General features: G+C 70.4%; 64 protein-coding genes (2 of these 64 only partly in view). 24 read left to right on the top strand and 40 right to left on the bottom strand.

Annotation, left to right across the window (positions count from 1 at the left end; genetic code table 11):
• Positions 1–557, bottom strand: partial view of a hypothetical protein gene (locus tag QQ657_RS24155; protein WP_284744504.1) — the 5' portion only. The gene continues 13 nt to the left of window position 1, outside the view; only the first 557 of its 570 coding nucleotides appear in the window; it begins with the start codon at positions 555–557; the stop codon falls past the left edge of the window.
• 72 nt (positions 558–629) lie between these two features.
• Positions 630–1958: an aspartate aminotransferase family protein gene (locus tag QQ657_RS24160; protein ID WP_284744505.1), complete on the bottom strand. Its 1329-nt coding sequence runs from the start codon at positions 1956–1958 to the stop codon at positions 630–632.
• Positions 1959–2045: 87 nt separating this feature from the next.
• Between QQ657_RS24160 and QQ657_RS24165 the strand changes: the two genes are divergently transcribed.
• On the top strand, positions 2046–2963 hold the full coding sequence (locus QQ657_RS24165) for a LysR family transcriptional regulator (protein WP_284744506.1): 918 nt from the start codon (positions 2046–2048) through the stop codon (positions 2961–2963).
• A 4-nt stretch (positions 2964–2967) separates the two neighbouring features.
• On the top strand, positions 2968–5121 hold the full coding sequence (hypF, locus tag QQ657_RS24170) for a carbamoyltransferase HypF (protein ID WP_284744507.1): 2154 nt from the start codon (positions 2968–2970) through the stop codon (positions 5119–5121).
• Here hypF and hypB read toward each other — a convergent pair.
• The 16 genes from hypB to QQ657_RS24250 all read right to left on the bottom strand — a co-directional run bounded on the left by hypB (position 5078) and on the right by QQ657_RS24250 (position 17572).
• Positions 5078–5776, bottom strand: coding sequence for a hydrogenase nickel incorporation protein HypB (gene hypB, locus QQ657_RS24175; protein ID WP_284744508.1), 699 nt, complete (start codon positions 5774–5776; stop codon positions 5078–5080). The genes hypF and hypB overlap by 44 nt on opposite strands.
• A 1-nt stretch (position 5777) precedes the next feature.
• The gene (locus QQ657_RS24180) at positions 5778–6107 is read right to left on the bottom strand and encodes a hydrogenase maturation nickel metallochaperone HypA/HybF (protein ID WP_284744509.1); all 330 of its coding nucleotides are present in this window, start codon (positions 6105–6107) and stop codon (positions 5778–5780) included.
• Positions 6108–7184 carry a hydrogenase expression/formation protein HypE gene (gene hypE / locus QQ657_RS24185; protein WP_284744510.1) on the bottom strand — a complete coding sequence of 359 codons (1077 nt, stop codon included), beginning with the start codon at positions 7182–7184 and terminating at the stop codon, positions 6108–6110. It abuts the gene before it with no gap.
• Complete coding sequence (gene hypD, locus QQ657_RS24190) at positions 7181–8308, bottom strand: hydrogenase formation protein HypD (RefSeq protein ID WP_284744511.1); 1128 nt, start codon at positions 8306–8308, stop codon at positions 7181–7183. Before hypD ends, hypE begins: the two co-directional genes overlap by 4 nt.
• Before the next feature lie 10 nt (positions 8309–8318).
• Complete coding sequence (locus QQ657_RS24195; protein WP_284744512.1) at positions 8319–8591, bottom strand: HypC/HybG/HupF family hydrogenase formation chaperone; 273 nt, start codon at positions 8589–8591, stop codon at positions 8319–8321.
• Positions 8592–8594: 3 nt separating this feature from the next.
• The gene (locus tag QQ657_RS24200) at positions 8595–9089 is read right to left on the bottom strand and encodes a hydrogenase maturation protease (RefSeq protein WP_284744513.1); all 495 of its coding nucleotides are present in this window, start codon (positions 9087–9089) and stop codon (positions 8595–8597) included.
• Positions 9086–10231: a hypothetical protein gene (locus QQ657_RS24205; RefSeq protein WP_284744514.1), complete on the bottom strand. Its 1146-nt coding sequence runs from the start codon at positions 10229–10231 to the stop codon at positions 9086–9088. Before QQ657_RS24205 ends, QQ657_RS24200 begins: the two co-directional genes overlap by 4 nt.
• Positions 10228–10857, bottom strand: coding sequence for a DUF6084 family protein (locus QQ657_RS24210; protein ID WP_284744515.1), 630 nt, complete (start codon positions 10855–10857; stop codon positions 10228–10230). The genes QQ657_RS24205 and QQ657_RS24210 overlap by 4 nt, the downstream gene beginning before the upstream one ends.
• Positions 10850–11467 (bottom strand): DUF5947 family protein, encoded by a 618-nt coding sequence (locus QQ657_RS24215; RefSeq protein ID WP_284744516.1) that lies wholly within the window; start codon positions 11465–11467, stop codon positions 10850–10852. Before QQ657_RS24215 ends, QQ657_RS24210 begins: the two co-directional genes overlap by 8 nt.
• The gene (locus QQ657_RS24220) at positions 11464–11988 is read right to left on the bottom strand and encodes a NifU family protein (RefSeq protein WP_284744517.1); all 525 of its coding nucleotides are present in this window, start codon (positions 11986–11988) and stop codon (positions 11464–11466) included. Before QQ657_RS24220 ends, QQ657_RS24215 begins: the two co-directional genes overlap by 4 nt.
• A complete protein-coding gene (locus QQ657_RS24225; protein ID WP_284744518.1) occupies positions 11988–13772 on the bottom strand; it encodes a nickel-dependent hydrogenase large subunit in 1785 nt (594 codons plus the stop codon). The genes QQ657_RS24220 and QQ657_RS24225 overlap by 1 nt, the downstream gene beginning before the upstream one ends.
• Positions 13773–13785: 13 nt before the next feature.
• Positions 13786–14841, bottom strand: coding sequence for an NADH-quinone oxidoreductase subunit B family protein (locus tag QQ657_RS24230; protein ID WP_284744519.1), 1056 nt, complete (start codon positions 14839–14841; stop codon positions 13786–13788).
• Positions 14838–15533 (bottom strand): D-sedoheptulose-7-phosphate isomerase, encoded by a 696-nt coding sequence (locus QQ657_RS24235; RefSeq protein WP_284744520.1) that lies wholly within the window; start codon positions 15531–15533, stop codon positions 14838–14840. Before QQ657_RS24235 ends, QQ657_RS24230 begins: the two co-directional genes overlap by 4 nt.
• Before the next feature lie 19 nt (positions 15534–15552).
• Positions 15553–15789 carry a HypC/HybG/HupF family hydrogenase formation chaperone gene (locus tag QQ657_RS24240; protein WP_284744521.1) on the bottom strand — a complete coding sequence of 79 codons (237 nt, stop codon included), beginning with the start codon at positions 15787–15789 and terminating at the stop codon, positions 15553–15555.
• Complete coding sequence (locus tag QQ657_RS24245; protein ID WP_284744522.1) at positions 15786–16406, bottom strand: D-sedoheptulose-7-phosphate isomerase; 621 nt, start codon at positions 16404–16406, stop codon at positions 15786–15788. The genes QQ657_RS24240 and QQ657_RS24245 overlap by 4 nt, the downstream gene beginning before the upstream one ends.
• A 122-nt stretch (positions 16407–16528) precedes the next feature.
• A complete protein-coding gene (locus QQ657_RS24250; protein ID WP_284744523.1) occupies positions 16529–17572 on the bottom strand; it encodes a tetratricopeptide repeat protein in 1044 nt (347 codons plus the stop codon).
• Between the two features lie 178 nt (positions 17573–17750).
• Between QQ657_RS24250 and QQ657_RS24255 the strand changes: the two genes are divergently transcribed.
• From QQ657_RS24255 to QQ657_RS24265, 3 genes are all read left to right on the top strand, one after another.
• Positions 17751–18431: an HNH endonuclease family protein gene (locus tag QQ657_RS24255; RefSeq protein ID WP_284744524.1), complete on the top strand. Its 681-nt coding sequence runs from the start codon at positions 17751–17753 to the stop codon at positions 18429–18431.
• Positions 18432–18441: 10 nt separating this feature from the next.
• The gene (locus QQ657_RS24260; RefSeq protein ID WP_284744525.1) at positions 18442–19080 is read left to right on the top strand and encodes an alpha/beta fold hydrolase; all 639 of its coding nucleotides are present in this window, start codon (positions 18442–18444) and stop codon (positions 19078–19080) included.
• Between the two features lie 202 nt (positions 19081–19282).
• On the top strand, positions 19283–20026 hold the full coding sequence (locus QQ657_RS24265) for a 3D domain-containing protein (RefSeq protein WP_284744526.1): 744 nt from the start codon (positions 19283–19285) through the stop codon (positions 20024–20026).
• 90 nt (positions 20027–20116) lie between these two features.
• Here the strand turns inward: QQ657_RS24265 and QQ657_RS24270 are convergent, their stop codons facing one another.
• Both QQ657_RS24270 and QQ657_RS24275 read right to left on the bottom strand, forming a co-directional pair.
• The gene (locus tag QQ657_RS24270) at positions 20117–20755 is read right to left on the bottom strand and encodes a nitroreductase family protein (RefSeq protein ID WP_284744527.1); all 639 of its coding nucleotides are present in this window, start codon (positions 20753–20755) and stop codon (positions 20117–20119) included.
• Positions 20756–20773: 18 nt separating this feature from the next.
• Positions 20774–21751, bottom strand: coding sequence for an aldo/keto reductase (locus tag QQ657_RS24275; protein WP_284744528.1), 978 nt, complete (start codon positions 21749–21751; stop codon positions 20774–20776).
• Between the two features lie 47 nt (positions 21752–21798).
• Between QQ657_RS24275 and QQ657_RS24280 the strand changes: the two genes are divergently transcribed.
• Positions 21799–22284, top strand: coding sequence for a MarR family winged helix-turn-helix transcriptional regulator (locus QQ657_RS24280; RefSeq protein WP_434056771.1), 486 nt, complete (start codon positions 21799–21801; stop codon positions 22282–22284).
• Here the strand turns inward: QQ657_RS24280 and QQ657_RS24285 are convergent, their stop codons facing one another.
• From QQ657_RS24285 to QQ657_RS24295, 3 genes are all read right to left on the bottom strand, one after another.
• Positions 22285–22701 (bottom strand): ATP-binding protein, encoded by a 417-nt coding sequence (locus QQ657_RS24285; protein ID WP_284744530.1) that lies wholly within the window; start codon positions 22699–22701, stop codon positions 22285–22287. It abuts the gene before it with no gap.
• A 62-nt stretch (positions 22702–22763) separates the two neighbouring features.
• Complete coding sequence (locus QQ657_RS24290; protein ID WP_284744531.1) at positions 22764–23543, bottom strand: SigB/SigF/SigG family RNA polymerase sigma factor; 780 nt, start codon at positions 23541–23543, stop codon at positions 22764–22766.
• Entirely contained in the window at positions 23540–23956 is a 417-nt protein-coding gene (locus QQ657_RS24295) for an ATP-binding protein (RefSeq protein WP_155548577.1), read from the bottom strand. The genes QQ657_RS24290 and QQ657_RS24295 overlap by 4 nt, the downstream gene beginning before the upstream one ends.
• A gap of 162 nt (positions 23957–24118) precedes the next feature.
• Here QQ657_RS24295 and QQ657_RS24300 point away from each other — a divergent pair, with 162 nt between their 5' ends.
• The 3 genes from QQ657_RS24300 (at position 24119) to QQ657_RS24310 (ending at position 25835) form a co-directional block, all read left to right on the top strand.
• Entirely contained in the window at positions 24119–24427 is a 309-nt protein-coding gene (locus tag QQ657_RS24300; RefSeq protein WP_284744532.1) for a WhiB family transcriptional regulator, read from the top strand.
• 206 nt (positions 24428–24633) lie between these two features.
• On the top strand, positions 24634–24987 hold the full coding sequence (locus QQ657_RS24305) for an STAS domain-containing protein (protein WP_086862300.1): 354 nt from the start codon (positions 24634–24636) through the stop codon (positions 24985–24987).
• A 59-nt stretch (positions 24988–25046) separates the two neighbouring features.
• Entirely contained in the window at positions 25047–25835 is a 789-nt protein-coding gene (locus tag QQ657_RS24310) for a metal-dependent hydrolase (RefSeq protein WP_284744615.1), read from the top strand.
• On the opposite strand, the gene QQ657_RS24315 is transcribed toward QQ657_RS24310, so the two are convergent.
• On the bottom strand, positions 25798–26583 hold the full coding sequence (locus QQ657_RS24315) for a nuclear transport factor 2 family protein (protein ID WP_284744533.1): 786 nt from the start codon (positions 26581–26583) through the stop codon (positions 25798–25800). The two genes, QQ657_RS24310 and QQ657_RS24315, sit on opposite strands and share 38 nt — an antisense overlap.
• Positions 26584–26680: 97 nt before the next feature.
• Between QQ657_RS24315 and QQ657_RS24320 the strand changes: the two genes are divergently transcribed.
• Positions 26681–27229, top strand: a complete 549-nt coding sequence (locus QQ657_RS24320; RefSeq protein ID WP_284744534.1) for a TetR/AcrR family transcriptional regulator — start codon at positions 26681–26683, stop codon at positions 27227–27229.
• Here the strand turns inward: QQ657_RS24320 and QQ657_RS24325 are convergent.
• Positions 27215–27655 (bottom strand): MFS transporter, encoded by a 441-nt coding sequence (locus QQ657_RS24325; RefSeq protein ID WP_284744535.1) that lies wholly within the window; start codon positions 27653–27655, stop codon positions 27215–27217. The genes QQ657_RS24320 and QQ657_RS24325 overlap by 15 nt on opposite strands.
• A gap of 235 nt (positions 27656–27890) precedes the next feature.
• Positions 27891–28349: an MFS transporter gene (locus tag QQ657_RS24330; RefSeq protein WP_284744536.1), complete on the bottom strand. Its 459-nt coding sequence runs from the start codon at positions 28347–28349 to the stop codon at positions 27891–27893.
• Between the two features lie 127 nt (positions 28350–28476).
• Here QQ657_RS24330 and QQ657_RS24335 point away from each other — a divergent pair, with 127 nt between their 5' ends.
• A complete protein-coding gene (locus tag QQ657_RS24335) occupies positions 28477–28809 on the top strand; it encodes a hypothetical protein (protein WP_284744537.1) in 333 nt (110 codons plus the stop codon).
• A gap of 39 nt (positions 28810–28848) precedes the next feature.
• Positions 28849–29328 carry a hypothetical protein gene (locus QQ657_RS24340; RefSeq protein ID WP_284744538.1) on the top strand — a complete coding sequence of 160 codons (480 nt, stop codon included), beginning with the start codon at positions 28849–28851 and terminating at the stop codon, positions 29326–29328.
• On the opposite strand, the gene QQ657_RS24345 is transcribed toward QQ657_RS24340, so the two are convergent.
• A complete protein-coding gene (locus QQ657_RS24345; RefSeq protein WP_284744539.1) occupies positions 29325–30959 on the bottom strand; it encodes an ABC transporter permease in 1635 nt (544 codons plus the stop codon). The genes QQ657_RS24340 and QQ657_RS24345 overlap by 4 nt on opposite strands.
• Positions 30956–31852 carry an ABC transporter ATP-binding protein gene (locus QQ657_RS24350; protein ID WP_284744540.1) on the bottom strand — a complete coding sequence of 299 codons (897 nt, stop codon included), beginning with the start codon at positions 31850–31852 and terminating at the stop codon, positions 30956–30958. Before QQ657_RS24350 ends, QQ657_RS24345 begins: the two co-directional genes overlap by 4 nt.
• 93 nt (positions 31853–31945) lie before the next feature.
• Between QQ657_RS24350 and QQ657_RS24355 the strand changes: the two genes are divergently transcribed.
• Positions 31946–32434 carry a GbsR/MarR family transcriptional regulator gene (locus QQ657_RS24355; RefSeq protein WP_284744541.1) on the top strand — a complete coding sequence of 163 codons (489 nt, stop codon included), beginning with the start codon at positions 31946–31948 and terminating at the stop codon, positions 32432–32434.
• On the opposite strand, the gene QQ657_RS24360 is transcribed toward QQ657_RS24355, so the two are convergent.
• Positions 32431–32994 (bottom strand): TetR/AcrR family transcriptional regulator, encoded by a 564-nt coding sequence (locus QQ657_RS24360; protein WP_284744542.1) that lies wholly within the window; start codon positions 32992–32994, stop codon positions 32431–32433. The two genes, QQ657_RS24355 and QQ657_RS24360, sit on opposite strands and share 4 nt — an antisense overlap.
• An 83-nt stretch (positions 32995–33077) precedes the next feature.
• Between QQ657_RS24360 and QQ657_RS24365 the strand changes: the two genes are divergently transcribed.
• The 4 genes from QQ657_RS24365 to QQ657_RS24380 all read left to right on the top strand — a co-directional run bounded on the left by QQ657_RS24365 (position 33078) and on the right by QQ657_RS24380 (position 35866).
• Complete coding sequence (locus QQ657_RS24365; RefSeq protein ID WP_284744543.1) at positions 33078–33686, top strand: NAD(P)-dependent oxidoreductase; 609 nt, start codon at positions 33078–33080, stop codon at positions 33684–33686.
• Positions 33687–33696: 10 nt separating this feature from the next.
• Positions 33697–34368 carry an SGNH/GDSL hydrolase family protein gene (locus QQ657_RS24370; RefSeq protein WP_284744544.1) on the top strand — a complete coding sequence of 224 codons (672 nt, stop codon included), beginning with the start codon at positions 33697–33699 and terminating at the stop codon, positions 34366–34368.
• 422 nt (positions 34369–34790) lie between these two features.
• A complete protein-coding gene (locus QQ657_RS24375) occupies positions 34791–35396 on the top strand; it encodes an RNA polymerase sigma factor (RefSeq protein ID WP_284744545.1) in 606 nt (201 codons plus the stop codon).
• A complete protein-coding gene (locus tag QQ657_RS24380; RefSeq protein WP_284744546.1) occupies positions 35393–35866 on the top strand; it encodes a carboxypeptidase regulatory-like domain-containing protein in 474 nt (157 codons plus the stop codon). The genes QQ657_RS24375 and QQ657_RS24380 overlap by 4 nt, the downstream gene beginning before the upstream one ends.
• Here the strand turns inward: QQ657_RS24380 and QQ657_RS24385 are convergent.
• Together QQ657_RS24385 and QQ657_RS24390 are read right to left on the bottom strand one after the other, a co-directional pair.
• Positions 35863–36618, bottom strand: coding sequence for a polysaccharide deacetylase family protein (locus tag QQ657_RS24385; protein WP_434056772.1), 756 nt, complete (start codon positions 36616–36618; stop codon positions 35863–35865). The two genes, QQ657_RS24380 and QQ657_RS24385, sit on opposite strands and share 4 nt — an antisense overlap.
• A gap of 122 nt (positions 36619–36740) precedes the next feature.
• Positions 36741–37190, bottom strand: a complete 450-nt coding sequence (locus QQ657_RS24390) for an SRPBCC family protein (RefSeq protein ID WP_284744548.1) — start codon at positions 37188–37190, stop codon at positions 36741–36743.
• Positions 37191–37258: 68 nt separating this feature from the next.
• On the opposite strand from QQ657_RS24390, the gene QQ657_RS24395 reads away from it, so the two are divergent.
• Together QQ657_RS24395 and QQ657_RS24400 are read left to right on the top strand one after the other, a co-directional pair.
• Positions 37259–39226 carry an FUSC family protein gene (locus QQ657_RS24395; protein ID WP_284744549.1) on the top strand — a complete coding sequence of 656 codons (1968 nt, stop codon included), beginning with the start codon at positions 37259–37261 and terminating at the stop codon, positions 39224–39226.
• 24 nt (positions 39227–39250) lie between these two features.
• Entirely contained in the window at positions 39251–39460 is a 210-nt protein-coding gene (locus tag QQ657_RS24400; protein WP_284744550.1) for an antitoxin, read from the top strand.
• A 67-nt stretch (positions 39461–39527) separates the two neighbouring features.
• Here the strand turns inward: QQ657_RS24400 and QQ657_RS24405 are convergent, their stop codons facing one another.
• The 3 genes from QQ657_RS24405 to QQ657_RS24415 are packed head-to-tail and all read right to left on the bottom strand — an operon-like array spanning position 39528 to position 43086.
• Positions 39528–40505 carry a prephenate dehydrogenase gene (locus tag QQ657_RS24405; RefSeq protein ID WP_284744551.1) on the bottom strand — a complete coding sequence of 326 codons (978 nt, stop codon included), beginning with the start codon at positions 40503–40505 and terminating at the stop codon, positions 39528–39530.
• A 26-nt stretch (positions 40506–40531) separates the two neighbouring features.
• Positions 40532–42544, bottom strand: coding sequence for an NADPH-dependent 2,4-dienoyl-CoA reductase (locus tag QQ657_RS24410; RefSeq protein ID WP_284744552.1), 2013 nt, complete (start codon positions 42542–42544; stop codon positions 40532–40534).
• Positions 42544–43086, bottom strand: coding sequence for a PadR family transcriptional regulator (locus tag QQ657_RS24415; protein WP_284744553.1), 543 nt, complete (start codon positions 43084–43086; stop codon positions 42544–42546). Before QQ657_RS24415 ends, QQ657_RS24410 begins: the two co-directional genes overlap by 1 nt.
• A 104-nt stretch (positions 43087–43190) precedes the next feature.
• Here QQ657_RS24415 and QQ657_RS24420 point away from each other — a divergent pair, with 104 nt between their 5' ends.
• On the top strand, positions 43191–44129 hold the full coding sequence (locus tag QQ657_RS24420) for a patatin-like phospholipase family protein (RefSeq protein ID WP_284744554.1): 939 nt from the start codon (positions 43191–43193) through the stop codon (positions 44127–44129).
• Here the strand turns inward: QQ657_RS24420 and QQ657_RS24425 are convergent.
• The 3 genes from QQ657_RS24425 to QQ657_RS24435 form a co-directional block, all read right to left on the bottom strand.
• Entirely contained in the window at positions 44112–44579 is a 468-nt protein-coding gene (locus QQ657_RS24425) for a hypothetical protein (protein ID WP_284744555.1), read from the bottom strand. The genes QQ657_RS24420 and QQ657_RS24425 overlap by 18 nt on opposite strands.
• An 87-nt stretch (positions 44580–44666) precedes the next feature.
• On the bottom strand, positions 44667–45509 hold the full coding sequence (locus QQ657_RS24430) for an SAM-dependent methyltransferase (RefSeq protein WP_284744556.1): 843 nt from the start codon (positions 45507–45509) through the stop codon (positions 44667–44669).
• Positions 45506–45955, bottom strand: coding sequence for a MarR family winged helix-turn-helix transcriptional regulator (locus tag QQ657_RS24435; RefSeq protein ID WP_284744557.1), 450 nt, complete (start codon positions 45953–45955; stop codon positions 45506–45508). The genes QQ657_RS24430 and QQ657_RS24435 overlap by 4 nt, the downstream gene beginning before the upstream one ends.
• A 156-nt stretch (positions 45956–46111) precedes the next feature.
• Between QQ657_RS24435 and QQ657_RS24440 the strand changes: the two genes are divergently transcribed.
• Positions 46112–47074 (top strand): alpha/beta hydrolase, encoded by a 963-nt coding sequence (locus QQ657_RS24440; protein ID WP_284744558.1) that lies wholly within the window; start codon positions 46112–46114, stop codon positions 47072–47074.
• A 161-nt stretch (positions 47075–47235) separates the two neighbouring features.
• Positions 47236–48441, top strand: coding sequence for an alpha/beta hydrolase (locus tag QQ657_RS24445; RefSeq protein ID WP_284744559.1), 1206 nt, complete (start codon positions 47236–47238; stop codon positions 48439–48441).
• A gap of 98 nt (positions 48442–48539) precedes the next feature.
• On the opposite strand, the gene QQ657_RS24450 is transcribed toward QQ657_RS24445, so the two are convergent.
• Positions 48540–49427, bottom strand: a complete 888-nt coding sequence (locus tag QQ657_RS24450; protein ID WP_284744560.1) for a hypothetical protein — start codon at positions 49425–49427, stop codon at positions 48540–48542.
• Between the two features lie 190 nt (positions 49428–49617).
• Here QQ657_RS24450 and QQ657_RS24455 point away from each other — a divergent pair, with 190 nt between their 5' ends.
• The gene (locus tag QQ657_RS24455; protein WP_284744561.1) at positions 49618–50253 is read left to right on the top strand and encodes a DUF4383 domain-containing protein; all 636 of its coding nucleotides are present in this window, start codon (positions 49618–49620) and stop codon (positions 50251–50253) included.
• Between the two features lie 16 nt (positions 50254–50269).
• Here the strand turns inward: QQ657_RS24455 and QQ657_RS24460 are convergent, their stop codons facing one another.
• Positions 50270–51259: an SCO0930 family lipoprotein gene (locus QQ657_RS24460; RefSeq protein WP_284744562.1), complete on the bottom strand. Its 990-nt coding sequence runs from the start codon at positions 51257–51259 to the stop codon at positions 50270–50272.
• A 131-nt stretch (positions 51260–51390) separates the two neighbouring features.
• The gene (locus QQ657_RS24465; RefSeq protein ID WP_284744563.1) at positions 51391–52788 is read right to left on the bottom strand and encodes a nitrosuccinate lyase; all 1398 of its coding nucleotides are present in this window, start codon (positions 52786–52788) and stop codon (positions 51391–51393) included.
• A 68-nt stretch (positions 52789–52856) separates the two neighbouring features.
• Between QQ657_RS24465 and QQ657_RS24470 the strand changes: the two genes are divergently transcribed.
• Positions 52857–53215, top strand: partial view of a TMEM175 family protein gene (locus tag QQ657_RS24470; RefSeq protein ID WP_284744564.1) — the 5' portion only. 286 nt of this gene lie beyond the right edge of the window; 359 of the gene's 645 nt are visible here — the first part of the coding sequence; it begins with the start codon at positions 52857–52859; the stop codon falls past the right edge of the window.

Consider the following 53215-nt stretch of genomic DNA (forward strand, 5'->3'; position numbering starts at 1 on the left):
GCCGTGGCCGCCGCGCGCAGCATCGCCAGGCCCGCCGCCAGCCAGCCCGTGATCGCCAGCGCCTGGACGATCCGGCTGGTCAGCAGCGGGTCGACGAGGTCGCTCATCGTCGGGTGGGTCTCCGACAGCCCGCCCGCGGCCTGCTCGTAGACGAACGACAGCAGCTCCCACGCGCACCAGCTCAACGCCACCGCGGACCACAGCCACGCCCGGTGCGGCACCGGCCGGTCGACCGGCAGCGACGGGTCGCGCCACTCCTCGACCAGCGCGACCAGGCCGATCGCCGAGATCGCGACCGCCACCGGGACGCTGTCGCGGCCGAACGCCAGCACCAGCAACCCGGCCGCGACCACCGCGAACCCCGGCACCCGGAACGGCTGCCCGAGCTCCGCGATCTCCGGGTGCGGCCGTTCGGTGATCAGGAGGACCAGCGTGACGGCCAGGAAGATCAGCGCGTCCGCGGGGGCGCCCCGGATCCAGTGCGCGATCGCCGCGAGGGTGAGCGCGATGACCGGTAGGTCGACGGTGAGCGAGCGAATGGGAAGGCCGAGAGCCATGGGAAGCTCCTTCGCGACAGGTCCTTGTCATTGCTAACAAAAAAACGTCGCGCCTGGCCAGGGGATTCCGGTTCAGAGCGTCTTGACGGCGTCCCCGATCGCCTCGTCGAGGATCGCCAAGCCCAGCTCCAGTTCCTCTTCGGTCGCCGTCAGCGGCGGTGCGATCCGGAAGACCCCGCCCATTCCGGGCAGCTGCACGATGTTCATGTGCAGCCCGAGCTCGAGGCAGCGCGCCGTGACGCGGGCGCCCAGCTCGTCCGAACTGCGCTTGGTTTCCCGGTCGACGACCAGTTCCAGCCCGGCCAGCAGGCCGCGGCCGCGGATGTCGCCGACGACCTCGTGCCGGTGGGAGATCCGCTCGAGGCCGTGGCGCAGCAACGAACCCAGCTGGAGCGCGCGGTCGTCGAGGCGGTCGCGGGTCAGGACGTCCAGGACGGTGTTGCCGACGGCCGCCGGCAGCGGGTCCGCGACGTGCGTGGTGAAGAACAGGAACCCGCGCCGGTGCGCCTCTTCCTCGATTTCGGCGCTGGTCAGCACCGCCGCGAGGGGCAGCCCGGCGCCGAGCGTCTTCGACAGCGTCAGGATGTCCGGGACGACGCCGTCGCGCTCGAACGCGTACCAGTTGCCGGTGCGGCAGAGCCCGGTCTGGGCCTCGTCGAGGATCAGCAACATGCCGCGTTCCCGGCATTTCTCCTGTAATGCGGCGAAGTAGCCGACGGGCGGCTCGATGATGCCGCCGGAGCTGAGGATCGGCTCGACGATGCACGCGGCGAGGCTCCCGACCGACTGCGCGTCGATCATCTCGAACCCGAAGTCGAGCTGGCGTCGCCAATCGAGCCTGCCGTCGGCGTCGGTGAAGTCCGGCCGGTACGCGTTCGGCGCGGGGATGGCGAAGTTGCCGGGCGCGGCGGGGCCATACCCCTTGCGGCCGGCGCTGTAGGTGGCGCTCGCCGCGGCCTGCGTCATGCCGTGCCACGACCGCGCGAACGAGACGATCTCGTGCTTGCCGGTGACGAGCTTCGCCATGCGGAGGGCGGCTTCGTTGGACTCCGCGCCGGTGGTCAGGAGGAGCGCTTTCTCCAGCGGCGCCGGGAGCGTCTCGGCGAGGCGTCGCGCGAGGTCGACGACCGGGCGGCTCAGCATGCCGCTGAACAGGTGGTCGAGCTTCGCGGCCTGCCGCCGGACGGTGTCGACGATCTCCGGGTGCGAGTGACCCAGGATCGCGCTCATCTGGCCGGAGGTGAAGTCGAGGATGCGGCGGCCGTCTTCGGTGAAGACGAAGCTGCCTTCGGCGCGGTCGATGATTTCGCGGGTGAACGCGCCGCCGTAGCGCACCAGGTGCTTGTCGGCGTCGGCCCAGAAGACGTCTGCGGAGGTGGTCTCGGAAGTCGGAGCAGCCATGCCTTCGACGGTAAGTCCGGTTCGAGCGACACGTCCAGCTCACGATTCCGGCTGTCCTGTTCGGATTTTCCGTACAAGAATGGGGCGATGCTGAACCCGTGGCGCCTGCGGCTGCTGAGCCGGCTCGACACGCTGGGGACGGTCCGCGCGGTGGCGCAGGACGCGAACCTCAGTGCGTCGAGCGTGTCGCAGCAGCTGGCCGTGCTCGAAGCGGAAACCCGCACCCAGCTGCTGGAACGCACGGGTCGCCGAGTCCGCCTGACCCCGGCGGGCCTGATGCTGGCGCGCCGCGCGCGGGCGATCCTCGACCACATGGACACGGTCGAGGCGGAGCTGCGCACCCTCGGCGAGGAACCGGTCGGCCAGGTCCGGCTGGGGGCGTTCCAGAGCGCGATCCACACGATGGCGGTCCCGGCGGTGACCCGCCTGGCGGGCGCGTACCCGCACCTGGAGGTCGAGCTGCTGGAGCTGGAGCCCCACGAGAGCATCCCGGCCCTGCGCGGCGGCGACGCGGACGTGATCATCACGACGACGGACTTCGTGCAGCTGCCGCTGGGCCCGGACCTCGACATCGTCCCGCTGGCGACGGACCCGATCGTGCTGGTGACGTCGTCGGAAGGTCCCCGCGGGCCGGTTTCGCTGTCCGCCTTCGCGGACTCACCGTGGGCGCTGGACGTGCCGCGGTCGTACATGGCGAACTTGACGCTGCGCCTGTGCCGCGAGTCGGGTTTCGAGCCGAGGGTGGTGTGCCGGTTCAGCAATTATTTGATGACGTTGCAGCATGTCGAGGCGGGGTTGTCGATCGCGCTGCTGCCGGAATTGGCGGTGGACCGGCGGTACCGGGTGTCGACGCGCGAGCTGGCATCCCCGGTGACCCGCACGATCGCGGCGGTGGTCCGGAGGGGAACACCGTTGCGGGCGGGGGTGAACGTCGTCTTGGACGCCCTGCGGCAACCACCGGACCTCCCGGCACTGGCCCCGTGGGTCGACGAGAGCGCAGACTGACCGGGTGCGAGTGGCGGTCAGAGTCGCCGGAGTGGTGCAGGGCGTCGGGTTCCGGCCCTTCGTCCACCAGCTCGCGGGCCGGCTCGGGCTCTCCGGCTTCGTCGGGAACGACGTCCACGGCGTCTTCGTCGAGGCTGAAGGCGCACCCGCCCAGGTGGAAGCCTTTGTTGCGGCGCTGACCGCCGAAGCGCCGCCGCTGGCGGTTGTCGGCCAAGTGGACGTCCACGAGATTCCCCCGGTCGGGGACGCCGGATTCGTCATCGTCGCCAGTCCGGCCGGTGGGGCCGCCGACACGCTGATCTCCGCCGACTCAGCCACCTGTGACGACTGCCTGCGCGAGCTGCGCGACCCCGCTGACCGGCGCTTCCGGTACCCCTTCGTCAACTGCACGAACTGCGGCCCGCGGTTCACCATCGTCCAGGGCGTGCCCTACGACCGGCCGCTCACCACCATGGCCGCCTTCGCGATGTGTGCCGAGTGCAAGCAGGAGTATGAAGACCCGGCTGACCGGCGGTTCCATGCCCAGCCCGTCTGCTGCCCCGCCTGCGGGCCCACCCTGCGGTTCGAGCCCGGTGGCGGCGATCCGATCCTGGCGGCCGTCGAAGCCCTGCGCGACGGGAAAGTGGTCGCGATCAAGGGACTCGGCGGTTACCACCTCGCCGTCGGGGCGCGACACGAAGAAGCCGCGAAGAACCTGCGGACGAGAAAGCACCGCGAGGACAAACCCTTCGCCGTCATGGTGGCCGACCTGGACCAAGCGCGAGACCTCGCCGAAGTCAGCGAAGCGGCCGAAGAAGCGCTCAGCGGCAGGCGACGCCCCATCGTGCTGCTCCCGAAGAACGCGGACCTCGCGGACGCCGTCGCGCCCGGGAATCGGCGGATCGGGCTCATGCTGCCCTACACCCCGCTGCACCACCTGCTGCTGGCGCAGACCGGCCCGATCGTGCTGACCAGCGCCAACGTCTCCGACGAGCCCATCGTCTACCGCGACGAGGACCTCGGCCGCCTGAAGGACATCGCCGACGCCTACCTCACCCACGACCGGCCGATCCACGTCCGGACCGACGACTCCGTCGTGCGCGTCGTCGGGACGAAACCGCAGCTCCAACGGCGTTCGCGCGGCTACGCGCCCGAGCCCGTCAGCATCAGGAAAACGACGAAGCACCTCCTCGGCTGCGGGGCCGAACTCAAGAACACCTTCTGCCTCGCCAAAGGCCGCCACGCGTTCGTCTCGCACCACATCGGCGACCTCGAGAACTACGAGACGCTCAAGGCGTTCACCGAGGGCATCGAGCACTTCAAGCACCTCTTCGACGTCGACCCGGTGCTCGTCGCGCACGACCTGCATCCCGAGTACCTGTCCACGAAATACGCGTTCGAGCAGGACGTCGACCTGCTGGGCGTGCAGCACCACCACGCCCACATCGCCGCCTGCCTGGCCGACAACGACCACCAAGACCCGGTCCTCGGCGTCGCCTTCGACGGCACCGGCTTCGGCCCCGACGGCACCGTCTGGGGCGGCGAGTTCCTCCTCGCCGACCTGACGAGCTACCAGCGGCTCAGCCATCTCAAAGCCGTCCGCATGCCCGGTGGGGTCATGGCCATCAAGCAGCCCTGGCGGATGGCCGCGTCCTATGTGGACGAACTCGGGCGGCCGGCGCGCGAAGACATCGTCAAGCTCAAGCGCAGCGGCCTCAACTCACCCCTGACGTCCAGCGCCGGACGCCTCTTCGACGCCGCCGCCGCGCTGCTCGGCGTCCGGGACACCATCACCTATGAGGGCCAGGCCGCGATCGAGCTGGAGCAGCTGGCCGACCCGGCGGAAAAGTCCGCTTACCGCGCGCGGATCGACGACGTCGTCCACGGCGAAGACCTCATCGCCGCCCTCCTGGACGACCCGAGCGCCCAGGCGACGCGAGCCGCGCGGTTCCACAACGGGGTCGCCGACGCGATCGTGCGGACCTGCGACCGCTTCCGCGACCACAGCACCACCGTGGCGCTGTCCGGCGGGGTGTTCCAGAACGTCCTGCTGCTCGACCGGACCGTCGAAGCCCTGGAGAACGCCGGCTTCACCGTGCTGACCCACCGGAACGTGCCGGCCAACGACGGCGGGATCAGCTTCGGACAGGTTGCCGTAGCCAGTCGTACCACTCGGTGAGGCCGTCGCCGCGGGTCGCGCTGACCTGGAGCATGGCGGCCGACGGGTTCACGCGGCGGAAGTCCCGCTCGAACTCGGAAACGTCGAAGTCGACGTACGGCAGCAGGTCGACCTTGTTCAGCAGCACGAGGTCCGTCGCGGCGAACATGTGCGGGTACTTCAGCGGCTTCCCGGGCCCCTCGGTCACCGACAGGATCACCACCCGCGCCGCCTCGCCGAGGTCGAACAACGCCGGGCAGACCAGGTTGCCGACGTTCTCGATGAACAACGTCGAGCCCGGGACCGGCGACAGCGAGTGCAGTGCCCGGTGCAGCATCGACGCGTCCAGGTGACAGCCGGCGCCGGTGTTGATCTGCACGACCGGTGCGCCCGTGGCCTTGATGCGTTCGGCGTCGAGCAGCGTCTCCTGGTCGCCTTCGATCACCGCGCACGGCGTGTCCGTAGCGCGGATGGTCCGCTCCAGCAGCGTCGTCTTCCCCGCACCGGGCGAACTCATCAGGTTGATCGCGAAGACGTCCGACGCACTCAGGTGTGCGCGGTTGTGCGACGCGAGTTCGTCGTTCTTCGCCAGGATGTCCTGCTCCAGGACCACCGTGTGGGCGTGGTCGGTGATCCGGACGTTCGTCTCGTCGGAACAGCCGCAGGTGTCACACACGTCAGACCACCTCTACCGATGTGATGCGCAGTTCGCGCCCGGTCAGCACCTCGGCGTTGGCGCTGCCGCAGGGGCACAGCACGATGAAGTCGTCGAGGCCGAACTCGTCGCCGCAGTCGCGGCAGCGCGCCCGCCCGGACGGCTCGGCGATGTCCAGCCGGGCACCTTCCAGCGAAGTCCCCGTGCAGAGGACGTCGAAGCAGAACCGGACGCTGTCCGGCACGACCCCGGACAGGCGCCCGATCTCCAGTCGCACGCTCGTCACCGTCGCGTCACCCAGCTTGGCGACGATCGCGTCGACGACCGACTGCGTGACCGCCATTTCGTGCATTCAGCAGATCCTCGGCAGCGGGTCCCCGACCAGCAGGTCCACGATCCGGGTGCCGCCGAACGCGGTGTTCAGCAGCACGATCCCCGGCGGGTCGTCGGCGATCCGCCCGATCACCGCCGCGTCCGCGCCGAGCGGGTGCGAGCGCAACGCGGCCAGCGCGTCGTCAGCCTGCGAGCCGTCGACGACGACCACGATCCGGCCTTCGCAGGCGACGTACAGCGGGTCGATGCCGAGCAGCTCCGACGCGCCGCGGACCTCCTCGCGCACCGGGACGGCCTTTTCGTCGACGACCACGGCGACTTCCGCGGCCTTCGCGATCTCGTTGAGGATCGTCGCGACGCCGCCGCGGGTCGCGTCGCGCATCGCGCGCACACCGGGCACCGCGGCCAGGAGCCCCGCTACCAGCTCGTGCACCGGCGCGGTGTCGGACTCGAGGTCGGCGTCGATGTCGAGCTCGCCGCGGGCCAGCATGATCGTGACGCCGTGGTCACCGATCGGCCCGGAGACGAGGACGGCGTCTCCGGGCTTCACGGTGGCCACACCGAGGCCCGTGCGGGTGAGCACCCCGACCCCGGCCGTGTTGACGTACACGCCGTCTGCCTTGCCGCGCTGGACGACCTTGGTGTCGCCCGTGACGATCTGGACGTCGGCCGCGAGCGCGGCCGTCTTCATCGAGTCGACGATCTTCAGCAGGTCTTCGACGGGGAAGCCTTCTTCGAGGATGAACCCGGCGGTCAGGTACAGCGGCCGCGCGCCGGACACGGCGAGGTCGTTCACCGTGCCGTTGATCGCCAGGTCGCCGATGTTCCCGCCGGGGAAGAACAGCGGCGAGACGACGTAGGAGTCCGTGGTCAGCGCCAGCCGGGCGTCGCCGATGGTGAGCGACGCCGAGTCTTCGAGGGGTTCCAGCAGCGGGTTGCGGAACGCGTCGAGGAACACGGCCTCGATCAGCGTGTGCGTCGACTTGCCGCCCGCGCCGTGCGACAGCGTGATGCGCTCCTCGCGCACCTTCGCGCGCCGGCGCCGCGCCCGCTCGATGCGGTCGAGGACCTGCTGCTCGCGCTCGGTGGTCGTCATGCGCGGCTCGCCTCCCGGACGCGCTGACGGCTGAACCGGCCGAAGTTGTAGTACGCCGCGCAGGCGCCTTCGGGCGAGACCATGCACGTCCCGATCGGCGTCTCCGGGGTGCACGCGGTGCCGAACACCTTGCACTCCCACGGTTTCAGCACGCCCTTGAGCACCTCACCGCACTGGCACGCCTTCGGGTCGGCGACGCGCAGGCCGGGGATCTCGAAGATCCGCTCGGCGTCGAACTTCGCGTACTTCTCGCGGATCGCCATCGCCGAGTGCGTGATGAACCCGAGGCCGCGCCACTCGAAGTACGGCCGCAGCTCCATCACCTCGTTGATGGCCTTCAGCGCGACGATGTTGCCGTTCCACGGGACGACCCGGGAGTACTGGTTCTCCACTTCGGACTTCCCGGCGGACAGCTGGACCATCAGCATGTAGATCGACTGCAGGATGTCCAGCGGCTCGAACCCGGCGACGACGACGGGCTTGCCGTAGTCGCGCGCGATGAACTCGTACGGACGGCAGCCGATCACCGTGGAGACGTGCCCCGGGCCGATAAAGCCGTCGAGCCGCAGGTCGGGGGAGTCGAGGATGGCCTTGATCGCCGGGATGATCGTGACGTGGTTGCCGAACACCGAGAAGTTCTCGATGCCTTCGGAAGCCGCGCGCAGCAGGGTCATCGCGGTGGACGGCGTGGTCGTCTCGAACCCGATGGCCATGAACACCACGCGCAGGTCCGGGTTCTGCCGCGCGATCTTCAGCGAGTCGAGCGGCGAGTAGACCATCCGGATGTTGGTGCCCTCGGCGTTGGAGTCGAAGAAGTTCCCGCCGGAGCCGGGCACGCGCATCATGTCGCCGAACGACGTCATGAGCACGCCGGGCTGCCGGGCGATGTGGATGGCGTCGTCGATGCGGCCCATCGGGATCACGCAGACCGGGCAGCCCGGCCCGTGCACCAGCGTGATGCTCTCGGGCAGGTAGTCCTCGAGGCCGTGCTTGTAGATGGTGTGCGTGTGCCCGCCGCAGACCTCCATGAACTTGTAGTGGCGGCCCGGCTCGCACAGCGACGTGATCTTCGCGGACAGCGCCCGCGCCTTCTCCGCGTCGCGGAACTCGTCGACGAAACGCATGACGACTCCTCTAGTCGATCTGGGATTCCAGCAGCGCGGCCATCTCGTCCTCGTACGCCTTGCCGATGCTTTCGAGGAAGTCCAGCGCGGCTGCCGCTTCCGCTTCGTCTATTTTGGACAGTGCGAAGCCGACGTGGATGAGGATCCACTCGCCGGGCTTCGGCGGGTCGTCTTCGAGCAGGCCGATGTTGATGAGCCGCTTGACGCCGCTGACCGAGACCTTCGCGAGGTCCGGCCGGTCTTCGCTGATCTCGATGATCTCGCCCGGGATGCCGAGGCACATGGCTCAGACCTCCGTCTTTTCCTTGACCGGCAGCTCGGGGCTGGTGCCCCACGCGAGTTCGGTGACGGCGCGGACCGCGGCCGGAATGGCTGCGGTCACTTCGGGTGACAGGCCCATCCCCTCGTCGAGGCAGGCCGGCTCGCACCCGACGATCAGCACCCGGCCGGCGTCGCCGCCGAGCAGCCGCAACAACCGGAAGACGGCCTCGGGCTGCATGCCGTGCGCGTCGATCGACGCCGTCGTCAGGTCCTCGGTGTCGGCCTCGATGAGTGAAAGCGTGCCGGGTGGCCGGCCGTGCGGGGTCGCGTCGAGCAGGATCGTCGTGTCGTAGCCGCCCAGCAGGTCGTAGGCGAGGTGCATGCCGGCGATGCCGTAGTCGGCGATCTGCACCCAGGGCGGCAGGTCGGTGCCCTCCAGCTCCTTGATGACCTCCACGCCGAAACCGTCGTCGCTCAGGAAGATGTTGCCGATGCCCGCGACCAGGACTCGTGGCCTCATTCCGCGACCTCCAAGGGTTCGATTTCGTCGGGAGAGAAGTACCGGTACCGGCCGTGGGCGTGCTGCAGGTCGGCGCCGGGGTCGTCGTCGAGCGTCACCGCGACGTGCGTCGCACCGTCCACATCGGACAGGATGACGCGCACGGTCGCGGTCTTGCCGGTGAGGAACATGTCCTGCGCGTCGGCCCCGCGCAGGTTCGGCCGCAGCCGCACCTGCGACCCCGCGGCGACGCGCACCCCGGCGACGGTCACCGTAGGCTCGACCGGCCGGAGGGACCGGACCGCGCCGTGCAGCCGCTCCAGCAGCTCGGGCGGCATCGAGTCGACGCGGTCGACGATGGCCGCCGCGCGCGGGTCGGTGGCCCGGGCCTCGCGCTTCTCCTCGTCGGTCAGCGTCATCGTGCGCAGCGTCAGGATCTCGTCGATCTCGGTGCCGTCGAAGAGGTCTCCGGGGCTTTCCTCGGCGATCGACGGGTTGTCGTAGAGGATGATCGGCGACGCGAGCATGACTGTGCTGCGGGAAGTGTCGCCGATCAGGACCGGCCAGAGCCGTTCCTGCCGGCAGGCTTCGACCGCGGGTTTCGCCCACTCCGGCGGGTCCAGCATGGACAGGAAGTGGCCGGTGTCGACGCTGAGCACGAGGTGAGCGGCCAGCAGCGAATGCCGGAGAGCGTGTTCGCGGATGCCGTCGGAGTGCCACGACGTCGTGTTGTGCACCTCGACGCGCAGCCGGGCGCCGCCGAACGGCCCGTCGAGCTGGTCGACGCGTGCGGTGAGGACGCCGGACAGCGGGTGGGTCCGTTCTTCGCCTGGCACGTGGAACGGCGTCTCGACCGGGAGTTCCGACAGCGGCAGCTCGAAGTCGATCTCGTGTTCGGCGGCTTCGTCCCACGTGAGCCGCGTCCGCGTCCGCAGGAACCGCAGCTTGACGTGCAGGATCGTGCGTTCCAGCGGTTCGAGGAGGCACTCGGCGCCGGCCGACGCGTGTTCGCCGATCTCCGCCGAGGCGTACGACGGCGGCATCAGCACGCCCCACTGCCAGCGCACCTTGTTCTTCCCCGCCGACGCCCGGTACGGGTAGAGGAGGTAGCCCTCGTAGAGCACGGCGTCGCCGATGGCGCGGGCCTGATCGAGGACGTTCACGGTCCACCGGCCAGCAGCTGCTCGATCGCGGCTTCCCAGGTCGGGATCGCGTGCTGCGCCTTGTACTTGAGCAGCGCGTCGACCGTCTCCCGCGGCAGCTTGATCCACGCGACGTTCGGGAAGTAGCGCGACATCAGCTCGTCCCAGACCGCCACCGGCATCCGGCACTCGGCCTGGGTGTGCCACGGCACCTGCTCGACCCAGAACCCCGGCCCGCCCTTGCCGAACACGGTCCCGCTGAACAGCAGCACCATCGGCACGACGCCCTCGGACAGCGCGTGGAAGTACTTGCCGGCCGCGACTTCGAGGTCGTAGGTGCACGGCACTTCGGCGTCGATCTCGGTGGCGCCGGTGAACCCCGGCACGGCCACCGAAACCGTCGTGAACTGGAACGGCTTCAGCGTCTCGCCCCACCGGGACCGTTCGCCGAAGAGGTGGGTGAGCAGCTCCGACTCGTCGTCGGCGTACCGGCGGCGCTGGGGCTCGATGCGGATCTGGACGCGCAGCACCATCGCGTGGATGGGCTGCCCGCTCAGCTCGGAGATCCGCAGCTTGAACGCCAGCGTCGGCGACGCGGCGTACTTCAGCGGCCGGACGTCGATGCAGTCGAAGGTCAGCTCAGCCATCGGTCACGACCTCGCTGCGCTCCCGCAGGCGAGCGAAGAACCCGTCGATGGCCTCGTGCGCTTCGGTGCCGCCGTCGAAGCCCCGCCAGGTCGTCCGGACGAGCCCGACCAGCTCGTAGCAGACGTCGATCGGCACGAGGAAGCACTCGAAACCCAGGTCGAGCTGGTTCAGCAGCAGGGCTTCGACGTCGTCGGCGATGTCGGCGAACGCCGCGGTGCCGGCCAGCAGCTCGTCCCAGGTGCCGAGCGGCAGCAGCGACTCGGTCGCCCCGGCCGGGCTCGGGTAGAACGCGACCGGGCGGTCCTGCACCGAGTTGCGGAACAGGAACGCCGTCTTCACCGGGATGCCCGCCGTCTCCCACAACGCCGTCCCGGGCCCGAACCGCGGCGCGTGCCGGAACCGGTCCGGCACCGCGCGGTGCCGCTTCCCGCCCGACCCGCGGTGGGTGAAGAGCAGGTAGCAGCCCCGGCAGGTGCACAGGATCGTCCGGGATTCGAGGTCGATGACGTGCCCGTGCTCGGCGCCGATCGGTTCCGCGCACATCTCGCACTTCTCGCCCGGCGCGGCGCGCGGGGCGGGCGTGCGGAACCTGCGCAGGCCGCCCGTCACGGGACCTCCACGGGACACGGCACCAGCGGCAGCAGCGGGCGCCCGCCCGGCCCGGTTTCCTCTGGCACGACCCCTTCGACGACGACGTCGGCGATCTCCGGCGCCGCTTCCCGGACCACGCGCTCGATGGCGTACTTCGCGGTGACCGTCGACGACGGGCAGCCGTCGCAGGTGCCCTGGAGCCGCAGCCGCAGGACACCGTCGTCGATCCCGACGAGCTCGACGTCGCCGGCGTGCGAACCCAGGTACGGCCGGACCTTGTCGAGCGCCTCGGTGACCCGCTCGTGCGTCGATCGCGGGTGCAGGTCGTGCAGCACGAGCAGGCCGCGGATGTGGTCGTCCGCGGCGAGCCGGTCCAGCAGGGACCGGTCGACGCCGACGACCTCCACGATCCGGGCCAGGCCGGCGCCGTAGAACTCGAGCAGCGTGTGGACGAGGTCCTCGGCGAGTTCGGCGTCCGCGCCGGAGAACTCGCCCAGCAGCTGCTCGATGCGCTCGCCGACCCGGTCGACCTCCGTCATCAGCCGATCTCCCCGCCGAACGCGTGCGGGGTGTGCAGCCGTTCGATCACCTTGCCCTTGCCGGTGTACATGTGGACGCCGCAGGGCAGGCACGGGTCGAAGCTGCGGACCGCGCGCATGATGTCGATGCCCTTGAAGTTCTCCTGCGTGTTCTCCTCGAAGATCGGCGTGTTCTGCACGGCGTCCTCGTACGGCCCCGGCGTGCCGAAGCTGTCGCGCACGCTGCCGTTCCACGGCGTCGGCGGGTACGGGTGGTAGTTCGCGATCTTGCCGCCCTTGATCACCATGTGGTGCGACAGCACGCCACGCACCGCCTCGGTGAACCCGCAGCTCACACCTTCGTCGGGGACCTTGAACGGCTCCCACGTCTTGGTGTTGCCCTTGCGGACCTCGCCCAGCGCCTGCTCGGCGAAGTGCAGGGCCATCGCCGCCGAGTACGCCTGGAAGTACGTCCGGGCGCGGTTGCGCTCGAGCGCGTTGCTCCACTGCGGGATCTTCCACTCGAAGGCGACCTCGGGTTTCGTCGCCGTGCGCGGCAGGGTGATCGTCACGCTGTGCCCGGTCGACTTCACGTACGGCGTGTCGACGAGCCCGGCGAGCGCCGTCACCCACAGCCGGGCGATCGGGCCGCCACCGGTGTCGAGGGCGAGGTGGTCCTTGCCGTCGAACCAGCGCGGCGACATCGTCCACGAGTACTTGCCGTCGAAGTCGCGCTTGGCCGGGCGCGGGATGGTGTGCTGGTTCCACGGGTGGCGCTGGTCGACCGGGTTGCCCAGCGGGTCCTGCGTGACGAACATCGGCTGGTCGGCCCAGTCCTCGTAGAACGAGCTGCCGAGCAGGATCCGGATGCCGAGGTTGATGTCGAGCAGGCTGGTGGTGACGAGCTTGCCGTCGACGACGATGCCCGGCGTCACGTACATCTTCCGGCCCCAAGACTCCATGTTCTCGTAGCTGAAGTCGCAGTACTCCGGGTTGTTCAGGCTGCCCCAGCAGCCGAGCAGGACGCGCCGCCGCCCGACCTCTTCGTAGCCGGGCAGGGCTTCGTAGAAGAAGTCGAACAGGTCGTCGTGCATCGGCAGGCAGCGCTTCATGAACTCGACGTAGCGCATGAGCCGGGTCAGGTAGTCGGTGAACAGCTGCACGGTGGCGACCGTGCCGACGCCGCCCGGGTACAAAGTGGACGGATGGACGTGCCTGCCCTCCATCAGGCAGAACATCTCACGCGTGCTGCGGGAAACCTGCAGGGCCTCCCGGTAGAACTCGCCTTCCAGCGGGTTCAGCGAGCGCATGATGTCGCCGATGGTCTTGTACCCGTGGTCGCCCGCGTGCGGGGATTCGGTGCGGTTGGCCAGCTCCAGGACGCCGGGGTTGGTCTCGCGGACCATCCGCTCGCAGTAGTCGACCCCGACCAGGTTCTCCTGGAAGATGTTGTGGTCGAACATGTACTCGGCGGCCTCGCCGAGGTTGAGGATCCACTCGCCGAGGTGCGGCGGGCGGACCCCGTACGCCATGTTCTGCGCGTACACCGAGCACGTCGCGTGGTTGTCGCCGCAGATCCCGCAGATCCGGCTGGTGATGAAGTGCGCGTCGCGCGGGTCCTTGCCCTTCATGAAGATGCTGTAGCCGCGGAAGACCGACGACGTGCTGTGGCACTCGACGACGCGCTTGGCCGCCCAGTCGATCTTCGTGTAGATGCCGAGGCTGCCGACGATCCGGGTGATCGGGTCCCACGCCATCTCGACCAGGTCGGTCCGGCCCTTGGTGCTGACGCCCTTGTCCGTCATGTTCCGATCCCTTTCAGCGCCACGAGGACTGGTAGCCGGTGTCGAGCTTCTTGCCGGTGTGCCGCCACTTGGGTTCCTTGTCGGCCTTGCGTTCGGTGATCTTCCGCAGGCGCCGGATGACCGATCCGTACGCGCCGCTGGCGAACGAGGACACGTTCGCGCCCGGCGGCTCGTCCATGAACGGCATGAACTTGTCCGGGAAGCCCGGCATGGTGCAGCCGATGCAGATCCCGCCGACGTTCGGGCAGCCGCCGACGCCGTTGATCCAGCCGCGCTTCGGCACGTTGCACTTCACGACCGGGCCCCAGCAGCCCAGCTTCACCAGGCACTTCGGGGAGCCGTACTCGGTGGCGAACTGGCCCTGCTCGTAGTAGCCGCCGCGGTCGCAGCCCTCGTGCACGGTCGCGCCGAAGAGCCACTGCGGCCGCAGCTGGTCGTCGAGCGGGATCATCGGCGCCTGCCCGGCGGCCTGGTAGAGCAGGTAGACGATGGTCTCCGAGAGGTTGTCCGGGTGGGTCGGGCAGCCGGGCACGCAGACGATCGGGATGCCGGCCCCGGACTTCCAGTCCCAGCCCAGGTAGTCGGGCACGCCCATGGCGCCGGTCGGGTTGCCCTCCATCGCGTGGATGCCGCCGTAGGTGGCGCAGGTGCCGACGGCCATGACCGCCAGTGCCTTGGGCGTCAGGCGGTCCAGCCACTCGCTGGTCGTCATCGGCTGGCCGGTTTCGGGGTTGTTCCCGAAGCCGCACCAGTAGCCCTCTTCCTTGATCGCCTCGTTCGGGATCGAGCCCTCGATGACCAGCACGAACGGCTCCAGCTCACCGCGATCCGCTTTGTAGAACCACTCGATGAACGTGTCGGCCCCCTTGTCGGGGCCGCATTCGAAGTCGATCAACGGCCAGTGGACCGCGATCTTGGGCAAGCCGGGCAAAGCGCCGAGGACGATTTCCTCGATGCTCGGTTGCGTGGCGGCGGTCAGTGCGACGGAGTCGCCGTCGCACGAGAGGCCGGCGTTGATCCAGAGGATGTGGATAGGCTGCTCTTCGGTTTGCTCTGCGGCATGCGTCACGGCTGATCACCCTTGGCGAGATCGTCGTCGAGCGCGCCGAGGGTCAGCTCCCACAGCGCGTGGTAGAGGGTCGTCTGGGCTTCCTGGATGCGGTGCACGGAAGGTGACGGGACGACGAAGAGGTGGTCGATGCTGTCCAGCTCGGCCATCTTTCCCCCGTCGTAGCCGGCGATGCCGACGGTCACCATGCCGCGCCGGGCGGCTTCGTCGAAGGCACGCAGCAGGTTCGCGGAGCTCCCGCTGGTGGACAGGCCCACCGCGATGTCACCGGCCCGCCCGAACGCGCCGATCTGCCGCGCGAACACGACGTCGAACCCGACGTCGTTGGACAGCGCGGTCACCACGGCGATGTCGTTCGTCAGCCCGAAGGCGGGCAACGGCTTCGCGTCGCCGGCCGGGCTGAGGAACAGGCTGGCGAGGTCCTGCGCGTCGGTCGAGCTCCCGCCGTTGCCGAACGCGAGCAGCCGGCCGCCGCCGCGGAACGCGCGCGCGAGGTCCTGCGCGCACGCGAACAGCCGGTCGCGGTCGGCCGCGAGCACGTCGCCGCGGAGGGCGACGATCTCGCGCACCTTGTCCACAGTGGAGTGTTCGACCTGGCTGAGGACGGCGTCGAGATCGCCGGAACCCGCGTAGAGGAACGGGTACAGCGCTTCGAGACCGTCCGCGCCCACGGGGGTGTGCTCCCGCGTCATGGCGCGTCAACTCCCTTGGCTAGGGATTCTCCAGACGGACGATGGCTTCCCCGGCGTGCACCAGGATTCGGTCGCCGACGCCGGCCGAGACCAGCGCCACGCTCACCTCTTCCCGGCCCGAGCCGGTATCCACGACGGCGAACCCGAGGTCCAGGAGTTCGACTACGGTCACTTCGACCGCGGTGTCGGAGCAGGTGATGCACACCCCGTCATGGCAGACGGGGCCGACGTCTCTGTCGGCGTCACGGGCGCTCACGACGCCACCTCCGGGGTCAGCAGGCCGGGTTGTTCGAAGAAGACGTGCACCAGCTCCCACAGCACGTGGTAGGTGGTCACGTGGACCTCCTTGACGATCCGCGGGTCGGTCGAGCGGGCGATGAAGACGTGATTCAGCCCAGTAGTCGCGGCAATCGCGCCGCCGTTACCACCGGTCAGCGCGACGGTGAGCATGCCGAGGTCACGGGCCGTCTCGAGGGCGCGGCGGACGTTCACGCAGTCGCCGTCGGTGGAGATGCCCAGCGCGATGTCGGCGGGTTCGCCGATGATCCGCAGCTGGTGGGCGAAGACGTCCTCGAGGCCGACGCGGTTGGCGACGCCGGTGACCGTCGCGACGTCGGCGGTCAGCGAGAGTGCCGGCAGCGCACGCTTGCCGACGATCACCGGGTGGACGAACTCGACCGCGACGTGCTGGGCGTCGGTGCTGGGACCGCCGTTGCCGAACACCACGAGCTTGCCGCCGCGGTGGAAGCGGCGGGCCATGCCGTGGCACGCCTCGGCCACGGTCCTGGCGTCGTCGGCCAGGGCGAGCACGGGCGCCTTGCGCCGCTCGAAGAGGGCGTCGACGGAGTCCGGGTGATTCGGTGACCACGGCATCGCGGCACTTCCTCGGGGGCTGCTGCTCGGTGGTGGGAGCCCACCCAGGCTAGAGCTGTGAGTTGGATCACACAATAGATCGAACGTGGTCTCTGCTCCGCCAACTGGGTCAGATCGGCCGCTCAGACCTGGTGCTCGCGGTCGTCCTGCACGTGCTCCGCCCGGGCGAGCCACTGTTCCGCCTCATGGCCGGACCCGCGCGACCGCAGCATCCGGGCCAGGCTGAGCATGCCCTGGACGTCGCCCGTCTCGGCGGCGCGGCGGAACCACCGCTCGGCCTCGGCGAAGTCCTCCCGGTGCTCGGCCAGGTGCCCGAGGTTGGTGAGGGCCGGGACGCTGCCGTGCTCGGCGGCCTTGCGGTACCAGGCGGCGGCCTCGCCCTCGTCGCCGCGGTTGCGGGCGAGCACGCCGAGGTTGGTCATCGCCGCGGGGTCGCCGTGCTCGGCGGCGTCGAGGTACCAGTTCTCGGCCTCTTCGAGGTCGCCGCGGCGGTGCAGCAGCAGCCCGAGCCGCACGATCGCCTCGACGTGCCCGCCGGTCGCGCCCTGGCGGTACCACGACTCCGCGTCGCCGGGCCGGCCGAGCCGTTCGGCCTGCCTGCCCAGCTGGCAGGTGGCCGCGAGGTCGCCGGCCAGCACGGCCGAGCGCCACCAGCGGGCGGCTTCGGCGGCCTGGCCGCGGTCGCGGAGCACGATGCCCAGGTCGATCATCGCGGTGGTGATCCCGGCGTCGGCGGCCTGCCGCAGCCACGACTCGGCCTCCTCGACCTGGCCCTTCTCGCGCAGCATGTGCCCGAGTGCGGCGATCGAAGGCAGGTCGCCGGTGCGGGCCGCCTCGCCGTACCAGTGCTGGGCGTCTTCGCGCTTGCCGCGCCGCTCGTAGGACTTGGCGAGGTTGAGCATCCCGTGCGGCTCGCCGGCCAGGGCGGCCTCGTGGTACCAGCGCTCGGCCTCGTCGTGCGCGCCGCGTTCGGCCAGCAGGTGGGCGAGCGAGGTCATCGAGACGCGGTCGCCGCCCATGGCGGCCTGGCGGAACCACGTCTCGGCCTCGGCGAGGTCCCCGCGTTCGCGCATCGCCGACCCCATGCGGGCCATGGCGACGACGTTGCCGCCCTCGGCGGCTTTGCGCTGGAAGAACTCGTCGAACTTTTTGAGCCGGCCGGGCATCGGCTGCTCCCTCCGGATGGGTCCTGCTCCGGTAGTCGCAGATGATCGGCTCGGTGTGACACCTCCGCCGTGGGTGGGCGAGGTCACATTCGCGCCGGGTCGTCGTGTCGGCGCGGTTTTCCCAGGCCGGCAGGGGTGAGACTACGCCGCGCTCAGGTGAATTCGAGAGGAGAAAATCTTGGCGGCCCGCGGCTTTCGGCTCAGCGTGACGCAGCGATCTCTGCTGGTAGTCGCGATCCTCGCGGTTGCCCTCTTCGGGTACTGGGCGACGAACAGAAGCTCCGGTGCGACCCCGCCGCCGTCGTCGTCCCCGGCACCGGTTCCGGTGAGTGCGGCGGACGTGCAGAAGCAGCTCGGCGAGCTGAAGGTCGCCGCGCGGACGTCCATGGACGGCTATTCGCGTGAGAAGTTCCCGCACTGGGACAGCCAGGGGTCAGGGTGTGACACCCGCGAAGTCGTGTTGAAGCGCGCCGGAACGGACGTGAAGACCGACAAGGACTGCAAGGCGACGTCCGGGACGTGGAAGAGCGTCTACGACGACGAGACCTGGACCAAGGCGACCGACCTCGACATCGACCACATGGTCCCGCTCGGGCAGGCCTGGGCCAGCGGCGCCAAGACGTGGACGACCGAGAAGCGCGAGCAGTTCGCCAACGACCTCACGCGGCCGCAGCTGTTCGCCGTCACCGACAACCTCAACCAGCAGAAGAGCGACAAGGCGCCGGACCAGTGGAAGCCGCCGCTGGTCGCGTTCTGGTGCACCTACGCGACCGACTGGATCGTGGTGAAGCACTACTACGGGCTGACCGTCACCGACGGCGAGAAGACGGCCTTGACGGACATGCTGCGACGCTGCTGAGCTGGCCGGCATGACGACGTTCGCGCTGATCCACGGGGGTGGCGGCAGCGGGTGGGACTTCCACCGGCTGGTGCCGGAGCTGGCCGCGCGCGGCCACGACGCGATCGCGCCCGACCTGCCGATCACGGACTCCTCGGCCGGACTGGCCGACTTCACCGACACGGTGCTGGCCGCGCTGGGCGACGCTTCGGACGTCGCCGTCGTCGGCCACTCGTACGGCGGGTTCACGGCACCGCTGGTCGCTTCGAAGGTGCGGGCGCGGGTGCTGGTGTACCTGGCCGGGATGATCCCGGCGCCGGGAGAGCCGCCGGGGCAGTGGTGGGGCAACACGGGTTTCGCGGCGCCTTCGGGCTTGAGCGACATCGAGACGTACTTCAACGGTGTACCGGCCGAGCTCGCTTCGGAGGGCATGGCGCACGGCCGCGAGCAGGTGAGCAAGGAGTGGGACGAGCCTTGGCCGTTGCCGGCCCACCCGGACGTCCCGACCCGCGTGGTGCTGTGCCGCGACGACCGGTTCTTCACGCCGGACTTCCAGCGTCGCGTCGCGCGCGAACGGCTGGGCATCGAGCCGGACGAGGTCGACGGCCCGCACTGCGCGCCGTTGAGTCATCCCGCCCAGATCGCCGACTTGCTGGTGAGCTACCTGTAAAGCCATGAGGGGCACCCTCATGGACATAAGAGCCATCAGGGTGCCCCTCATGGCTTTGGTCCGTCCGGGGTACCGGGAAACTTAAAGGTCTAGACCTATTGACTGTGTGGTCCAGGCCACTTAACGTCTTTTTCGCGGCGAACCCGCACCTCCCCACCTGCGTCACCTCCACCCCGGTCCCCACCATGGAGGTTTCTCCGTCATGCGCTTCGCCAGGATCTTCGCGCTGGTGGCCGTCGCCGCCGGAAGCGTGCTCGTCGCCCCCGCCGCGTCCGCGGCCACCTTGCCGGCCTGCCAGCACTTCTACACCGGCACCATCCCGGACCGCCCGGTCACCGGCGGCCACGGTCCCGGCACGCTCGTCGGCGCCGTGAACGTGGGCAACCGCCTGCCCGCGCCCGGCTCGGTCGCCGGCGGGCTGGGTGCCGACGGCAAGGTCACGTTCACCTTCGCCCGCGTCACCGGCGCGAAGGCCTACCGCGCGTTCCGCAACGGCCAGGCCCTGCAGTGGATCAGCGACTGGGGCCAGCCGACGCTCACCGTCACCGACGCGAGCCCCTGCCAGAACGCGAACTACCAGCTTTACGCGATGACGGCGGAGGACAACTCGCCCGGCTCGCTCGGCCAGATCTCCACCGCGTACCGCCTCGACGGCGGCAACCACCTCGCGACCTACCGCATCCCGGCCGGCACCACGCTGAACTACCGCGTCACGTCCTACAACGACGTCGCGCAGACGGCGTTGGGCTACAGCGCGGGCCCGGGCTTCTGCGCGGTCGACGCCCGGAACATCCCGTGGGGCACCAGGTTCTCCGTACCGGGCTACGGCGAGTGCTACGCGGCCGACATCGGCAGCTGGATCAAGGACGACATCGTCGACGTCTGGTTGCCCGGCTCCCAGGCCGACGCCTGGGGCATCCAGCGGCTCACCCTGACGGTGCGCTGACTGCCCCGGACGCGCCCCCTGACGGCCGAAAGGCCGTGACGGCCTCCTTGCCGACGTCCCCTATGCCCCGGCAAGGAGGCCTCATGGCACCTACCAGCGGTCGAGGTGCAGCACGTCGTCGAGGGGCTGGCGGGCTGCCGGCTTGAACGTGTCGCCCGTGTAGAACGCCGTCGGGATCAACGCCGCCTGGTGGACGTTCTTCGGCAGCTCGAGCACCTCCGCCGCCTCCTGCTCGTACTTCAGGTGCAGCGTCGTCCACGCCGTCCCCAGCGTCACCGACCGCGCCGCCAGCATGTAGCTCCACACCGCCGGCAGCAGCGACGCCCACATCCCCGCCTGGTTGCCGGCCGGCAGCTCCGCGGACGCCGTCTCCAGGCACGGCACCACCAGCACCGGGACGTCACCCATCCGGTCGGCCAGGTACGCGACGCTGTCACCGACCCGCTTCTGCACCGGCGCCCGCGAAGGGTCGTCCGCGAACTGCTTGCCCGCCGCGTTCGGCGACGCCAGGTACTCGTGGCACGCCCGGCTGTAGATCCGCCCGAGCGCCGCCCGCTGGTCGGCGTCCGTCACGACCAGCCACTGCCACCGCTGGGTGTTCGAACCGCTCGGCGCCTGCAGGGCCACCTGCACGCAGTGTTTCACCAGTTCGAGCGGCACCGGCCGGTCGAAGTCCAGCCGCTTGCGGACGGTCCTGGTGGTCGTCAGGAGCTCTTCGGGCGTCATCATCGGCCCATCATGCCGGGACTACCAGCGATCGTGCACCAGCGGCCGGATCAGCTCGTCGTACGTTTCGCGGACACCCTCCAGGGCTTCCTCGGACAACGGCGGGAGCGCGGCCGCCGCCGTGTTCGCCGTGGCCTGCGAAGCGTTGCGCGCGCCCGGGATCACCGTGCTCACGCCGGGCTGGTCGATGATCCACCGAAGCGCGAACTGCGCCAGCGTCTGGCCCTCCGGAACGAGCCCGCGCAGCCTCTCGACGGCTGCCAGCCCGGCCTCGTACGGCACGCCCGAGAACGTCTCGCCGACGTCGAACGCCTCGCCGTGGCGGTTGAAGTTCCGGTGGTCGTTTTCCGCGAACGTCGTCGACGCGGTGTAGCGCCCGGACAGCAGGCCGGACGCCAGCGGCACCCGCGCGATGATCCCCGCGCCCGCCTCCGCCGCAGCCGGCAGCACGCGCTCCAAGGGCTTGCGGCGCAGGCAGTTCAGGATGATCTGGACGGACGCGACATGCGGCCGCGCCAACGCCGTCAGCGCCTCTTCGCACGTCTCGACACTCACGCCGTACGCCTTGATGCGGCCCTCGGCCACCATCTCGTCCAGGGCGTCGTACACGGCGTCGGATGAGTACACCGGCGTCGGCGGGCAGTGCAGCTGGACCAGGTCGAGCGTCTCGACGCCGAGGTTGCGGCGCGACCGGTCGTTCCACTCGCGGAAGTTCGCACGGACGTAGTTCTCCGGCACCTGCTCGACCCGGCGGCCCATCTTGGTCGCCACGAAGACGTCGCCGCGTTCGGCGAGGAACCGGCCGACCAGGGTCTCGCTGCGCCCGTCGCCGTAGACGTCGGCCGTGTCGAAGAACGTGACGCCGGCGTCGGCCGCCGCGTGCAGCACCGCCAGGGCGTCGTTCTCGTCGACCTCGCCCCAGTCGGCGCCGAGCTGCCAGCAGCCGAGCCCGACGACGGACACCTCGCGGCCCAGCCGGGTGATCTTCCGGTTCTCCATGCCGCGATCCAAGCACACCGCCCCGCCTATGATCGGCCGTCATGGCCATGACGTCGGGTCCGGACGGACTCGGGACCCGGATGCGGCACGTCCTCGAGATCCTCGAGGGCGACGTCGCGAAGTTCCTCGCCGACATCGGCCTCGACGACTACCGCCCGCGGTACTCGCCGGTCGTGCGGGCGCTGCTCGCGCGCGGCCCGCTGGCCATCCGCGACCTCGCGGCCGAGATGGGCGTGACGCACTCGGCGGCCAGCCAGACCGTCGCGCAGATGAACCGCGCCGGGCTCGTCGGCCTCGAACCGGGTGCGGACGCCCGGCAGCGCATCGTGTCGCTCACCGACAAGACGCGCGAGCTCCTGCCGCTGATCGAGGCGGAGTGGACGGCGACGACCGAGGCGTCGGAAGCGCTGGAGGCGGAGCTGCCGTACCCGTTGCGCGGGGTGCTGGCCGCGATCGTCGAAGCGCTGGAGCGGAAGCCGTTCCGGCAGCGGATCGGCGAAACCGGCGCGGCGCGGGAGCTGCTGGAGCCCTGATCAGGCGCCGGGGATGCGGAAGACGGCCCAGACGAACTTGCCGCCGGGGCAGACCTCGAAGCCCCAGTCTTCCGACAGTGCCTGGACCAGCACCAGCCCGCGGCTGCGCGCTTCGGCGGGGGCCGGCGCCCGCAGCTGGGGCAGCCGGCTGCCGGTGTCGTGCACCTGCAGCGTCAGCTGTCCTTCGAAGTAACCCAGCTCGAGCCGCTGCGGGCTCTCGCCGTGCTCGAAGGCGTTCGTGACCAGCTCGGACACGGCCAGCAGGACGTCGTCCAGCTGTCTTTCGTCCAAGCCGAAGCCGAGCAGCATCGAGCGGACCTCGTGCCGCGCGCGGGCCGGGGCGGTGACGTCGTCCGGGAGCAGCACCGTCAGCGGCGCGACCGGCACGGTCGTGCGCTGCGAGATGTTCGTCGTCATCGGTCCTCCTCCCAGTGAGTTCCGGTACCGTCCGCGAAGTACCCAGGGCCGTCAGCGGCTAATCAGGTGCCGTCGGCGAGCTCGGATTCGTCCAGGCCCGAACGCAGCTTCTTCAAGGTCGCGGCCAGCAACCGCGACACCTGCATCTGGGAGACCCCGACGCGGCGCGCGATGTCCGACTGGCTCATCCCGGAGCCGAACCGCAGCGCGACGATCTTGCGCTCCCGCTCCGGCAGGCTGTCCAGCATCGGGCGCAGCGCCTCGCGCAGCTCGGCCTGGCCCAGCTCGGCGTCCGGCGCCCCGAACCGCGTGTGCGCCGCGTTCTCCAGCAGGTGGTCCAGCGACGCGCCGTAACGGCCTTGACCAGCGCGAAGGCCCTCGTAGACGTCCTCGATCGGCACGCCGAGCCGGGACGCGATCTCACTCGGCTTCGGCGCGCGCGAGAGCTGCACGGTGAGCTCTTCGCGCGCGGCGGAGATGTTCGCGTTCAGCTCCTTGAGCCGCCGCGGCACCCGCACCGACCAGCTGTTGTCCCGGAAGTGGTGCCGCAGCTCCCCGGAGATGGTGGGGACGGCGAAGGCCAGGAAGTCCGTCCCCTGCTCGGGGTCGAACCGGTCGACGGCGTGGATGAGCCCGACCGTGGCGATCTGGACCAGGTCCTCCATCGCCTCGTCGCGGTTGCGGAACTTGCGGGCCAGGTTGCGCGCGAGTTCGAGGTGGCCGCGCACCAGGGTGTCGCGGACGCGCTCCCACTCCGCGGAACCCGCCGGCAGCGCGGCGAGTCGGGTGAACAGCGCGCCGACGTCGAGGTCGCTCCCGCTGTTCCCGGCGGGATCGCTCACGAGTCCGCCGCCTGGCTCTCCCGGACGAGGTCGACCCGGGACAGGTAACGCCCGTCCTCGGGGGTCACGGTGCGCTGGGCCGACGTCGCGAGCGCGGTGAGCAGCTGCCACGACAGGCCGGAGTCGTCCTCGTGGTCGGGGGTGTCCGAAAGCACCGACACCGAAACCTCGATGCGCGGCCCGCTCCACGAGAAGACGCAGGTGAGGCGGCCGTCCGAGCTGGCGGGGAGGAGCAGCGAGCACGCTTCGTCCACCGCCATCCGGAGGTCCTCGACGGCGTCGAGGTCGAAGTCCTGGCGCATGGCGATGTCCGCCACGATCGTGCGCAGCGTCGGCACGACGTGCGGGATCGCGGCCGTCCGCACCTCGATGACCTGCGCGCCTTCCGGGACGAGCGGGGCGTTGTCCTCCACGTTTGTTCCTTTCTCCGGCTCGCGCTCCAGGGTTCGGCGGTGTCCTCTTCACGCCCGGTCGCGAGATGCCCGTGGGGTGAGCAAACCAAACCCGGGTTTGATCCGCTCCACCGGCGGGCATGTAGCGATCGACATGCTCATCCTGGGAAAGGCAGGGACGACATGGCTGACGTCAGCCGACTGCCCAACGTGGTTGCTGAAGAGTGGGAATGGCAGCTGCGCGGTTCGTGCCGCGGCGCCGACAGCAGCCTCTTCTTCCACACCGACAACGAGCGGGGTTCGGCGCGGGAGCGGCGGGAGTCGAGGGCCAAGGCCATCTGCCAGACCTGCCCGGTCCTGGCCCAGTGCCGCACGCACGCGATGACGGTACAGGAGCCCTACGGCATCTGGGGCGGCCTCGGGGAGATCGAGCGGCGACAGCTCTTTCTGCGGCAACGCAGGGCGGCCCGGAAGGTGATGAGTGCGCACTGACCAGGCAGGATTCGATCGCACGTGAGCAGTCAGCGCGAAAGGGCGGCGGCCGTGGCGGGCTCGGTCGCTTCCTGGGTTAGGGTTGGCCCCGGAGTTGCCTTGACCGTGCCGCCGCGAGCTTCTGGAAAGGCACGGTGACACGGTTGCCGCTTGAGACAACAGGCGCGTACCCGGCGCAGGAGCAGCGCCTGACGAGGAGAAACTGCATGCCCGCAGCCGACCAGAACGCCACCCCGCCCGGGTTCGGCATCACGCTGGACACCGACGCGACGGAGCCCCGGGTGGTGGTCACCGGCGAGCTCGATCTGCTGACCAGTCCGCAGCTGCAGGAAGCCCTGGCGGGGCTGATCGCGGACAAGCGAGCGCAGCGGGTCGTGGCCGATCTGACCGGGGTGACCTTCTTCGATTCCTCCGCGCTGAACGTGGTGCTCCGCGCACAACGCCAGGCCGGCGAGCAGGATGTCGAACTCGAGGTCGTCCCGAGCCCCGCGGTGAGCCGCGTGATCGAGCTCACCGGCGTGGCCGAACACCTGAGCGTGTCGGAAGACCCCCAAGCCTGACCGCCCGCTACGGTTCCGCCGACTGATTTTTGTGCGTGGACCTTGGGGGCGGCACGATGATGGGGCGGACGCACGCCCTGACCGGCTGGTGCGCGGGCTTGGCCCTGGCGCCCGCGGTCGGGGCCGGTTCGGTGCACCAGGCAGTGGTTTTCGCCGCCACGACGGCGGGGTTCGCCCTGCTGCCCGACCTCGACCACCCCGGAGCGAGCGCGTCCCGTCTGCTCGGTTGGCTGACGGGCGCGTTGTCGTGGCTGCTGCGCCGCGTGTCGGCGGCGTTCTACGCGCTGACCAAGGGCCCGCGCGACGAGAAGGTGACGGGCCAGCACCGCCACCTCTCCCACACGGTGTTGTTCGCGGCAGGCCTCGGCGCGCTGACGTCGTGGGGCACCGAAGCCGGCGGCCCGTGGGCGGTCGTCGGCGTGGTGGTCTTCGGGTTGATGCTGGCGGAAGGCGCACTGGGCGACTGGCTCCTCCCGGTGAGCGGCGCCGCGGTGGCCTGGTGGTTCTTCACGGCGCCGCCCGACCGGGCGGGTGAGCTGGAGTCGATCACGGGCTGGCTGGGCGTCGCGGTGGCGGCGGGTTGCCTGGCCCACTGCCTGGGCGACGCTTTGACCGAGTCGGGCTGCCCGTTCCTCTTCCCGATCCCGATCGCGGGCGAGACGTGGTACGAGATCGGGCCCCCGAAAGCTCTCCGGTTCAAGACCGGGAAGAAGGTCGAGAAGCGGCTGATCTTCCCGGTGTTCGTGGTGCTCGGCGTGCTGCTGGTCCCGGGTGTGTGGGACTGGTCGGTGAACACGGTCGAGCGGCTGTTCATCCCGCCGGCGAGCCAGCAGGCGACGACTCCGTGAACCGCTTGATCCGCTCGGCCGACGCGGCGGTGTCCGCGTAGTCGCGCGAGTGCGTGATCAAGCCGTCCTTGATCGTCATCACCATGACGTAGGACGCCACGAAGGTTTCGCCGCCCAGTTCCTGGCGCAGGTCGAACTCCGCCACCAGCACCGACGGGTCCTTCGTTTCGTGGACCACGACGTTCTCCGCGCCCACGATCCGCCGGAGCGGTCCCGCCGCGCGGAAACGGCGGCGGAGTTCTTCGCGGCCCTTCGTCTCGCGGGGGACGCCCGCCGGGGTGAACGGCATCTCGAGCACCACATCCTCGGCGTACAGATCGGCGAGGTCGTCCCAGCGGTTTTCCACCGAAGCGGCGAGGAAAGCGTCGAACACCGCCCGGGCCCCGGCGGATGCGCCGGCCACGTTCGGGTAGTCGCGGTACGACGTGATCAAGCCGTCGGACACCGTCAGGATCCCCACCGACGACGGAAAGCTGAAGGCAGGACCGGAAACCGTCAGCTCCACCGTGAACCCGGACTCCGCCGGGGTCGTCTTGACCTGCACCTTCTCCACGCCGATCTCGCGGGCTCGCGTACCGCCCGCGGCGAGGCGCGCCAAGATCGCCTCCCGGCCTTCGACGCGCTGGCCGAGGAACGGCAGCTCGTACACCGCGTCGGCGGCGAAGAGGTCCGCGAATGGCGTGGTGTCCAACGTGGACATCCCCTGACTGACCAGCGAAGCGATTTCGGGCACGGTGCGTCGTGGCATCGGAATTCTCCTGGAAGACTGGACGTTGAATCGGAACGGTGCACCCGCTTACGACGATACGGAGCGCACGTTCCGGTTGTCAACGAGGAGAAGACACATGGAGAAGATGCGCGCGGACGCGCGGCGCAACCGGGCCAAGGTCCTGGCTGCCGCCGAAGAGGCGTTCGCCGCCGACGGGCTCGCCGTGCCGCTCGATGACATCGCGCGGCTGGCCGGGGTCGGCGCCGGGACCGTCTACCGGCATTTCCCCAGCAAGGAAGCGCTCTTCCAGGCCGTCGTCCTCGAACGCATCGAGCAGTTCGCCGAAGAGGCCCGCGCGCTCGCCGCGGCCGACGACCCCGGTGAAGCCTTCCTCGACTACTTCGTCCGCGTCATCAAGCAGGCGTCGCTCAACCGCGCCATCTGCGACGCGCTGGCCGAGACCAGCGGGCACGCCTTCAAAGCCGGCGCGGGGGACGATTTCCGCGCTGCCCACGGCGAACTCCTGCGCCGGGCCCAGGCCGCCGGTGCCATCCGGCGGGACATCGACGCCGACGACCTGCGCGCGCTCATCGTCGGCTGCCTCGCCGTCGAGCGGTACGCGCCGGGCAGCGAACACCTGGTCCGCGTGGTCGTCGACGGCCTCCGCGCGTCAGCCGGGAACTAGGTCGCGCAGCTTCCGCAGCGGCGAGCACACCAGGATCGCGGCCGAGGCGAGCACGCCCGCCGCCGCGATGTGCAGCGTCACCCGCATCCCGAACGCGCTGGCCAGCGCGCCGCCGGCGAGGCTGCCGAGCGGGATCGCGCCGAACACCAGCGTGTGCGTGATCGAGTTGACCCGGCCCAGCAGCTCCGGCGGCGCGGCGGGCTGCTGGAAGCTCATGCCGAACACGTTCAGCACGATGACGCCGAAGCTCGCGAAGAACCCGGCGACGACGTAGCAGGCGAGCGCCCAGCCGCGGCCGGTGAACGGGTAGAGCTGGTAGGCCAGGCCGTACAGCACCGCCGCACCCCACAGTGCCCGCGCGCCACCGATCCGGTCGCCGATCCGCCGCGCGGTGAGCCCGGCCGTGAGGGCGCCGGTGAGTGTCAAGGTGTTCAGAAGCCCGATGTCACGTGAGGAAGATGATCACAACAGCCGGGTGGATCGGCTGGAAGAAGCTCGACACCGCACCGTGGACGCTGATCGCCAGCAGGATGCGGTTGCCGCGGACCACTCGCAGTCCGTCGCCGATCTTGCGCAGTAGCCGCCGCGGTCCCGGTGCGGAGTGCCCGTCCGGTGTGGTCTGAAGCGGATCACAGGTAGCTGACGGCGTCGACGTCCAACGTCATCGCGTTGCCGAGTGCATGGATGACCAGCCTGGCCCCGCGACCGTCGCCATCACCTGACTTGCCCGGAGCCGGGCAGTCACGTCTGTTACCAGCTCGGTTCTGGTGGCCATGTCGAATTCATGAGTCAGTCCGATCCCCGGCGCGCGCGATCGGTAACCGGCATGCCGAAGTGAGAGCGGCACCGGCATCGACCCGATCAGCACCGCGCGCCCGAGGTCGGCGGCGATCAGCACCGGGCGGTGGCGCATCCGGTCACACCACGCGCCGACCTGCAGGCCCAGCACCAGGTAGGGGAGGGTTTCCGCGGCCCTCAGCAGTGAGACCTCGAAGACGGACGCGCCGAGCGCGGTGGCCGCGAGCAGGGGTACCGCCAGCACGTCGATCCGGCTGCCGAACTGGCTCACGAGGTCAGCCAGCCACAGTCGGCGGAAGTCGCGGTTCCCCAGTGCCCCCATGACCCCAACGTGCCGCGCTCAATAAAGTTGAGTCAAGCAGACTCAAGGTGCACGGTCTGTAACAAGAGCTAAGATCAACGCGAGTTAGTCCTCGTACCTGCGCTGCGCGTGGCGAGGGGGTGCCCGGATGCACGGCCGACCTACCTGGGGCTCCACCGCGGTGACCGGGCTGGCGGGATTCGCCACCGGGTTGCTGGTGGCCGCGCTGCTCGTCGCCGGCCGGCCCACTCCCGAGCCCGCCGACGTCACCCCCTCGCCGACCAGCACCGTTCCCGCCGCTCCCGCCGTGCCGGTCACCGTGACCGCGTCGGTGCCGCCGTCCACCGTCACGTCGGTCGAGACCTCGCCGCCGAGCACCACCACGAGCGTCGTCGAGGTCACCGTGACGCCCACCCCGACGTCGACAGTGCCGCCCACGACTTCGCCCGCCTTGCCGCTGACCAGCGTTTGGCGCGACTGACCCGTGCAACCCCGGCGCGGGTAACTCCGTCTGGACGGCATGCGAAGGATTCCGTGGATCGCGGCACTCCTGCTCGTCGCCGCCGGGTGCGGCCAGGCCGGCTCGGGGACGGAGGTCGCGTGCCCGGCGATCGGCACCCGGATCGGCATCGGCCTGACCGTCCCGGACCCCGCGGGCATCACCCGCGCGACGCTCGAAGCGTGCTGGGGCGACCAGTGCGTCACGCGCCCCGTCGAGCTCTTCCCCGGGACGGCCGCGGGCACCCAGACCTGCACCGGGACCGGCCCGGACGCCTCTTGCGGCGTCTCGATGGTGCCGACCGGCGAGCTGCAGGGCTTCGCCGACATCCCCGGCCTGCAGGCCGAGCCGATCCGGGTCACCGTCCGCTTCGACGACGGCAAGCCGCACACCGCGGTCGTCACGCCCGCGTTCAGCGAACCGGGCGGCCCCGCCTGTGGGAAGGCGGGGCCGCAGGCTCAGCTCGTGGCCGGGACCGACCGCGAGATCAAACCGCGCTAGCCGACGTCGCGGCGCCGCCAGCCCACCAGGCCGGCGACCAGGGCCGCGGCCGCGATCGCCGTGAGCCAGACGAGCGGCGTCGCGACGAGCTCCTGGCCGGGGATCTTCGGCGGGTGCTGGAAGGGCGAGACGTCCAGCACCGCCTGCGGCAGGTTGACGACCGGGCCGAACAGGCTCAGCAGCAGTGCCAGCGAGCCGACCGCCCAAGCCGCGGCCGAAAAGCCCGGCAGCAGCCCGAAGATCGTCACCGCCAATGCGACCACAACCCACGCCGCGGGCAGCTGGACGAGCATCCCGGCGAGGGAGTCGCCGACCGAGCCGCCGACGTCGCCGGTGCGCAACCCGTTGGCCAGCCCCATGAACAGCCCGCCGGCCAGCAGCAGCAACGCCGTGCCGAAGAACGCGAACACGAGGTGACCCGCCGCCCAGCGCAGCTTGCCGACGCTGGTGGCCAGCACCGGCTCGAGCCGGATCGCGGTCTCTTCGCCGCGCATCCGCAGCACCGCCTGGATCCCGTACAGCGACGCGACCATCGCGAACATCCCGGCCATGGCGGCGAGGAACGCCTGCGTGAGCGCGTCGCTGCCCCCGAGGCGCGCCATGATCTCCTGCGCCTGCGGGCTGGAGCCGACCAGACCGCCGATGCCGCTGGCGATCGAGCCGAACACCGCGCCGACGACGGCCATCCCGATGGTCCAGCCGAGCAGCGGGCCGCGGTGCAGCCGCACGGCGAGCGCGAACGGCGTCCGCAGGCTCGCCGCCGCCCGCGCCGGGCCCGGCCGCGGCGGCAGGATGCCGACCCCGACGTCGCGCCGCGGCAGCAGCCAGTACCCGGCCGCGCCGACGACCAGCGCGAAGACCACCGGCAGCATGAGCACCCACCAGCGTTCCCCGGCGAACGCGCGGACCTGCTGCACCCAGCCGATCGGCGACAGCCACGACAGCCAGCGGGCGTCCACAGTGGAGTCACCGGCGCCGCGCACCAGGAAGGCGGCGCCGACCACGGCGGTGCCGATCCCGTTGGCCGTGCGGGAGTACTCGGCGAGCTGGACGGCGACCGCCGCCACCGCGGTGAACACCAGGCCCGACAACGCTTCCGCCGCGCCGAAGGCGAGCGAACCGGCGGCGGGCAGCCCGGCGCCGACCATGCTGCCGTACTGGATCAGGCCGATCAGCACGCTCGCCCCGCCGGCCACCAGGACGGCCGACGTCAGCGCCGCGTACCGGCCGACGACCGCGGACGCGAGCAGCTCCGCGCGTCCCGTGTCCTCCTCGGCGCGGGTGTGCCGGGTGACCGTGAAGACCACCATCAACCCGGTGAGCAGGGCCAGGAAGCCGCACATGCGCCAGGAGATGAACCCGCCGGCGGTGGTCAGGTCGAACGGCGGCCCGTAGAGCAGCGCGTACGACGGGTTGGTGTTCGCGCCGATCTGCAGTGCTTGCCGGTCGGCGACGGTCGGGTAGAACTGCGTGAACGTCTTCACCGTGCTGGCCGGGACGATGCTCAGCAGCACGATCCAGATCGGCAGGACGATGCGGTCGCGGCGCAGCGCGAGCCGGGTGAGGTGCCAGGTGCCGGCCAGCTCGTGCGCCGGCGCGACCTCGACGGGCCGCGCGAGGGTCGCGGTCATTTCGCGCTCGCCTCGGTGGTGTAGTGCCGCAGGAACAGCTCTTCCAGCGTCGGCGGCTGGCTGACCAGGCTGCGGACGCCGACCTGGGTCAGCTGGCGCAGGGCTTCGTCGAGCGAGCGCGTTTCGACGTCGAACCGGACACGGTTGCCGTCGACCTTGAGGTCGTGGATGTTTTCCAGCTTCGCGAGCCCGTTCGGCGGGCCGGCGAGCTCGGCGGTGATCGACGTCCGGGTGAGGTGACGCAGCTCGGCCAGGGTGCCGGACTCGACCGTGGCGCCGTTGCGGATGATGCTGACCTTGTCGCACAGCGCCTCGACCTCGGCGAGGATGTGGCTGGACAGCAGCACGGTCCGGCCCTGCTCGCGCTCTTCCTGGATGGCGTACTGGAACGTCGCCTCCATGAGCGGGTCGAGGCCGGACGTCGGCTCGTCGAGGATCAGCAGGTCGACCCGCGACGCGAGGGCCGCGACGATGGCGACCTTCTGCCGGTTGCCCTTCGAGTACGTCCGCCCCTTCTTCTTCGGGTCGAGGTCGAACCGCTCGACGAGGTCGGCGCGGCGCTTCTCGTCGAGCCCGCCGCGCAGGCGCCCGAGCAGGTCGATCACCTCGCCGCCGGAGAGGTTGGGCCAGAGGTTGACGTCGCCGGGCACGTAGGCCAGGCGGCGGTGCAGGCTCGCCGCGTCCTTCCAGGGGTCGCCGCCGAGCAGCCGGACGTCCCCCGAGTCCGCGTGGAGCAGGCCGAGCAGGACCCGGACGGTGGTCGACTTCCCGGCGCCGTTGGGGCCGAGGAACCCGTGTACTTCCCCAGTAGGTACCTGCAGATCGAGGCCGTCCAAGGCCTTGGTCCGGCCGAACGACTTGTGGAGGCCGGAGATCGCGATGGCGTTTTCCATGCTTCGGAAGCTACACTGATTTCACGAAGTTGTGAAGTTAAGAAAATGTCTAGATTGAGTGATCTTGGTGGGCGGGTACGAGAGGATGGGCCGATGACGACGCCTGACACGAAGCGAGATGAAGACGCCGTCCGCCGGTACGTCGAGAGCCTGGCCCTGGTGCTCTCGCAGATCGGGATGCAGCGCATGTCCGCGCGGGTCTTCGCGGCCCTGATGACCACCGACGACGCCCGCCTGACCGCGGCCGACCTGGCCTCGCAGCTGTCGGTGAGCCCGGCGGCCATCTCCGGCGCGGTGCGCTTCCTCGAGCAGATCGGCCTGGTCGCCAAGGAACGCGAGCCCGGCGAGCGCCGCGACCACTACCGCCTCTTCGACGACCTCTGGTACGCCACGTTCCTCAAGCGCGACCGCATGATCATCATGTGGCGCGACGCGGCGGGCGACGGCATCGACGCCCTCGGCGAGGACTCGCCGGCGGGACAGCGGCTCGCCGAGATGCGGGACTTCCTGTCGTTCATGCTCGAGGAGCTCAACGGCATGTACGAGCGCTGGCACAAGCTCCGCGCGGAGAAGAACGCCTAGAGCGCGGCGAGCAGGGTGTCCACGAGCCGGCCGGCGAGATCGGCCGGCTCGCTTTCTTCGAACGTGGCCAGGAACGCCTGCTGGAAGCATGCGCCGAGCAGCAGGGACGCGGCCGCCTCGACGTCGGTGTCCGCGCTGATCCGGCCCAGCGCCCGCTCGGCCCGCAGGTAGTCCGCGACACCCTTCAGGGGTATGCGCGGGCCGGTCGTACCCATCCGCTCGCGGTGGGTCCGGAGCAGTTCGCGCGACGAGAAGACCGAGACGGCGATCGGGAACCCTTCGAGGTAGAACGCCAGGCCGAGCCGCGCGACGCGGACGAGGTTGTCCCGCAAGGGCGCCTGGCCGGGGTCCGCGGTCAGGTCCGCCAGGGTCGCGCCGAGCGCGGGCAGTTCCTCGGCCATGACGCTGAGGAACAGGTCCGTCTTGTCGCGGAAGTGCTTGTAGAGCATCGCTTCCGAGTAGCCCGCGGTCTGCGCGATGACCTTGGTGGTCGCGTGGGCGTAGCCCTGCTCACGCATCACCTTCGCGGCCGCGGCGACGATCTCCTCACGGCTTCCCATGACGGCTCCTGAGTGCGTTCTCAGCGTGGTTAGTGAACACTCACTCTACCTGGTGAGTGTTCACTAACCGAGGAGGAACCACCATGAAGATCACCGTTCTGGGGGCCACCGGCGGCGTCGGCGGCGAGGTCGTCGGGCAGGCGCTGGAGCGTGGCTGGGACGTCACGGCCGTCGTCCGCGACCCCGCCCGGCTGAAGCTGCCGGCGCGGGTCGTCGTCGCCGGCCTGCACGAGCACGACAAGCTGACGGCCGCGATCGAAGGGCGTGACGCGGTGATCTCGGCGGTGGGTTCGCGGGACCGCGGGCCGACCACGGTCTGCGCCGACGGCGCCCGCGCGGCGATCGAGGCCGGGGCGAAGCGCCTGCTGGTCGTCAGCGCCAGCGGCATGCACACCGAGGGGGACGGCTTCTTCACCCGCACGCTCGTGAAGCCGCTGCTCAACACCTTCCTCAAGCACGGCTGGGCCGACATGCTCGCGATGGAGGACGTCGTCACGGCGTCCGGTGTGGACTGGACCGTGGTCCGCCCGCCGATGCTGCTCGACGGCCCGCGCACCGGCAAGGTCGCGAGCCGGCTCGACGGGAACGTCCGCACGTTCACCATCCGGCGTGCCGACGTCGCCGCCTTCCTCCTCGACGCCGTGGCGGACCCCACGCTGATCAGGGCGAAAGTCTCGATCGCCCACGGCTAACTTCGAAACCATGGTGATCCTCGCTCAAGCCCTCTACGTCAAGCGGAAGACCCCGCGGCTCCCCGGCGCGTCCGGTCCGACCGAGGGGCGGGTCCCGGGCGACGGTGAGCCCTTCCGCCTGGCCGTCCTCGGTGAATCCACAGTGGACGGCGTCGGCGCACGGGACCACGAGGAAGCGCTCACCGGCTGCCTCGCCCGCGAGCTCGCCCGCGACGGCCGGGCGGTCCGCTGGCAGGCGGTCGGCCGGACCGGGGCCAACGCCCGGACCGTCCGCGCCGAGCTGGTGCCGCTCGTCCGCCCGGCCGATCTGGTCGTGATCGCGCTCGGCGTCAACGACACCATCGAGCTCCGGACGGCCGCGGCCTACTGCCGTGACCTGCTGGAACTGGTCGTCGAGCTGCGGCGGCGGCTCGGTCCGGTCGACGTCCTGCTGGCCGGCGTGCCGCCGATGTCCCGCTTCCCGGCGCTGCCACGGCCACTGCGGGACTTCCTCGCCGCCCGCTCGGCCGCGCTCGACGCGGCGGCCGCGGCACTCGGGAAGATCCCCGGCGTCACGCACCTCCCGATGGACCCGCGGCTGCTCGACCCGGCCGCGTTCGCGTCCGATCGCTTCCACCCCGGGCCCGCGGGCTACGCGCGGTGGGCGCAAACGCTTTCCGAAGCACGTTCGGTGATCGCTTAGCGGCACTGCGTCGATCTTCAAAAAAAGTTCGCGGTTCGTGTATCTGGCCGTCCCGCCATTGCGTCCTGTGGAGCAGCCAAGCACGAGATTGGGAACGCGGCAGGGGGTGCCGAGTTCGGAAATGCGCGGTGACCGGGAGCCGAGGGGGCTTCCGGACACCGTCGGCCGGGTGCCCTTCGGGGGAGGGGACATCCGGCGGGGTCCGTTGGGGAGCGGGCCCCTTGAGGGAGGGGAGTACCGGTCGGCGCGCGTCACCCGCTCGCGTCGGCCGGTACCTCCCGCAGCTGTCATTGACCGGAGCGCGACCGACGAAGTAAGTGACCTTGATGTATCCGAGATCCACCTGCACGCTCCTTCCCCCCGAAGGACCCGCGATACTGCCGAAGCCGACTCGAAGACTTTTCCGAAGAGGGGCAGATACGGTGACCGACGTGCAAACCACAGAGGTAGACCCGCCTTGGGAGGGCTTGACCGGCGCCGAGCTGCACGCCGCGTGCATGCAGGCCGCCCGGGAGGGTGACCGCCGCGCGATGGATCGCCTCGTCGCCGAGCTGACCCCGCTCGTCTGGCACGTCGCCCGGGCCAACGGCCTCGACCGCTCGGTTGCCGAAGACGTCGTCCAGACCGTGTGGCTCGCCCTCTTCAGCCAGCTCGGAAAACTCAGAGACCCCAAAGCCCTCGCCGCGTGGCTGATCACGACCACCCGGCGCGAGGCCACGCACCCCTTCGGCCGCCGCATGCAGCCCGTGCCGCTGAGCGACGAAGTCGCCGAAGCCATGCCGAGCACCCAACCGGCACCCGAAGACGAAGCCGTCCGCGCCGACCGCGACCGCCGGGTCTGGCGCGCCTTCGTCCGGTTGCCCCACCGCTGTCAGGACCTGCTCCGGCTGACCGTGCTCGCGGGTCGGGCGGAGTACCAGCTCGTCGCCGAGACACTGCGCATGCCCCGTGGCAGCGTCGGACCGACCAGAGGGCGCTGCCTCGACCAGATGCGCGATCTCCTCGCCAGTGAAGGGGGAACCCGATGAACGACCTCGGAGCGCCGGGCGAGGCCTTTTCCGACGAAATGATCCTGGCCGGCATCGGCCGCTTCCTCGACGAGCTGGACCCGCCACCGGACGACCTGGTGCAGCGGGTCCAGTTCGCGCTCGCCCTCGAAGACCTCGACGTCGAGGTCGCGCGGTGGGAGCGGCTGGACACCCTCGCCGGCGTGCGCGGCGGCGGCACCGGGACGATCACCTTCACCGTCAGCGACCTGACCGTGATGATCAACCTGACCAAGATCGGCAAGCTGCACCGCATCGACGGGTGGCTGGTGCCCGCCGGCCAGTACGGCGTCGAGGTGCGGGTCGCCGAGCACGGGACGTCGTCCACGACCGCCGACGAAGGCGGCCGGTTCGTGCTCGACAACGTGCCGCGCGGGACGACGCAGATCCTCGTGCACCTCGGGGACGTGTCGTGCCGGCGGACCGTCGTGACGCCGACGGTCGTGCTTTAGCCCAGGAAGTCGGCCAGGGGGACGGGTGTGAGCCCGTCCTTCTTGGCCTGCTCCACGAACGCCGTGTAGTCCTCGGCGAACGTCTTGCGGAAGTGCATCAGCACGATGTCGCCGGGCTTGAGCTTGTCGCCGGCCTGGAACTGGACGTGCCCGTCGTTGACCGCGGCCGTCCACAGCACCGCCGCGCGCATTCCGCACGCCGCCGCCGCGCGCAGAGTGTTCTGGTCGTAGTTGCCGAAGGGCGGGCGGAACAGCGACGGCCGCACGCCGAGCCCGCGCTGGAAGTCGTCCGCGTCGTCGCAGATCTCCTTGCGCTGGAACTCGTACGGCTTGCCCTTGAGGTTCGGGTGGTCGACCGTGTGGTCGCCGAGCGTCGCGCCGGTGGCGTCGAGGATCTGCTTGAAGTAGGCCTCGTGGCCCTTCACGTACTTCTGGTTCAGGAACAGCACCGGGTGGGTCCCGTTCTGCTGCATCAGCTTCAGCGCGCCGGGGTCCTTGACCGCGCCGTCGTCCATGGTGAGGAAGACGTACGGCTTGTCGGTGGTGATCCGCCGGACCACCGGGACCTGGCCGTTCGCGATCGCCGGCACCTTCTGCTGGACCGTGCCGAACGGGTACGGCCCCGACGTCGTCGCCCCCGGCCCGCCCCCGGGTGCCGGGTTGGGCTGGCTGGTGCCGAACTCCCGCTGGTCCGGCTCGTTCGCCGAACAAGCCGCCAGTGCCGTCAGTGCCAACGCCGCGGCGGCGACCACGGCTACGACGCGCTTCATCCCCACGTCCCCCTTCCGGGTAGTGCAGGACTACCCGAAAGGGTGACGTTGGAGTGGGGGGTGAAGTTGCGTCGGCTGATCTTGTGTGGCCGGGGCCACCCAGGTCAGCGCCCTGTTTCGGCCGCCTTGACCAGCTTGCCGGAGAACAGCCGGATCACACGTTCGAGTCCGGCCGCCAGGATCGGGCCGCTGCCCTTGACCGGCTCGGTGAACGACCCGGTCCAGCGCAGGTGCGTGCCGCCGCCGTCGGTCGGCGTGAACAGCACCTCGGCGCGGTAGTCCTTGATCGGGTTGGCACCGAAGAACGTGTAGACGTGCTTGTGGCCGGGCTCGTACTCGAGCGTCTCCTCGCGGATCAGCACCGGCCAGAGGCCGACCTCGCGGACGGCGCCGACGCCGCCCGGCTCATCGGTGCCCTGGCGCTTCCAGCGGGCCTGCACGATGAGTGGCTTTCCCCACTTCGCCCAGCTCGGCCCGTCGGCTTCGAGTGCGAACAACGCGGCCGGCGGCGCGGTGCTCGTGCGGTTGACCTCGAAGGAGAACTTGCGGCCCACCGGAACCTCCCACGTTGTTGACAGATTGATAATTAAGCGTTCCGCGCAGCGTAGGTCAAGATGGGGGCGTGAGCACGCCGCGTCCCGACATCGCCGCGCCGCACTGGCTGACCCAGCTCCTGCGCAGCAAGCCGGTCCCGGTGCCGTGGAACATGGTCGCCCGCGCCGTCCTCGCGCTGGCCGTGCCGCTCGCGGTCGCGTACGCGGCGGGGGACATCGCCGTCGGCGCGCTGATCTCGACCGGCGCGCTGCCCGCCGTGCTGTCCGAGTCGGCCGGCCCCTACCGCTACCGCGCCCGGCGGCTCGGCGGCGCGACCCTGGCGGCGACGGCCGGGTACCTCGTCGGGCTGCTCACCGGCGGCACGCCTGCGCTATCCGTGCCCGCGGTGATCCTGGTCGCGGCGGTGTCCGCGCTGATCAGCGCGGCCGGCAGCAACGCCTCGGTGGCCGGGCTGCAGATGTTCGTGTTCTGCGTCCTCGGCACCGGCCAGCACGCGACCGGCGTGCGCGTCGAGGTCCTGCTCGGCTTCTTCTGCCTCGGCGCGGTGTGGAGCCTCTCGGTGGCGCTCGCCAGCTGGACGTTCCGGGCGACCAGCCCCGAACGCACCGCCGTCGCGCACGTCTACGTCGAGCTGGCCGCGATGCTCTCGGCGACCGACGAAGCCGTCTCGCGGGTCGCCCGCCACCGGCTGACCACGGCCATGAACACCGCCTACGACCAGCTGCTCACCGCGCGCTCGTGGCTGTCCGGCCGCGACGCCGCCTACCGGCACCTGCTCAACCTGCTCTCGGCGACGACGCCCGCGGTCGAGGCGTCGGTGGCGATGGTCAACGCCGGCCACCGCACACCGCAGGAGGTCATCGACCACTTCGTCGCGCTGTCGGCGTCCGTGCTGGCCAGCCAGCCGCTGCCGGAACCGCCGCCGATGCCGGCCGACGAAGGCGACCCGCTGCTCGCCGCGCTGTACGCCGGCCTGGTCCGGATCGGGAAGGGCGACGACCGCAAGCGCCGGGAGCCGACGCCCTGGTACCGGCGCCTCCGGACGTGGGCGGGCTCGCTGGCGTCCGGCCCGCTGACGTGGATCGCCGCGCTGCGGCTGACGCTGTGCGTCGCGATCGCCGAGGTCGTCGGGCTGCTCGTGCCGTTCGAGCGGTCCTACTGGATCACCCTGACCGTCGGGATCGTGCTCAAGCCCGACTTCGGCTCGGTCTTCGGCCGCGCGGTGCTGCGCGGGATCGGCACGGTCGTCGGCGTCGGGGTGGGCGCCATCGTGCTCGGCGTCGGCGGCCACGGCTGGCTGCTGGTCGCGCTGATCGCGATTTTCGCCGGCGGCGTCGCGGTCGGGAAGGTGCGCAACTACGGCATCCTCAGCGCGTTCGTGACGCCGTTGATCATCCTGCAGATGGACCTGGCGAACACCGGCAGCTGGAACGTCGTGGTGGCGCGGCTGGTCGACACCGTGCTGGGCTGCGTGATCGTGCTCGTCTTCGGTTATCTGCTCTGGCCGGGCAGCCGTCGTCCGCAGGTCGGCGGCCGGCTCGCCGACGGGCTGGACGCCGTCGCGAAGTACATCTCGTGCGCGCTGGTGGAAGCGTCTTCCGGGGACGCGCGGCTCGCGCGGTCACGGGCCCGGCGCGGCGCGTACCGGGCGCTGGCCGACTTGCGGACGGCGTTCCAGCAGGTCGTCGTCGAGCCGTCCGCGAACGGGCGGCAGGCGGTGGCGTGGTGGCCGGTCATCGCCGCGCAGGAGCGCGTCGCGGACGCCGTCACCGAGGTCGGCGTGACGATCGGCCGGGGCGTGGTGCCGCCGGACCCGCGTGACGTCGAGCTGCTGACGACGGCTTTGGACGAACTGGCGTCGGCGATCCGCGAGCAGCGCGAGCCGGCCTCGGTGCCGCTGCCGGACAGCGCGCAGCTGGCCGGGGTGGTCGACCAGCTGGAGTCGGCGTTCGACGCCGTCCGCGGTCCTGACCTGGTGGAACGCTCGCCGCTGCGGCTCGTCCGGCGGTTCCTGCCCTACCACAGGCGCACGTGACGTCCGTGCTGTTCAATTGCCCTCATGGGAATCGACTTCGATGCGTTGAAGGGCAAGGCCGAAGAGGCCCTGCGCGAGCACGGCGACAAGATCGAGGATGGCCTCGACAAGGCGGGTGACTTCGCGAAGTCGAAGTTCGCCGGTCACGACGAGCAGATCGACAGCGGCATCGAGAAGGCGAAGAGCTTCCTCGACAAGTTCGACGACAAGCCGGACACGCCCCCGGCCCAGTAGGTCCCGAAAGCCATGAGGGTGCCCCTCATGGCTTTTAAGTCCATGAAGGTGCCCCTCATGGCATTTCCTACTGGACCTCGCCGGTCGCGATCCCGTCCGCGAGGCCGGTGATCCGGCCGCCGCGTTCGCCGAGTGCGATCAGGCCCTGCCGCGCGTCCGGGGCCGAGAGGCTGATCCGGACGCCCGCGCGTTCGACGTCCAGGCTGGCGGCCAGCGCTTGCGCGCCTTCGTACCCCGCGTTGATCGTGGCCGCCAGCCCGCCGGTCGAGGCGAGCGAACCGCGCGCGGCGCCGAGCCGGCCGAGGGCTTCGTCGACGATCGGCAGCAGCGCGTCCCGGTTGCCTTCCGTCATCGCGCGCACGAGCTGCGGGTTCGACCCCGCGACGCGCGTCCCGTCGCGGTAGGACCCGGCGGCCAGCGACATGGCCAGCGGCCCGCCCTCGGCGCCGATCGTCGCGAGGATCGCCGCGAGCAGGTGCGGCAGGTGCGAGATCCGGGCGACGGCTTCGTCGTGCGACTCGGCGGGCAGCGGGACGACGTGCGCCCCGATGTCCAGCACGAACCCCGCGATCTCGGCCCACGCCTCGAGATCGGTGTCGTCCTCGACGGCGACGACCCAGGCCGCGCCCTGGAACAACGCGGCGTCCCCGGCCAGCCAGCCGGAGCTCGACGTCCCGGCCATCGGGTGCCCGCCGATGTAGCGCGTGTACGGCACGCGACGGCGGACGGCGTCCAGTACCGGCGCCTTCACGCTGGTCACGTCGGTGAGCAGGCAGTGCGACGCGTGCTGGGCGACCAGGCGCAGCAGGTCATCGACGGCAGGCAGCGGCACGGCCAGCACGACCATCGCCTCCTCGGCGGCGGCCCGGTGCAGCGCGGCTTCGACGTCCGTCGTGACGTCGTAACCCGCTCTGCTGGCCGCGTCGGCGTCCACTTCGGAAACCGCGGCGCCGAACGCCGTGCGGCCGCTGGCGGCCGCCGCGCGCAGCAGCGAACCGCCGATCAGCCCGAGCCCGATCACGCATACGTCTCGCACGGGGTTCATCCTGCCAGTGCCGGACGCATCTGGTGCTACAGCGCGGCGGCGAGCCTCGTTCCCTGGTCGATCGCCCGTTTCGCGTCGAGTTCCGCGGCGACGTCGGCACCGCCGACGAGGTGCACCGGCAGGCCGGTGGCGCGCAGCTCGTCCGCGAGGTCCCGCACGGGTTCCTGACCGGCGCAGACGACGATCGTGTCGACTTCCAGCAGCCGCGGCGCGCCGTCCACGGTGAGGTGCAGGCCGGCGTCGTCGATCCGCTCGTACGTCACGCCGGTGAGCTGCTCGACGCGCTTCGCCTTGAGCGCGGCCCGGTGCACCCAGCCCGAGGTCTTGCCGAGCCCGGAACCGATCCCGGACTTCTTGCGCTGCAGCAGGTAAACCTGCCGCGGCGACGGCTCGGGCCGCGGCTTCGCGAGCCCGCCCGGCGCGTGCTCGGGGTCGGTGACACCCCATTCGGCCATCCACGCGTCGCGGTCGAGGGCCGGCGAAGCGGTGTGGGTGAGGAACTCGCTGACGTCGACGCCGATGCCGCCGGCCCCGATCACCGCGACCCGCTCGCCGACCGGCTTCCCGTGCCGCACGACGTCGACGTACGAAAGCACCTTGGGGTGGTCGATCCCGGGCAGCGACGGCACCCGCGGCGTGACGCCGGTGGCCAGCACGACCTCGTCGAATCCGGTGAGATCGGCCGCGGTCACACGGGTACCGAGGTGCAGCTTCACGCCGGTCACCTCGACGCGCCGCTGGTAGTAGCGGATCGTCTCGGCGAACTCCTCCTTGCCGGGGATCTTCCGCGCGATGCCGAACTGGCCGCCGATCTCGGCGTCGGCCTCGAACAGCTCGACGCTGTGCCCGCGTTCGGCCAGCGCGGTCGCGGCCGACAGCCCGGCGGGCCCGGCGCCGACGACGGCGACGTGCTTCGAGCGCCGAGTGGGTGCCAGCGTCAACGTCGTTTCGTGGCCGGCGCGCGGGTTCACCATGCAGGACACGAGCTTGCGCTTGAAGGCGTGGTCGAGGCAGGCCTGGTTGCAGGCGATGCACGTGTTGATCTCGTCCTCGCGGCCGGTCTCGGCCTTGCGGATCCACTCGGGGTCGGCGAGGAACGGCCGGGCCATCGACACGAGATCGGCGTCGCCGCTGCTCAAGGCTTCCTCGGCGACCTGCGGCATGTTGATCCGGTTGGACGTGACGACCGGGATGGTCACGTGCGGCTTGAGCTTCCCGGTCACCCAGGTGAACGCGGCGCGCGGCACCGACGTCACGATCGTCGGCACGCGGGCCTCGTGCCAGCCGATGCCGGTGTTGATGATCGTCGCGCCGGCGGCTTCGACGTCCTTCGCGAGCGCGACGACGTCCTCCCAGCGCTGGCCGCCCGGGACGAGGTCGAGCATGGAGAGCCGGTAGATGATGATGAAGTCGTCGCCGACCTTTTCCCTGGTGCGCTTGACGATCTCGACGGCGAACCGGCGGCGCTTCTCCGGCGTGCCGCCCCAGGCGTCGGTGCGCTTGTTGGTGCGCTCGGCCAGGAACTGGTTGATCAGGTAGCCCTCGGAGCCCATGATCTCGACGCCGTCGTAGCCCGCTTCGCGCGCGAGAGCGGCGCAGTCGGCGAAGGCGCGGATCTGCTGACGCACGCCGTAACCGGTCAGGGCACGCGGGCGGAACGGGTTGATCGGCGCCTTGATGCTCGACGCGGACACGCTCAGCGGGTGGTAGGCGTACCGGCCCGCGTGCAGGACCTGCAGCGCGATCTTGCCGCCGGCTTCGTGGACGGGCGCGGTGAGCTGCCGGTGCTCCCGGGCCTCGGCGGACGTCGTCAGCTTGGAGGCGAGCGGCAGCAGCCAGCCGGTGCGGTTCGGCGCGAACCCGCCGGTGACGATCAGCCCGACGCCACCGCGGGCGCGTTCCGCGTAGTACTCGGCCAGCTCGGGGAAGTGGGCGGCCTTGTCTTCGAGGCCGGTGTGCATGGACCCCATCAGGACGCGGTTGCGCAGCGTCGTGAAGCCGAGGTCCAGCGGCGACAGCAGGTTCGGGTACGGGCTCATCAGGCGTCCTTGGTGTGGTGGAGGGCGGCGAGGACTTCGTCGAACCACTCGACCTGGCCCTCTTCGACGCGGATGCCCCCGCGCAGGACCAGGTACTGGTGTAGGTGCTGGCCGGTCAGCGCGGCGGGCGCGGGGAAGTCGCGCTTCTCGATCTGGCGGTAGACGTCGAGGCGCTCGGCGTGTCTCGCGCGGTGCCGGACGATCTCTTCGGCGACGGCGCCGGGGTCGCCGAAAGTCGCGCCGCGGATCTTCACGGCGAGTTCCACCGGCCCCGCCGACGGGTCCGGCTCGGCCAGCCAGCGGACGAGCTCGGCGCGTCCGCCGTCGCTGACCGTGTAGACCTTCTTGTCCGGCCGTCCCGACTGCGCGACGACATCGACGGCGACCCAGCCGGCCTCTTCCATCCGCTTCAGCACGCGGTAGATCTGCTGGTGGGTGGCGCTCCAGAACAGCCCGATCGACTTCTCGAAGCGGCGCGTGAGCTCGTAGCCCGAGCCGGCGCGCTCGGACAGCGAGACAAGGATCGCGTGCTCCAGTGCCATGGCCCGAGGGTCCTATGCAACGAGTTGCAGTGCAACGAGGCGCGCATCACTTCACCCCCCTGGGTGGGATAAATCGGGTCGACGGATCGCCCGAAACGACGAGGATGGGAGGAGTGCACCCGGTACTCGAACTGATCTCCGAACGGATGGCGACGGGCAGCGTCCCGGGAGAACGCACCGACGGCCGCCGTCTCGCGCTGGCCGTCGAAGGCGGCAGCAGCCGCGGCACCTACTCGAGCGGCATGGCCCTGGCGCTGGACGAACTGGGCGCAGTCCCCGTGTTCGACGCCGTCTACGGCTCGTCGGCCGGCGCGCTGAACGCCGCCTGGCTGCTCAGCGGGTGCTCGTCGACGGGTGTGCGGACCTGGTGGAACCCGGTGGTCATGCGCCGGATCATCAACCCGCTGCACACCCTGCGCGGCCGCGCGGTGATCGACCTCGAATACCTCGTCCACCAGGTCTATTCGGTGCTGGAGCCGATGGACTTCCCGGCGATCCTCGCCAACCCGGTGACGTTCCACCCGCTGGCGACCGACGCCGACACGGGGGAGTCGACCGACCTCCACCCTTTTCTCGACGACGTCGACGCGGTCAAGGTCGCGCTGGCGGCGTCGTCCTGCATGCCGGTGCTGGCCGGCCCGCCGATCCCGATGGCCGGCCGCCGGTTCGTGGACGCGGGGGTCGCCGAGCCGATCCCGTTCCGCACGGCGCTGGCCCAGGACGCGACCGACGTCCTGGTGCTGCGCACCCGCCGCGCGGACGAGCTGCCGGTGCCGCCATCGCGGGCGTACGACGTCGTGGTGCCGCGCTTCCTGCGTCGCCAGGCCCCGGGCACGATTCCCGCGTGGCGTGACACCTACCGCCACGACGTCGAGGACGAGGAGATCTTGGCGTCCGACCCGCGGATCCTGAGCATCCGCCCGCCCACCGGCTCACCGGACGTGGCGGTGCTGGAGCGCGACCCCGAGGTGCTGCGCAAGGCCGTGGAGCTGGGCAAGAGCGCGGTCCTCGACGTGCTGGAAGGGCTACGCGAAGCTTCGTAGCCGGGTGGCCCGCGACTGCACGACGAGCCGCTGCGCGCCGAGCGAAACGGCCAGGTAGAGCAGGATCGACGCGCTGCCGAGGCCCTTCGCGCCGCTGTCGATCAGCGCGTCGAGGCCGATGTGGCTGCCGATCGCGACCAGCCACAGCACGATGGTCAGCCAGGTGCCCTGGCGGAAGAACTGCCCGTCCTGCTGCCAAAGCCGCACGGTGTACCCGCGGACGACGCCGAAACCTGCGGCCAGCACGAGACTGCCGGCCAGCAGCGCGATCGCGAGCCCGGTCGCCGGCGCCGTCTTGAAGTACGCGCCCAGCGCGACGACCCCGAGCACCAGCAGGATCAGCAGCACGGTCGGCTTGCGGTCCTCGCGGACCGGGCGCCGTTGCGTCTGGCGCCACAGCAGCCACGCCAGCACGACGAGTCCGATGACGATGTTGGCCGAGCCGTTCACGAGCATTCCCCCTGGTGATCCGTTCGATCACCAGGCTGCCCGCGCTTCGGCGTCACGGCGTCAACCCGGGGGTTGAAGCCAGGTGGATCAGGGCTTGCGCGCGATGCCGCCGATCACCCGCGACTCGGACGGCGAGCCGGCGAACACCGTCTGCTCGTCGGGGTGCCAAGCCGGCGCGTAGACCAGCCCCGGCTCGAGCATCGGCCAGCCGCCGAAGAAGCGTTCGAACTCGGCCATCGGCCGCAGGAAACCCGGGTTCGTCGTGGTCTCGTAGTACTCGAGCAGGTCGATCAGCGCCTGCCGCTCGTCCTCGTTGACTGGGTTCTCGTTGGTCATCTGCGACAGCACCAGCAGCGAGCCGGGGGCGAGCCGCCGGCGGTAGAACTCGAGCAGCCGGTCGGGGTTCGCGTCGTCCTTGACGAAGTGCATGACCGCGTTGATCACCAGGGCGACCGGCTTGCGTACGTCGATCACCTCCGACGCGGCCACGCGGTCCCAGAGGTCCTCCGGCTGCAGGAAGTCCGCGGCGATGGCGTGGTGGCGCTCCGGATCGGCGGTGCCGGCGAGCAGCAGCGTCGAGTGCGCGAGAGCGATCGGCTCGTTGTCGATGTAGAGCACGCGCGCGTCGAGCTCTTCGCGTTCTTCGTCGGCCACCTCGTGGACGTTGCCCGCGGTCGGCAGGCCGGAGCCGATGTCGACGAACTGCCGGATGCCGGCGCGCACGCATTCGCGGACCGCGCGGCCGAGGAACTGGCGGCTCGTCAGGCAGTACTCGCCCATGAGCGGCAGCCGGGCGCGGACCTTCTCGGCGAAGTCGCGGTCGATCGCGTAGTTCGTGGTGCCGCCGATGAAGTAGTCGTAGATCCGCGCCGCCGACGGCCGGTCGAGACTGCTCTCGACGGCCTTGAGCGCGTCGTCGTGGTTGATCATGCGGGGGACCGGGCCTCTCGGTAGGCGTTCACCGACTCTGTCAGCCGGTCCAGCTCGGCACGCATCCGGGCCACGCCGGCGTCGTCGAGGCCCATCGCGGTGCCGATGACGTCCGGGATGCCCTCGGCCTTCTCCCGCAACGCTTTGCCGGTCTCGCTGAGGCTGACCATGACCGCGCGCTCGTCGTCGGCCTGCCGGTTGCGCTCGACCAGCCCCGCCGCGTGCAGGCGTTTGAGCAGCGGCGACAGCGTGCCCGAGTCGAGGTTCAGCTCGGCGCCCAGTTCCTTCACGAGCCGGTGGTCCCGCTCCCAGAGCGCCAGCATGACCAGGTACTGGGGGTAGGTCAGGTCGAGGTCTTCCAGGACGACCCGGTAGAGCGCGGTCACCGCGCGCGACGCCGAGTACAGCCCGAAGCAGAGCTGGTCGTCCAGTCGCAGCGACGCCATGGCGTCCTCCTCTCTCGTGACTCTCCATGATCCCCGCGACGGTACTTCGAGGCAACTTAAGTGCCCTTAATCTCATTGGACGTCATTCAGTTGTGCACAACTTAGTTGGGAGCTACCTTCAGTCGTGTCAGCTTCACCGCCCCCGAGGAGGACGACATGACCGCCAACCCCCACAACCTCGCCCTGGAGCCGGCCGCGCAGGCGTTCGCCGAGGCCACCGACCAGCCGCCGTACCTGTTTCAGCTGCCGCCGGAGGAGGGGCGCAAGGCCGTCGACGGCGTCCAGGACGGCGAAGTCGCCATGGCCGACGCCGAGATCGAGGTCCTGAAGGTCCCCGGCGGCCCGACCGGCGAGGTCGAGACGCGGATCGTGCGCCCGGCCGGCGTGACCGGACCGCTGCCGGTGATCGTCTACATCCACGGCGCCGGCTGGGTCTTCGGCGACTTCCACACCCACCAGCGCCTGGTGCGCGAACTGGCCGCCGGGGTCGGCGCGGCCGTCGTGTTCCCCGAGTACGACCGCTCGCCGGAGGCGCGCTACCCGGTCGCCATCGAGCAGAGCTACGCCGTGGCGAAGTGGGTCGCCGAGCACGGCGCTTCGAAGGGGCTGGACACGTCGCGCATCGCGATCGCGGGTGACTCCGTCGGCGGGAACATGACCGCGGCGCTGACGCTGCTGGCCAAGCAGCGCGGCGACGTCACCTTCAAGCAGCAGGTGCTCTTCTACCCGGTGACCGACGCGAACTTCGACACCGAGTCGTACACGAAATTCGCCGAGGGCTACTTCCTCGGCCGCGAAGGCATGAAGTGGTTCTGGGACCAGTACACGACGGATCCCGCGCAGCGAGCGGAGATCACCGCGTCCCCGCTGCGCGCGTCACTCGAAGAGCTGGCCGGGCTGCCGCCGGCGCTGGTGATCACCGGTGAGGCGGACGTGCTCCGCGACGAAGGCGAGGCGTACGCGGCGAAGCTGCGTCAGGCCGGCGTGCCCGTCACGGCCGTGCGGTACCGGGGGATCATCCACGACTTCGTGATGGTCAACGCGCTTCGCGAGACTCACGCCGCCGAGGCCGCGATCACCCAGGCGATCACCGTCCTCACGCGGGCTTTGGAGCGGTGACTTTCGACGAATAACTGAGAAAACGCTGAGTTCGGCAAGCGTTGCGGCCCTATGGCGCAAGTCACAGGGCCGCAACGTGCATGCCCGCTCAAACGTGATATATACGCGACTCCGGGGGGTTCCGGGTGCGCATTCACTGCCCGCCCGGAAGGACCCGAACCATGAACCTGAGCAGCATCCGGCTGGATTCGCCGGTCAACATGATCGTGGTGGTCGTGCTGACGCTGCTCGCGATCATCGCGGTCCCGTGGTTCTGGGACCGCTGGAAGCGCAAGCAGCTGTGGCGCAGCGCCACGGTGCTGCTCGCGGTCGTGCTCCTGGTGCTCACGACCGGCATGGCGGGCAACATGATCGGCGGGTTCTTCCCGACGGTCGGGTCGCTGCTCGGCACCGGTGCCTACGCCGGCCAGGGCACCGACGCGGAGGCGGCGCAGAACGGCGAGGACCTCGAAAAGCTGCGTGACACGGGGGTCGCACACGCGCGCGAGGGCAAGGGAACCGTCGTCCACATGAAGGTGACGGGCCGGCGCACCAAGCTGACCCGCGACGTCACGGTCTACCTGCCCCCGCAGTACTTCGACGCGGCGTTCAAGGAACTGCGGTTCCCGGCGATCGAATGGATCCCGAACTACCCGTCCGGCCCCGAGGTCTTCGCCGTCTACGGCATGCCGCAGCAACTCGACGCTGCGATCGCTCGCAAGGCGCTGCCCCCGACAGTGGTGATCGTCCCCGACCCGACGGGTGTCCCGAAGGTCGGCCACGACACCGAATGCGTCGACGAGGTCAACGGCACGGCGAACGACACGTACCTGACGGCCGACCTGCGCGACTGGGCCCAGCAGAAGCTCGGCGTCTCGCCGAACCGCCGGGCGTGGACGATGGCGGGCTGGTCGTCCGGCGGCTACTGCGCGATGAACCTGGTGACGCGCCACCCCCAGTGGTACGGCCAGGCGGTCAGCGTGAGCGGCTACGACAAGGCTCAGGTCGACGCCGAGACCGAGGACCTGTTCCACGGCCGCCAGGACATCAACGACGCGAACAACGTCCGGGTGAACGTGCGGCTGCACCCGTCGCCGGTGGACATCCTGGCGATCTCGGGCGACAAGGAGAAGTACGAGAGCTTCGCGATCGACCAGATCCGCGCGGCGGTGCGGCCCCCGCTGCAGTTCTCGTCGTGGCGGATCCCGGACGCGGGGCACAACATGAACACGTTCAAGTCGCAGATCCCGGACGTGCTGACGTGGATCGGAGCGCACTCGCTGGCCCCGGCGCCGGCCGGCCGGCAGGTCGAGACCAGCGGCGGCGTGCTGCCGTGGCCGTTGCCTCGCTCCGGCGCACACGGCGCGCTGGCCGACACGGACCAGTAGGCGCGGCAAGGGTTTCGGGACCGCTCACTGCTGCGGCGGTCACGGCCGCCGGCCGCGTCGCCTCCGCCTCAGTCTCAGTCTCAGTCTCAGTCTCAGTCTCAGCCGAGGATCGCCTTGACCACCGTCGTCACCCGCTTCGAGGCGGTCGCGTAGTCGACCGAAGCCGGGTGCTCGCTCAGCACCGCCACGATGTACCGGTCGTCCTCGCCGACCAGGCCCGAGGTGTGCAGCATCCGCGTCGGCCGGCAGCAGGACCAGCCCTGCTTCACCGCCCACGGCCGGCCACCGGCGGCGTCCGGGATGCCGAAGTACTGGCGGAAACCGTCCGAACCCCGCTCGGACGCGGCACGCAGCGCGGCGAGGATCGCGCCGGGCGCGTGCGCCACCACGTACTGGTAGATCCGCACCACGTCCTTCGCCGTGATCCGCGTGTCGCCCCACCGCCCGGGATCCGCGGGCGGGCGCGTGCCGGTGAGGCCGATCTTCTTGGCCCAGCCCGTCACGATCGCCGGCCCGCCGTAAGCCGACCAGAACCGGCTCGCGAGGTCGTCGTCGCTGTGGGACAGCATCTTCTGCACCTGCGCCACGGGACCGCCCTGCTCGAGCACGGCCAAGGCGATCAGCAGCTTCACGAGCGACGCCGACGTGTACCCACGATCCGCGTGCACCGAGACGGTCGTCGCGCCGGCCTGCCGGTCGAACACGACGACGCTGACGTCGCCCCCGGCCACCATCCGGTCCAGTTCGGCGGCGTCCACCTTGGGGTCCACCTTGGACTCGGGCTTCGGCGACGGTCCGGGTGTCGAAGCAGGGGTCGGTGTGGGAGCCGGGCTCGACGCGACGGGCGATTCCGACATCGTTGTCACCGCTTCTGTGACGGCGATCGCTTTCGGCGGCACAGCAGTACCGTGACCGATCGTGACGGCCACCGCGCCGATCGCCCCCACGCACAGTCCCACCAGGAAGATGCTGCTCAGCTTGCGCATGATCCGGATTGCCGGGAACGCGGCCTGGCGTTCCCCGGATCGGGTGACTTTGTGGGATAGCTCTCGGATCGCCCCGGTTCCGGGAACGCTCCGGAGCGCTGCGGGCAAGCGCCGTCGTTTCGCGCACTGTGTTCGCGGGGTACCTGTGTGCGGTGACGATCGTCACCACACGCTGGGAAGGACTGGAGTCATGACTCACGCGAAAGGCGCACGCATCCGGGTTCGCGGCCTGCAGCCGGCGCAGGTGCTGGCCGGGCTGGCCGGGATCGCGTTCCTCGTCGTCGGCATCATCGGGTTCACCAGGACCGGGGTCGGGAACTTCGCCGGCCACCACGACGCCGGGCTTTGGCGGTTCTCCGGCAACCCGCTCATGAGCCTGGTCCGCGTCGCGACCGGCGTCGTCGGCCTGCTGCTGGCGTTCGGCTCGGGCCGCGCCCGGACGTTCGGCTGGCTGCTCTTCATCTTCTACGGCGCCCTCTTCGTGTGGGGCCTGATGATCGACGGTCTCATTTCGACCAACCCCTTCGCCAACGCCGGCAACCCGCTCGACATGGGCCGCGCCGACACCTGGCTGCACCTCGGCGTCGCCGCGGTCGGCCTGCTGATCGCCGTCCTGCCCGCCCGCCGCACCATCCACGTCCCCGAGGACGAGCTGGTCGACGAGCCGACGGTCGTCGAGCAGCGCACCGACCACGTCGTGGACACCGACCGCACGGAAACGCTTCCGGCCGAGGAGCCGCGCCGCCGTTCGTTCCTGCGTCGCCACCACGACGAGCGAGGCCCGGAGGTCGCTCGTGAAGAGCGTCCGCCGGGCCTCGCCCACTAGGTAGTTCCTGGGTGGCTCAGTAGGTGGTGCCACCCGAGCCGGAGTTGCTGCTGCTCCCGGCGCCACTGTCAGCCGGAGCCTGGTTGGCGGTGGAGCTGGGGGTGGTGCCGACCTTGCACCCGTTGGGCTCGATGACGAACCAGGTGCCGTTGACGCCCATGCCGTTCGCGTCGCCCGGCTTCAGGTCCTTCGAGAAGGTGTAGACGGGCCAGCCGCCGATGGTGACCTGCTCGGTGCCGTCGGTGCGCTTGATGCTGCCGAGCAGCTTCGAGTCGATGCCCTGCAGTTCCACCTTGCCGTTGGAGAGCACCGCCGGCCAGGTCTTGGCGCAGTCGCCGTTGCAGGCGGAGGTCTTGGCCTTCTTGGTGTCCTTCGTGAACAGGTAGAGGGTCATGCCGTTCTGGTCGACGATCGCCTCACCGAGGCCGTCGATGTTGCTGGCGCTCAGCTTGACGACGCCCGCTTCGCTCGCGGCCTGCCCGGCCTTGCCACCCTTGGCGTTGGCGGCGTACCAGGCGCCACCGACGCCCTGGCCGGTCGCGTCGCCGGCCTTGGTGTCCTTGGCGTAGCGGTAGAGCGCCCATCCGCCGACGGTGATCTGCTCGGTGCCGTCGGAGCGCGTCACCTTCCCGACGAGGTTCTTGTCGACGCCCTGTACCTGCACGTCCCCGGTGGCCAGCATCGGCGGCCAGGCCTTGGCGCAGTCACCGTCGCAATTGGACTTCGGCGGCTTGGCCGTGTCCTTGTCGAAGCGGTAGAGGGTCATGCCGTTCTGGTCGGTGAGCACCTGGCCGACACTGGCGACGTCCGCGACGACCAGTTTCGACTCGTTCGACGCGGGGGCTGCGTTGCCGACCTGCCCGTTGGCGATCTGGCCGCCACCGGTGCCGCCCGCCGCCGCGGGGGCGATGACCGGCTGAGCAGTTTCGGCACCCGAGCAAGCGGTGAGCACTGCCAGCCCGGCTGCCGCAGCGGCGACGGAGACGGCGATGCGCGTGCGAAGCATGGAAGTTCTCCTTGTATCCGTTGGGTTTCCCGCCGCTCGGTGCGGCTGCCTGATACCCACTACACGGACACTCGGCGGAGGCGGTTCAAAGAATTTTCCGCGGAGGCTCACGCCTGGTCAGAAGGGTGCGGTCACCGGGGCGGCTCACCGAGGGCGCGGTCGACCAGCGTCGCCGCCGCGCCTGTATAGGCGGACGGGTCGAGGAGGGCGTCCAGCGCTGCCGGGGTGAGGACGTCGGTGATCGCGGGCAGCTCGTCCAGCACCTCCCGCAACGCCCGGTCCTCGCGCACCGCCCGTCGGGACGCCTCGCCGAGCAGCTCCTTGGCCCTCGCCTTCCCGAGCAACGGCGCGAGCACGGCGGAGAGCCGCTCGGACACGATCAGCCCGTGCGTCGACGCCACGTTCGCCCGCATCCGCCCGGGCTGCGCGGTGAGCCCGCGCGCGAGCTCGGCAGCCGTGTGCGCGGCGCCGCCGGTCAGCCGGAGGCACTCGCGGATCAGCTGCCACTCGGCGTGCCAGACCCCGGCCGAACGCTCGTCCTCGGTCAGCATCGACTGCGTGACGCCCGCGGCCAGCACCGGCACCTGCAGCGCGGCCGAACGGATCAGCGTCGCGAGCACCGGGTTCCGCTTGTGCGGCATCGCCGTCGAGCCACCCCGCCCCTCGGCAGCCGGCTCGACGACCTCGCCGACCTCGGTCCGGGTGAGCGTCGCGACGTCGACGGCCAGCTTCCCCAGCGCCCCCGCGGTGAACGCGAGCGCGCTCGCGAGGTCGGCGACCGGCGTCCGCAGCGAGTGCCACGGCAGCACCGGCGCGGCCAGCCCGGTCTCCTCGGCGAACGCGACGGTGAGGCGTTCCGCATAGTCGTCGAGACCACCGCCGGGGTGTCCGGCCGTATCGGCCAGGCGCGCGTACTCGAGGTACGCCGCCAGCGTCCCGGCCGCGCCGCCCAGCGAGACCGGCAGCCCGCCGTCCAGCACGCGCCGGACCCGGACGGCCGCGTCCAGCACCAGCTGCCGCCAGCCCGCGACCTTGAGCCCGAACGTCGTCGGCACCGCGTGCGCCGTCAGCGTCCGGCCGGGCATCGTCGTGTCCCGGTGCTCGCGTGCCAGCTCGGCCAGCGCCTCGGCCGTCGCGTCGAGCTCGGCGACGAGCGGCCGCAGCGTCCGGTCGGCGACCAGCATCATCGCCGTGTCGAAGATGTCCTGGCTGGTCGAGCCGCGGTGGACGTACTCGGCAGCGCTCGCCTCGACGGCCGACGTCAGCGCCTTGACCAACCCGACGACCGGGTTCGCGGTCGCCCGCGACCCGCGCGCCAGCTCGACGACGTCGATCCGCGCACCGCTCGCGGCCGCCGTGATCGCGTCCGCGGCCCAGACCGGCACCGTCCCGAGCCGTGCCTGCGCTCTGGCGAGGGCCGCCTCGGCGTCGAGCATGGCGCGCAACCAGGCCTCGTCACCGGTCGACGCTTCGGCCGGTGTACCGGCCCGGACCGGGGACAGGAGTCCGGAATCGGGGTCGACGGTCATGGCGCCAGCATCGCACGCGGCCGGTCTCGGCTGCGTTCCCACAGCCGGGTCTGGCAGGCTCACCCGCCATGAGTACCGCCACGTCCGACGAGGACACCGCCGGCTCCGAAGCCCGCGGCATCGCCGCCGAGCGGCTCACCTTCTTCTCGGACGCCGTCGTCGCCATCGCGATCACGCTGCTGTCGCTCGAGCTGCCGCTGCCGGAGGGCGCCACCAGCGCCGAACTGCTGCGTTCACTCGGGGATCATCAGAACGAATACATCTCCTTCCTGATCAGTTTCGCCGTGATCGGCGGACACTGGCGCGCCCACCACCGCCTCTTCCACTACGTCACCACACTGGGCGGCGGCCTCCTGCAACTCAGCTTCGGCTGGCTGCTGATGCAGGTGATCACGCCCTTCGCCACGAAGGTGATCGCCGAGGAAGG

The organism is Amycolatopsis ponsaeliensis (assembly GCF_030182635.1).
GTDB lineage: Bacteria > Actinomycetota > Actinomycetes > Mycobacteriales > Pseudonocardiaceae > Amycolatopsis > Amycolatopsis ponsaeliensis.

Bases quoted from the DNA above. Each gene is read 5' to 3' on its own strand.
- QQ657_RS24350 (WP_284744540.1), bottom strand. From the start codon at position 31,852: ATGGAAAACGCCATCGCGATCTCCGGCCTCCACAAGTCGTTCGGCCGG.
- QQ657_RS24330 (WP_284744536.1), bottom strand. From the start codon at position 28,349: ATGGGGGCACTGGGGAACCGCGACTTCCGCCGACTGTGGCTGGCTGAC.
- QQ657_RS24300 (WP_284744532.1), top strand. From the start codon at position 24,119: ATGGCTGACGTCAGCCGACTGCCCAACGTGGTTGCTGAAGAGTGGGAA.
- QQ657_RS24430 (WP_284744556.1), bottom strand. From the start codon at position 45,509: ATGATCAACCACGACGACGCGCTCAAGGCCGTCGAGAGCAGTCTCGAC.
- QQ657_RS24365 (WP_284744543.1), top strand. From the start codon at position 33,078: ATGAAGATCACCGTTCTGGGGGCCACCGGCGGCGTCGGCGGCGAGGTC.
- QQ657_RS24380 (WP_284744546.1), top strand. From the start codon at position 35,393: ATGAACGACCTCGGAGCGCCGGGCGAGGCCTTTTCCGACGAAATGATC.
- QQ657_RS24355 (WP_284744541.1), top strand. From the start codon at position 31,946: ATGACGACGCCTGACACGAAGCGAGATGAAGACGCCGTCCGCCGGTAC.
- QQ657_RS24370 (WP_284744544.1), top strand. From the start codon at position 33,697: ATGGTGATCCTCGCTCAAGCCCTCTACGTCAAGCGGAAGACCCCGCGG.
- QQ657_RS24220 (WP_284744517.1), bottom strand. From the start codon at position 11,988: ATGACGGAGGTCGACCGGGTCGGCGAGCGCATCGAGCAGCTGCTGGGC.
- QQ657_RS24270 (WP_284744527.1), bottom strand. From the start codon at position 20,755: ATGATGACGCCCGAAGAGCTCCTGACGACCACCAGGACCGTCCGCAAG.
- QQ657_RS24465 (WP_284744563.1), bottom strand. From the start codon at position 52,788: ATGACCGTCGACCCCGATTCCGGACTCCTGTCCCCGGTCCGGGCCGGT.
- QQ657_RS24405 (WP_284744551.1), bottom strand. From the start codon at position 40,505: ATGAACCCCGTGCGAGACGTATGCGTGATCGGGCTCGGGCTGATCGGC.
- QQ657_RS24315 (WP_284744533.1), bottom strand. From the start codon at position 26,583: ATGCCACGACGCACCGTGCCCGAAATCGCTTCGCTGGTCAGTCAGGGG.
- QQ657_RS24180 (WP_284744509.1), bottom strand. From the start codon at position 6,107: ATGCACGAAATGGCGGTCACGCAGTCGGTCGTCGACGCGATCGTCGCC.
- QQ657_RS24460 (WP_284744562.1), bottom strand. From the start codon at position 51,259: ATGCTTCGCACGCGCATCGCCGTCTCCGTCGCCGCTGCGGCAGCCGGG.
- QQ657_RS24445 (WP_284744559.1), top strand. From the start codon at position 47,236: ATGAACCTGAGCAGCATCCGGCTGGATTCGCCGGTCAACATGATCGTG.
- QQ657_RS24285 (WP_284744530.1), bottom strand. From the start codon at position 22,701: ATGACGACGAACATCTCGCAGCGCACGACCGTGCCGGTCGCGCCGCTG.
- QQ657_RS24165 (WP_284744506.1), top strand. From the start codon at position 2,046: ATGCTGAACCCGTGGCGCCTGCGGCTGCTGAGCCGGCTCGACACGCTG.
- QQ657_RS24320 (WP_284744534.1), top strand. From the start codon at position 26,681: ATGGAGAAGATGCGCGCGGACGCGCGGCGCAACCGGGCCAAGGTCCTG.
- QQ657_RS24280 (WP_434056771.1), top strand. From the start codon at position 21,799: ATGACGTCGGGTCCGGACGGACTCGGGACCCGGATGCGGCACGTCCTC.
- QQ657_RS24400 (WP_284744550.1), top strand. From the start codon at position 39,251: ATGGGAATCGACTTCGATGCGTTGAAGGGCAAGGCCGAAGAGGCCCTG.
- QQ657_RS24420 (WP_284744554.1), top strand. From the start codon at position 43,191: ATGGGAGGAGTGCACCCGGTACTCGAACTGATCTCCGAACGGATGGCG.
- QQ657_RS24235 (WP_284744520.1), bottom strand. From the start codon at position 15,533: ATGACGCGGGAGCACACCCCCGTGGGCGCGGACGGTCTCGAAGCGCTG.
- QQ657_RS24440 (WP_284744558.1), top strand. From the start codon at position 46,112: ATGACCGCCAACCCCCACAACCTCGCCCTGGAGCCGGCCGCGCAGGCG.
- QQ657_RS24245 (WP_284744522.1), bottom strand. From the start codon at position 16,406: ATGCCGTGGTCACCGAATCACCCGGACTCCGTCGACGCCCTCTTCGAG.
- QQ657_RS24360 (WP_284744542.1), bottom strand. From the start codon at position 32,994: ATGGGAAGCCGTGAGGAGATCGTCGCCGCGGCCGCGAAGGTGATGCGT.
- QQ657_RS24345 (WP_284744539.1), bottom strand. From the start codon at position 30,959: ATGACCGCGACCCTCGCGCGGCCCGTCGAGGTCGCGCCGGCGCACGAG.
- QQ657_RS24265 (WP_284744526.1), top strand. From the start codon at position 19,283: ATGCGCTTCGCCAGGATCTTCGCGCTGGTGGCCGTCGCCGCCGGAAGC.
- QQ657_RS24210 (WP_284744515.1), bottom strand. From the start codon at position 10,857: ATGGCTGAGCTGACCTTCGACTGCATCGACGTCCGGCCGCTGAAGTAC.
- QQ657_RS24200 (WP_284744513.1), bottom strand. From the start codon at position 9,089: ATGAGGCCACGAGTCCTGGTCGCGGGCATCGGCAACATCTTCCTGAGC.
- QQ657_RS24160 (WP_284744505.1), bottom strand. From the start codon at position 1,958: ATGGCTGCTCCGACTTCCGAGACCACCTCCGCAGACGTCTTCTGGGCC.
- QQ657_RS24340 (WP_284744538.1), top strand. From the start codon at position 28,849: ATGCGAAGGATTCCGTGGATCGCGGCACTCCTGCTCGTCGCCGCCGGG.
- QQ657_RS24195 (WP_284744512.1), bottom strand. From the start codon at position 8,591: ATGTGCCTCGGCATCCCGGGCGAGATCATCGAGATCAGCGAAGACCGG.
- QQ657_RS24335 (WP_284744537.1), top strand. From the start codon at position 28,477: ATGCACGGCCGACCTACCTGGGGCTCCACCGCGGTGACCGGGCTGGCG.
- QQ657_RS24415 (WP_284744553.1), bottom strand. From the start codon at position 43,086: ATGGCACTGGAGCACGCGATCCTTGTCTCGCTGTCCGAGCGCGCCGGC.
- QQ657_RS24455 (WP_284744561.1), top strand. From the start codon at position 49,618: ATGACTCACGCGAAAGGCGCACGCATCCGGGTTCGCGGCCTGCAGCCG.
- QQ657_RS24435 (WP_284744557.1), bottom strand. From the start codon at position 45,955: ATGGCGTCGCTGCGACTGGACGACCAGCTCTGCTTCGGGCTGTACTCG.
- QQ657_RS24310 (WP_284744615.1), top strand. From the start codon at position 25,047: ATGGGGCGGACGCACGCCCTGACCGGCTGGTGCGCGGGCTTGGCCCTG.
- QQ657_RS24275 (WP_284744528.1), bottom strand. From the start codon at position 21,751: ATGGAGAACCGGAAGATCACCCGGCTGGGCCGCGAGGTGTCCGTCGTC.
- hypD (WP_284744511.1), bottom strand. From the start codon at position 8,308: ATGCGTTTCGTCGACGAGTTCCGCGACGCGGAGAAGGCGCGGGCGCTG.
- QQ657_RS24225 (WP_284744518.1), bottom strand. From the start codon at position 13,772: ATGACGGACAAGGGCGTCAGCACCAAGGGCCGGACCGACCTGGTCGAG.
- QQ657_RS24410 (WP_284744552.1), bottom strand. From the start codon at position 42,544: ATGAGCCCGTACCCGAACCTGCTGTCGCCGCTGGACCTCGGCTTCACG.
- QQ657_RS24250 (WP_284744523.1), bottom strand. From the start codon at position 17,572: ATGCCCGGCCGGCTCAAAAAGTTCGACGAGTTCTTCCAGCGCAAAGCC.
- QQ657_RS24450 (WP_284744560.1), bottom strand. From the start codon at position 49,427: ATGCGCAAGCTGAGCAGCATCTTCCTGGTGGGACTGTGCGTGGGGGCG.
- QQ657_RS24305 (WP_086862300.1), top strand. From the start codon at position 24,634: ATGCCCGCAGCCGACCAGAACGCCACCCCGCCCGGGTTCGGCATCACG.
- QQ657_RS24260 (WP_284744525.1), top strand. From the start codon at position 18,442: ATGACGACGTTCGCGCTGATCCACGGGGGTGGCGGCAGCGGGTGGGAC.
- hypE (WP_284744510.1), bottom strand. From the start codon at position 7,184: ATGACGACCACCGAGCGCGAGCAGCAGGTCCTCGACCGCATCGAGCGG.